This window comes from Haloarcula rubripromontorii, from assembly GCF_001280425.1.
Classification (GTDB): Archaea; Halobacteriota; Halobacteria; order Halobacteriales; family Haloarculaceae; genus Haloarcula; species Haloarcula rubripromontorii.
The window spans coordinates 1-56,122 of the sequence record NZ_LIUF01000010.1 but is presented as its reverse complement, the minus strand read 5'-3'; the positions used below and the strand labels follow the sequence as shown (position 1 = coordinate 56,122).

Annotated in this window: 53 protein-coding genes and 10 pseudogenes (1 of these 63 cut by a window edge); 42 read left to right on the top strand and 21 right to left on the bottom strand. The window is 55.4% G+C overall.

From position 1 onward, the window contains the following. From AMS69_RS18550 to AMS69_RS18535, 4 genes are all read left to right on the top strand, one after another. A protein-coding gene (locus AMS69_RS18550) for a hypothetical protein (protein WP_053969518.1) crosses the window boundary here: on the top strand, positions 1-69 show its end. Its footprint begins 168 nt before the window's first position; 69 of the gene's 237 nt are visible here — the last part of the coding sequence; the start codon falls outside the window, past its left edge; it ends in the stop codon at positions 67-69. A 57-nt stretch (positions 70-126) separates the two neighbouring features. After that, the gene (locus tag AMS69_RS18545) at positions 127-492 is read left to right on the top strand and encodes a hypothetical protein (RefSeq protein WP_053969517.1); all 366 of its coding nucleotides are present in this window, start codon (positions 127-129) and stop codon (positions 490-492) included. A 231-nt stretch (positions 493-723) separates the two neighbouring features. Next, on the top strand, positions 724-927 hold the full coding sequence (locus tag AMS69_RS18540; protein ID WP_053969516.1) for a hypothetical protein: 204 nt from the start codon (positions 724-726) through the stop codon (positions 925-927). After that, positions 920-1,156 (top strand): hypothetical protein, encoded by a 237-nt coding sequence (locus AMS69_RS18535; protein ID WP_053969515.1) that lies wholly within the window; start codon positions 920-922, stop codon positions 1,154-1,156. Before AMS69_RS18540 ends, AMS69_RS18535 begins: the two co-directional genes overlap by 8 nt. 103 nt (positions 1,157-1,259) lie before the next feature. Here AMS69_RS18535 and AMS69_RS18530 read toward each other — a convergent pair whose 3' ends face one another. From AMS69_RS18530 to AMS69_RS20985, 3 genes are all read right to left on the bottom strand, one after another. Continuing rightward, positions 1,260-1,661, bottom strand: a complete 402-nt coding sequence (locus AMS69_RS18530) for a type II toxin-antitoxin system VapC family toxin (RefSeq protein WP_053969514.1) — start codon at positions 1,659-1,661, stop codon at positions 1,260-1,262. Further along, complete coding sequence (locus AMS69_RS18525; protein ID WP_053969513.1) at positions 1,662-1,877, bottom strand: DUF7557 family protein; 216 nt, start codon at positions 1,875-1,877, stop codon at positions 1,662-1,664. 308 nt (positions 1,878-2,185) lie between these two features. Continuing rightward, positions 2,186-2,557: a hypothetical protein gene (locus tag AMS69_RS20985; RefSeq protein WP_238378585.1), complete on the bottom strand. Its 372-nt coding sequence runs from the start codon at positions 2,555-2,557 to the stop codon at positions 2,186-2,188. Between the two features lie 272 nt (positions 2,558-2,829). On the opposite strand from AMS69_RS20985, the gene AMS69_RS18515 reads away from it, so the two are divergent. From AMS69_RS18515 to AMS69_RS19900, 5 genes and pseudogenes are all read left to right on the top strand, one after another. Beyond that, positions 2,830-3,486 (top strand): hypothetical protein, encoded by a 657-nt coding sequence (locus AMS69_RS18515; protein WP_053969512.1) that lies wholly within the window; start codon positions 2,830-2,832, stop codon positions 3,484-3,486. Positions 3,487-3,538: 52 nt separating this feature from the next. After that, a complete protein-coding gene (locus AMS69_RS18510; RefSeq protein ID WP_053969511.1) occupies positions 3,539-4,438 on the top strand; it encodes a transcription initiation factor IIB in 900 nt (299 codons plus the stop codon). A 74-nt stretch (positions 4,439-4,512) separates the two neighbouring features. Beyond that, positions 4,513-4,899 (top strand): hypothetical protein, encoded by a 387-nt coding sequence (locus AMS69_RS18505; protein WP_053969510.1) that lies wholly within the window; start codon positions 4,513-4,515, stop codon positions 4,897-4,899. Positions 4,900-4,984: 85 nt separating this feature from the next. Beyond that, positions 4,985-5,281, top strand: coding sequence for a ribbon-helix-helix domain-containing protein (locus AMS69_RS19905; protein WP_077067835.1), 297 nt, complete (start codon positions 4,985-4,987; stop codon positions 5,279-5,281). Then, positions 5,271-5,558 (top strand): annotated as a pseudogene (locus tag AMS69_RS19900) (type II toxin-antitoxin system RelE family toxin). The gene AMS69_RS19905 and the pseudogene AMS69_RS19900 overlap by 11 nt, the downstream one beginning before the upstream one ends. Here AMS69_RS19900 and AMS69_RS18500 read toward each other — a convergent pair. Next, on the bottom strand, positions 5,555-5,926 hold the full coding sequence (locus tag AMS69_RS18500) for a hypothetical protein (RefSeq protein ID WP_053969509.1): 372 nt from the start codon (positions 5,924-5,926) through the stop codon (positions 5,555-5,557). The pseudogene AMS69_RS19900 and the gene AMS69_RS18500 overlap by 4 nt on opposite strands. A gap of 106 nt (positions 5,927-6,032) precedes the next feature. Between AMS69_RS18500 and AMS69_RS18495 the strand changes: the two genes are divergently transcribed. The 3 genes and pseudogenes from AMS69_RS18495 to AMS69_RS18485 form a co-directional block, all read left to right on the top strand. Continuing rightward, a complete protein-coding gene (locus tag AMS69_RS18495; protein WP_053969508.1) occupies positions 6,033-6,473 on the top strand; it encodes a hypothetical protein in 441 nt (146 codons plus the stop codon). Positions 6,474-6,526: 53 nt separating this feature from the next. After that, on the top strand, positions 6,527-6,799 hold the full coding sequence (locus AMS69_RS18490) for a helix-turn-helix transcriptional regulator (protein WP_053969507.1): 273 nt from the start codon (positions 6,527-6,529) through the stop codon (positions 6,797-6,799). A 57-nt stretch (positions 6,800-6,856) separates the two neighbouring features. Further along, positions 6,857-7,066: pseudogene (locus AMS69_RS18485) on the top strand (N-6 DNA methylase); the annotation flags it as partial. A gap of 64 nt (positions 7,067-7,130) precedes the next feature. On the opposite strand, the pseudogene AMS69_RS20975 reads toward AMS69_RS18485, so the two are convergent. Next, positions 7,131-7,657 (bottom strand): annotated as a pseudogene (locus AMS69_RS20975) (IS6 family transposase); the annotation flags it as partial. A 260-nt stretch (positions 7,658-7,917) separates the two neighbouring features. Here AMS69_RS20975 and AMS69_RS18475 point away from each other — a divergent pair. From AMS69_RS18475 to AMS69_RS18460, 4 genes are all read left to right on the top strand, one after another. Continuing rightward, entirely contained in the window at positions 7,918-9,876 is a 1,959-nt protein-coding gene (locus AMS69_RS18475; RefSeq protein WP_053969505.1) for a hypothetical protein, read from the top strand. Positions 9,877-9,882: 6 nt separating this feature from the next. Continuing rightward, positions 9,883-10,863, top strand: a complete 981-nt coding sequence (locus tag AMS69_RS18470; protein ID WP_238378584.1) for a DUF1616 domain-containing protein — start codon at positions 9,883-9,885, stop codon at positions 10,861-10,863. Between the two features lie 153 nt (positions 10,864-11,016). Beyond that, positions 11,017-12,072, top strand: a complete 1,056-nt coding sequence (locus tag AMS69_RS18465) for a DUF354 domain-containing protein (protein ID WP_053969503.1) — start codon at positions 11,017-11,019, stop codon at positions 12,070-12,072. Positions 12,073-12,200: 128 nt separating this feature from the next. Continuing rightward, positions 12,201-13,619, top strand: coding sequence for an oligosaccharide flippase family protein (locus tag AMS69_RS18460; RefSeq protein WP_053969502.1), 1,419 nt, complete (start codon positions 12,201-12,203; stop codon positions 13,617-13,619). Here the strand turns inward: AMS69_RS18460 and AMS69_RS18455 are convergent. Then, positions 13,594-14,391, bottom strand: coding sequence for a glycosyltransferase family 4 protein (locus AMS69_RS18455; protein WP_238378583.1), 798 nt, complete (start codon positions 14,389-14,391; stop codon positions 13,594-13,596). The genes AMS69_RS18460 and AMS69_RS18455 overlap by 26 nt on opposite strands. A gap of 626 nt (positions 14,392-15,017) precedes the next feature. Between AMS69_RS18455 and AMS69_RS18450 the strand changes: the two genes are divergently transcribed. From AMS69_RS18450 to AMS69_RS18385, 16 genes and pseudogenes are all read left to right on the top strand, one after another. After that, the gene (locus AMS69_RS18450) at positions 15,018-16,340 is read left to right on the top strand and encodes a twin-arginine translocation signal domain-containing protein (RefSeq protein ID WP_053969500.1); all 1,323 of its coding nucleotides are present in this window, start codon (positions 15,018-15,020) and stop codon (positions 16,338-16,340) included. Between the two features lie 101 nt (positions 16,341-16,441). Beyond that, the gene (locus tag AMS69_RS18445; protein WP_238378582.1) at positions 16,442-18,166 is read left to right on the top strand and encodes a right-handed parallel beta-helix repeat-containing protein; all 1,725 of its coding nucleotides are present in this window, start codon (positions 16,442-16,444) and stop codon (positions 18,164-18,166) included. Then, positions 18,078-18,662 (top strand): annotated as a pseudogene (locus tag AMS69_RS21230) (polysaccharide deacetylase family protein); the annotation flags it as partial. The gene AMS69_RS18445 and the pseudogene AMS69_RS21230, both read left to right, overlap by 89 nt. A gap of 276 nt (positions 18,663-18,938) precedes the next feature. Continuing rightward, the gene (locus tag AMS69_RS20970) at positions 18,939-19,151 is read left to right on the top strand and encodes a hypothetical protein (RefSeq protein ID WP_238378581.1); all 213 of its coding nucleotides are present in this window, start codon (positions 18,939-18,941) and stop codon (positions 19,149-19,151) included. Between the two features lie 162 nt (positions 19,152-19,313). Next, the gene (locus AMS69_RS18435) at positions 19,314-20,306 is read left to right on the top strand and encodes a glycosyltransferase family 2 protein (protein WP_053969498.1); all 993 of its coding nucleotides are present in this window, start codon (positions 19,314-19,316) and stop codon (positions 20,304-20,306) included. 55 nt (positions 20,307-20,361) lie between these two features. After that, positions 20,362-21,285, top strand: a complete 924-nt coding sequence (locus tag AMS69_RS18430) for a glycosyltransferase (RefSeq protein ID WP_053969497.1) — start codon at positions 20,362-20,364, stop codon at positions 21,283-21,285. Next, entirely contained in the window at positions 21,282-22,361 is a 1,080-nt protein-coding gene (locus AMS69_RS18425) for a GNAT family N-acetyltransferase (protein WP_053969496.1), read from the top strand. Before AMS69_RS18430 ends, AMS69_RS18425 begins: the two co-directional genes overlap by 4 nt. Positions 22,362-22,387: 26 nt before the next feature. Then, positions 22,388-23,413: a GNAT family N-acetyltransferase gene (locus AMS69_RS18420; RefSeq protein WP_053969495.1), complete on the top strand. Its 1,026-nt coding sequence runs from the start codon at positions 22,388-22,390 to the stop codon at positions 23,411-23,413. A gap of 245 nt (positions 23,414-23,658) precedes the next feature. Then, positions 23,659-24,243: an acyltransferase gene (locus tag AMS69_RS18415; RefSeq protein ID WP_053969494.1), complete on the top strand. Its 585-nt coding sequence runs from the start codon at positions 23,659-23,661 to the stop codon at positions 24,241-24,243. Then, positions 24,240-25,313, top strand: coding sequence for a DegT/DnrJ/EryC1/StrS family aminotransferase (locus tag AMS69_RS18410; RefSeq protein ID WP_053969493.1), 1,074 nt, complete (start codon positions 24,240-24,242; stop codon positions 25,311-25,313). The genes AMS69_RS18415 and AMS69_RS18410 overlap by 4 nt, the downstream gene beginning before the upstream one ends. Continuing rightward, positions 25,306-26,298 carry a Gfo/Idh/MocA family protein gene (locus tag AMS69_RS18405; protein ID WP_053969492.1) on the top strand — a complete coding sequence of 331 codons (993 nt, stop codon included), beginning with the start codon at positions 25,306-25,308 and terminating at the stop codon, positions 26,296-26,298. Before AMS69_RS18410 ends, AMS69_RS18405 begins: the two co-directional genes overlap by 8 nt. Then, the gene (locus AMS69_RS18400; RefSeq protein ID WP_053969491.1) at positions 26,282-27,661 is read left to right on the top strand and encodes a nucleotide sugar dehydrogenase; all 1,380 of its coding nucleotides are present in this window, start codon (positions 26,282-26,284) and stop codon (positions 27,659-27,661) included. The genes AMS69_RS18405 and AMS69_RS18400 overlap by 17 nt, the downstream gene beginning before the upstream one ends. A 927-nt stretch (positions 27,662-28,588) precedes the next feature. Further along, positions 28,589-29,412, top strand: a pseudogene (locus AMS69_RS18395) (N-6 DNA methylase). A 63-nt stretch (positions 29,413-29,475) separates the two neighbouring features. Further along, positions 29,476-29,739, top strand: a complete 264-nt coding sequence (locus AMS69_RS18390) for a DUF7389 domain-containing protein (RefSeq protein ID WP_053969490.1) — start codon at positions 29,476-29,478, stop codon at positions 29,737-29,739. 164 nt (positions 29,740-29,903) lie between these two features. After that, positions 29,904-30,056, top strand: coding sequence for a DUF7837 family putative zinc-binding protein (locus AMS69_RS20795; protein ID WP_004516568.1), 153 nt, complete (start codon positions 29,904-29,906; stop codon positions 30,054-30,056). 97 nt (positions 30,057-30,153) lie between these two features. Then, entirely contained in the window at positions 30,154-30,546 is a 393-nt protein-coding gene (locus AMS69_RS18385) for a DUF5684 domain-containing protein (protein ID WP_053969489.1), read from the top strand. A 275-nt stretch (positions 30,547-30,821) separates the two neighbouring features. On the opposite strand, the gene AMS69_RS18380 is transcribed toward AMS69_RS18385, so the two are convergent. From AMS69_RS18380 to AMS69_RS20965, 3 genes and pseudogenes are all read right to left on the bottom strand, one after another. After that, positions 30,822-31,817: a cytochrome d ubiquinol oxidase subunit II gene (locus AMS69_RS18380; RefSeq protein ID WP_053969488.1), complete on the bottom strand. Its 996-nt coding sequence runs from the start codon at positions 31,815-31,817 to the stop codon at positions 30,822-30,824. Continuing rightward, entirely contained in the window at positions 31,810-33,258 is a 1,449-nt protein-coding gene (locus AMS69_RS18375; protein ID WP_053969487.1) for a cytochrome ubiquinol oxidase subunit I, read from the bottom strand. The genes AMS69_RS18380 and AMS69_RS18375 overlap by 8 nt, the downstream gene beginning before the upstream one ends. A gap of 179 nt (positions 33,259-33,437) precedes the next feature. Then, positions 33,438-33,644: pseudogene (locus AMS69_RS20965) on the bottom strand (hypothetical protein); the annotation flags it as partial. Between the two features lie 129 nt (positions 33,645-33,773). On the opposite strand from AMS69_RS20965, the gene AMS69_RS18370 reads away from it, so the two are divergent. Further along, complete coding sequence (locus AMS69_RS18370) at positions 33,774-34,841, top strand: hemolysin family protein (protein WP_053969539.1); 1,068 nt, start codon at positions 33,774-33,776, stop codon at positions 34,839-34,841. A 220-nt stretch (positions 34,842-35,061) separates the two neighbouring features. Here the strand turns inward: AMS69_RS18370 and AMS69_RS18365 are convergent. Continuing rightward, positions 35,062-35,637, bottom strand: a pseudogene (locus tag AMS69_RS18365) (tyrosine-type recombinase/integrase); the annotation flags it as partial. A 221-nt stretch (positions 35,638-35,858) separates the two neighbouring features. Between AMS69_RS18365 and AMS69_RS20045 the strand changes: the two are divergent. Then, a pseudogene (locus AMS69_RS20045) lies at positions 35,859-36,348 on the top strand (IS4 family transposase); the annotation flags it as partial. Between the two features lie 250 nt (positions 36,349-36,598). Further along, entirely contained in the window at positions 36,599-37,363 is a 765-nt protein-coding gene (locus AMS69_RS20375; protein ID WP_155120005.1) for a hypothetical protein, read from the top strand. A 432-nt stretch (positions 37,364-37,795) separates the two neighbouring features. Here the strand turns inward: AMS69_RS20375 and AMS69_RS20960 are convergent. The 4 genes and pseudogenes from AMS69_RS20960 to AMS69_RS20370 all read right to left on the bottom strand — a co-directional run. Next, positions 37,796-38,300 (bottom strand): annotated as a pseudogene (locus tag AMS69_RS20960) (phage integrase SAM-like domain-containing protein); the annotation flags it as partial. Between the two features lie 313 nt (positions 38,301-38,613). Then, positions 38,614-40,287, bottom strand: coding sequence for a transposase (locus tag AMS69_RS18355; protein ID WP_053969486.1), 1,674 nt, complete (start codon positions 40,285-40,287; stop codon positions 38,614-38,616). Positions 40,288-40,349: 62 nt separating this feature from the next. After that, positions 40,350-40,715, bottom strand: coding sequence for a hypothetical protein (locus AMS69_RS18350; RefSeq protein WP_053969485.1), 366 nt, complete (start codon positions 40,713-40,715; stop codon positions 40,350-40,352). Positions 40,716-41,230: 515 nt separating this feature from the next. Further along, positions 41,231-41,716, bottom strand: a complete 486-nt coding sequence (locus tag AMS69_RS20370) for a hypothetical protein (protein ID WP_155120004.1) — start codon at positions 41,714-41,716, stop codon at positions 41,231-41,233. Between the two features lie 293 nt (positions 41,717-42,009). On the opposite strand from AMS69_RS20370, the gene AMS69_RS20365 reads away from it, so the two are divergent. Next, complete coding sequence (locus AMS69_RS20365; RefSeq protein ID WP_155120003.1) at positions 42,010-42,768, top strand: helix-turn-helix transcriptional regulator; 759 nt, start codon at positions 42,010-42,012, stop codon at positions 42,766-42,768. Between the two features lie 574 nt (positions 42,769-43,342). Here AMS69_RS20365 and AMS69_RS18340 read toward each other — a convergent pair. Both AMS69_RS18340 and AMS69_RS18335 read right to left on the bottom strand, forming a co-directional pair. Then, positions 43,343-44,950: a transposase gene (locus AMS69_RS18340; RefSeq protein WP_155120002.1), complete on the bottom strand. Its 1,608-nt coding sequence runs from the start codon at positions 44,948-44,950 to the stop codon at positions 43,343-43,345. A gap of 411 nt (positions 44,951-45,361) precedes the next feature. Then, positions 45,362-46,828, bottom strand: a complete 1,467-nt coding sequence (locus AMS69_RS18335; protein ID WP_202904579.1) for an SLC13 family permease — start codon at positions 46,826-46,828, stop codon at positions 45,362-45,364. A gap of 213 nt (positions 46,829-47,041) precedes the next feature. On the opposite strand from AMS69_RS18335, the gene AMS69_RS18330 reads away from it, so the two are divergent. Next, entirely contained in the window at positions 47,042-47,473 is a 432-nt protein-coding gene (locus AMS69_RS18330) for a universal stress protein (RefSeq protein WP_053969482.1), read from the top strand. A 41-nt stretch (positions 47,474-47,514) separates the two neighbouring features. Here AMS69_RS18330 and AMS69_RS18325 read toward each other — a convergent pair whose 3' ends face one another. From AMS69_RS18325 to AMS69_RS18310, 4 genes are all read right to left on the bottom strand, one after another. Next, positions 47,515-48,369, bottom strand: a complete 855-nt coding sequence (locus AMS69_RS18325) for a universal stress protein (protein ID WP_053969481.1) — start codon at positions 48,367-48,369, stop codon at positions 47,515-47,517. Between the two features lie 67 nt (positions 48,370-48,436). Then, the gene (locus AMS69_RS18320; protein WP_053969480.1) at positions 48,437-49,837 is read right to left on the bottom strand and encodes a sodium-dependent transporter; all 1,401 of its coding nucleotides are present in this window, start codon (positions 49,835-49,837) and stop codon (positions 48,437-48,439) included. Positions 49,838-49,906: 69 nt separating this feature from the next. Then, positions 49,907-50,788 carry a universal stress protein gene (locus AMS69_RS18315; protein ID WP_053969479.1) on the bottom strand — a complete coding sequence of 294 codons (882 nt, stop codon included), beginning with the start codon at positions 50,786-50,788 and terminating at the stop codon, positions 49,907-49,909. Positions 50,789-50,837: 49 nt separating this feature from the next. Further along, positions 50,838-51,734, bottom strand: a complete 897-nt coding sequence (locus AMS69_RS18310; RefSeq protein WP_053969478.1) for a universal stress protein — start codon at positions 51,732-51,734, stop codon at positions 50,838-50,840. A 103-nt stretch (positions 51,735-51,837) separates the two neighbouring features. On the opposite strand from AMS69_RS18310, the gene AMS69_RS18305 reads away from it, so the two are divergent. The 4 genes from AMS69_RS18305 (at position 51,838) to AMS69_RS18290 (ending at position 54,628) form a co-directional block, all read left to right on the top strand. After that, positions 51,838-52,323, top strand: a complete 486-nt coding sequence (locus AMS69_RS18305; protein ID WP_053969477.1) for a DUF2267 domain-containing protein — start codon at positions 51,838-51,840, stop codon at positions 52,321-52,323. Positions 52,324-52,520: 197 nt separating this feature from the next. Further along, positions 52,521-52,808, top strand: coding sequence for an amphi-Trp domain-containing protein (locus tag AMS69_RS18300; protein WP_053969476.1), 288 nt, complete (start codon positions 52,521-52,523; stop codon positions 52,806-52,808). A gap of 29 nt (positions 52,809-52,837) precedes the next feature. Next, entirely contained in the window at positions 52,838-53,716 is an 879-nt protein-coding gene (locus AMS69_RS18295) for a universal stress protein (protein WP_053969475.1), read from the top strand. 42 nt (positions 53,717-53,758) lie between these two features. Further along, a complete protein-coding gene (locus AMS69_RS18290) occupies positions 53,759-54,628 on the top strand; it encodes a universal stress protein (protein ID WP_053969474.1) in 870 nt (289 codons plus the stop codon). A gap of 45 nt (positions 54,629-54,673) precedes the next feature. Here AMS69_RS18290 and AMS69_RS18285 read toward each other — a convergent pair. Beyond that, positions 54,674-55,795, bottom strand: a pseudogene (locus tag AMS69_RS18285) (cation-translocating P-type ATPase); the annotation flags it as partial. 107 nt (positions 55,796-55,902) lie between these two features. Here AMS69_RS18285 and AMS69_RS19875 point away from each other — a divergent pair. After that, a partial coding sequence (locus AMS69_RS19875) for an IS1/IS1595 family N-terminal zinc-binding domain-containing protein (RefSeq protein ID WP_162230998.1) occupies positions 55,903-56,122 on the top strand: 220 nt, incomplete at its 3' end.

Here is a 56,122-nt window from a genome sequence, read left to right as displayed (position 1 = left end):
CGCCTTCGAGAGCGGGCACGCGAGATCCGTCGCGACGAATCGGACACCGAGGAGCAAGCCGCCACGTAATTTCTGTGCCCCAACGGGGTGAGGGGCGTCCCACTGCGGGCGCTTTCCCGACCGATCATGACTGAAAGCAAGACAGACGAGACAACTGCAAAGCAGTGCGACGACCTCGATATCGACCCCGACGCGGTAGATATCGGTGATGGGCTGAAAACAGCCGAAGACGCGCCCGAAGTTGTTGTTGGTGGTGTCGACGCCGAAAACAAGCGCGTGAAGGTGTACTCTTCGTCCGGCGAGCTACGGATCAACCGCTGGGTCAGCATGGACCTGTTCAGCGTCCACTCTCCAAACGAGGACATTCAGACTGACGCCGACCGGGAAGAGTGGCTGAACGAGACGCTACCGAAGAAGGCGACGCATATCGACGGGAACGTGTACCCACTCAGGTATGCCATCGACGAGAACGGGAATGTGATCGCAAAGTAACTGAGGAGGCATACCAGCTCTTCTTTCGCTTCATCACACGCTCACGGTTCCCGAGCGCAAGCGCTCGGGGACACGCTCCACCTTGGACCGGCAGGCCGGTCCGGCGGTCCCGCTTCTGGAGGCAGGGAGGGTTCATCGCGATAAATCGGATGGCTGTGAACGAGCCATCGTGTAATTTCTGTGCCCCTTGGGGGTGAGGGGCGTCCCGCTGCGGGCGCTCTGCTACTGATCATGAGTGAGAACAAGACAGCCGAGACAACTGCACAGCAGTACGACAACTACCCCGATCCCGACGCTATCGTTCACTTTGGCGATGTCTCGGAGGAACTGGTCGAGTTGGTTGAGGAAACGCTGGAAACGTCCGAGTTCCTGTCGACCTCTCGCGACGACCTGCCCGAAACGACACTACTCGTCGAGGCGGTCGGAAATGAGTGACGACCAGCTGTTCATCGTCGTGGAGGGCGTTGGGCCAGCAGACTTTCCTGAGAACGAGGCGAGTTCCACCAAGCAAGACGAGGCCGTTGCTCTCGCGAACGATATCCATGATCTGATTCGTGAGGAGTACGGCAAGGAGGAGATTGAGGGCGTCATCCCGGTGGTCAATCCCGACGCCCACGAGCAGATGCAGGAAACTCTAACTGGGCGGCGAGAACGCAATTTTTAGCCATAATGATGGCTACAACGTCTACTTAGTCAGTGTGTCCACTGACCGGTTGTTTCAGCCAGTTGGATGAATTAAGAAGCCGTAGTCACAACAACTGATAGGGTCAGGGGGTATGTACAACATCCACGTCAGCAAGCTCAAGAAGAGGTTCCTTGTCGAAATCGTTCTTGTTGTGGGTGACAAATTTGCCACCGGCTTCGTGAGCTGTCGCCAGATTCAGTAGGTCGATGGCGTCGAGAGCTACCCCTTGCGATTGAAGCTTTTCATCGAGATAGGCGGCTTCGAGTGCAGTGTCAGTTGTGAATGGTAGAATCCGGTCGAAACTGTCCCGGAGGTGCTGCTGCTCTTGGAGAATATCGCTTCGGCTGCTGTACCGCTGAAACGATTCCCAAGCAACGTGAGACGGGATTGTCCACTCATCAGTTTTGTACTGCTGAAGGTGCTGGACAACCGGCTTTTCTGAGTTTCGTAGCTTTACCAGAATGTCTCTGTCGAGAACAATCATCTACCGGCGTTCCTCCAGCGACTCGTTCAGCCGTTCGCGGGCTTCGTCCATCTGCTGAATGTCCTCGTCGTCAACAGGTGGTAGCGATTTAGCGATGGCTTCGACATCCTTCTCGCTCCGACTAAGCCGGTCCAGCAGGTCGTTGAAACTCTCGTCGTCCCGTTTCAGATCACGCAGCCGTTCCTTCACGTCGTCAGAGACTCGTATTGTGCTCATGTGTATACGTTGTATACGTGGGTTAGTATCTTTTTCGGCAAATCAGCAAGTCAATCTACTGTATGGTGCGATGTCGCTGGCATCGTACCGGGATGCACTACATCAGTACTCTCATCGCCACCCTCAAGAAAACCAACTTTCCCGCGCTCCCGCGGAATCGCTTCCCGGGCTGAACTCACGAGGTACTGATTCCTGAACGTATCCCAGTCTTCCCAGCCGCCGACGGCCATCACGACCGACAGAATCACACCCTGCTCCAGTAGATACGCGCCCCATGTCCGCCGGAGATCGTGAACATCGAGGTACTGTCAGCCTTTGTCTCCCGTATCCTCTTCCAGTACATCAGCTGTACGCCGGACCCAGCGGTACACTGTCGACCCAGCTATATCCAGCAGCGGGTCGTCGTCGTCCTGCTGGTACGCCAACGTCTCCGCGATAGTCACGACCCCCTTCGGGACCGGTAGCTCTCGGTACTTGTCTTGCTTCGCGTAGCTCTCCCAGACTCGAATATGGTCGCCGGTCGGTCTGTCGACGAAATCTTGTGGATACACCCCGATAATTTCCGAGCGCCGTAGCCCGACCCGACCGCCGGCAGTATCGGGACCCCGCTTCTCGTGGACGTGCACCGTTCCGTACGTCGTTGTCTGCTTATCCCACGACGGGCCGCCAAGCAACTGCACACCGAGCGCGTAGTCGCCCGGAATCAGGTCGAAGTTCTCCTGTAGCCTCTCCCACGGTAGACGATTCGAGATTGTGGCCGTCTGTCCAGCCTCAATCGTCTCAGTCTGACTTTGTACATGGGTATCACCAAGTAATCATATAGTTGATGTGTCTCTTGTACTGACCACTCCTGTCTGAAATAGAGTTTCGCCTTCACGAACTCTAGTCCCCGAATTTTCTGCGCCCCACGGGGGTGAGGGGCGTCCCAGAGAGGGCGTGCCGCCTGTTACTCATGGCTACAACGGAATCCAGTAGCGACGCCGGGAGCATTGATGCCAGCGATATCGAGGACGCAGCGCCGAACAGCCGTACCGTTCGGGCGCTGACCGAAGTGATGACCGTTCTGGACTCGATTGGGCGGGCACGAAACGCCGACGACCTCTTCCTGGTCAACTCCGGGTCCGGGTCAGAGTACCTTATCGACGCCAGAACAGGCAGTTGCGAGTGCAATTGGAAGCAGTACAATCCCGATGAGGAATGCAAACACCAGAAGCGAGTCGCCTTCGCGACCGGTGAGCGACCCATCCCACAGTGGATGAACGACGACGCTCTGGACGACCAGTTCGGTATGCACGTCGACGGCGAGCCCCGACAAGCAGTCGCTGACGGCGGCGTCACAGCCCCGGCAACAGACCCCTTCGCTGTCCACTCCGAGGACGAGCCACGTACGAAGCGAGCGAAACAAGAAGATATCGACGTCTCGTTTCTGGCAAAGCCGGGTCGCTACGAGGTTCACTCAGCGTCGGACAGCCGCTACGAGGTGGATGTGCTTGAGGAGACGTGCAGTTGTCCCGATGTCGCTGAGCGATGCAAGCATCTCCGCCGGGTCGATATCGAGATCAACGCCGAGCGAGTCCCCCGGCCGGATGGAAAGCTGCCAGACGCGTAACGGCCCAGTAGCGTGTTTTCTGCCCCTCTGGTGGGTGAGAGGTGTGCTCTTAATGGCTTCACGGACTATCCAGACTGAACTGGTTGGGTCGACGCAGACTTGTCCCGAGTGTGGCGGAACACTCGACAGCAGTGGACGGGAGACGCATTGCACAGACTGTGGCCTAGTAGTTGAAGAGGATCAGGTTGACCGAGGTCCCGAGTGGCGAGCGTACAATCGGGAGGAACAAAAGCGGACAGGGGCTCCCCGAACGGTGACACTCCACGATCAGGGACTGTCAACAGATATCGGGTCGGCTGAGGGTTCAGATATCTCGTCGAGACGGCGTCGACGGCTTGCTCGTCAGCGGCGACTCCACGGTCGGTCGAAGTTCGACAGCAAGCGCGACCGGAACCTCGCACATGGACTTGGAGAAATCCGACGGATTGGAAGTGCGCTGTCTGAGAGCAAAGCGGTCAAAGAGCAGGCATCGACGTTCTTTCGGGAAGCGCAGAAGGCAGACCTGCTTATCGGGCGGTCGATTGAGGGCGGTGCAGCGGCCGCCGTGTACGCCGCCTGTCGATGCAATGGCCTCGTCAGGATGGAGACGGTCGCCGACGTTGCCCGGTGTTCCACGTCGCATATCTGGACCTGTTACCGGACCTTCTTGACCGAGCTCGAACTGCCAATCCCGGTTTCGCTGCCGGTGGACTGGGTGGCGAGGATCTGTTCGGACCTTCCGCTGGATGTTACTCCGAAGAGTCGCCAGCGGGCGCTGGCACTGGCTGAGGAGGCGACCAGATCAACGGACATCAACGGGCGACCAGACGGTGTCGCAGCGGGTGCGCCTTATGTCGCTGGTCAGGAGTCAGATCTCCGGTTGACACAGGCGACCATCAGTGAGATGGCGGACCTCGATATCACGACGACCCGACGGTGGTACCAGCAGATCGAGGAGAATATTGTTGAGTGAGCGGTCGCGACGGATTGGTTTGTGTGTCCCAGTCGGGTGCAGGACGGGCCAGCAAGCGCGTCCTGAGAAGATCCATGTCAGTTACCAGGACTCCTAAGACAGTCGCACAGCACGACTCTGGGACCGTTTTTGCCTCACCGCCAGCGCTCCGGTCGCCAGCTAAGGTCGCGTCGTTCGTTGAACAGGTCCTCGTCGAACTTCGCCACGAGGCCGTGGCTGCTCGGTACGTGACTGATCTAGACCAAACTGGAGCGAAGACGATCTGGTGTCGGGTCGAGCACACGACGCTGGACGTCGACGCTGCGTATGTCCAGATTCGAAACGATCCACGATTGGGCGTTGGTATCGAACCGTGTTCGCAGGCGACGGTTCGAGAACGACTGTGCCAGTGTCTCGATCACGATCGGGTCGGGCGCGTCGACGTGCGACCGCTGGCTGGTGTCGAGTTTGAGAGCGGCTGATGAGACGATACCACTACTCGACAGCGCAGCCGTACGTCTCAGAATAGGTGAAGAATTATACTATACCAGCGTATAGTATTTGTATATGTCTGATGCAGACAGCGATACTGGAAACGGTGGCCCAGAGATGGTACAGATTAACCTCCGATTGAGCAGATCGTTTCTTGAAGACATCGATGCAACATGGCAAGAAGAGGGGTTCAATTCACGGAGTGAATTCCTTCGCCATGTCGCTCGGGATGCAGTGAAACATCCCGCATTTAGTCGGAGTGGGTGGAAACAGATTGCCGCCAGCGAGCATGATCTTCGGGCGGGTAATGCTGAATTGGTTTCACGTGAGGAAGTCCGTGCAATGATGGACCAAGACGGTAATGACGAGTGACGCTGAGTGAACGTGGAAGTTCACTGAGCGTGCGACTGAGCAGTTTGGTGATCTCGATACGCACGTTCAGGATCGAATCGTTTCGAAATTAGACGAGGTTGTTGACTCAGCATGGCGGGAACCAAAGGATTTCTTAGAACCGCTGACTGGCGGGCCGTTCTGGAAACTCCGAGTTGGAACGTACCGTCTTGCGTGTGTGCTTGCACACGATGCTTCGGTACTTGAAGTCCACAGGATCGAACACCGAAGCGGTGCGTACACGGCTGACGACGACTAACTATCGCTCGTTCGTTCTGGCAGGTCAAGTTTGTTGAGAGCAGCGTACTGGCGAAGAACACAGAGATGTGGGCAGACAGTCGTCGCCTGGAAGACTTCACAGCTGCACCAGCCGGCGTGGGTCCCGTTGGGATGCTCGGCCAGCGAGCAGTTCGCAGGACAGTCGTCGTCGACGGAGACGAGGAACAGGTCTGGACGGCCGCCCTTCGTGACCTCGACAGTGGCATCGAGGGCAGCGTTCCACGTTGCTGACCGCTCATCTCGGATCTGCCGGAAGTCAAGATTGCGGGTGCCGCTGGGCTGGCGGGAAACCCGCTGATCTGGGAGCGAACATTCGCTTGTCGTGGTGGGGGACTCGGCTGTTTTCATGATGAGTCCTCGTACTAACACGTATACACTCAAACAGCAAAAAAGTTGCCCTAGAGGTGATCAGCAGTAGATTTTGTGCTTCTCCGATGGCTGAGAGAATCCAATTATGAGCAGCAAATATCGACGTGGTGACACTGGTCCGAAAAAGTTGAAATGGCGCTGGAAAGACGAGACTGACAATCGGTCGCTGCCCCAGTTGTGGGCCGACAACGGTCGCACAGAATCTCCCAAAGAGGATGAGGTGCAACTGTATGCAATTGAGTGCCGGGCTGGACTCTTACTCGAGTGGCTGGTCAATACACGGACTGGGAAGTTGCTCAGGGGGCCGCTGAGTGAGAAGCCGGGAATCCGCGTGCTGTACGTCACCGTTGACGGTGAGCACGCAGTCGTCGAAGAGTCCGAAGCTCGCGAAATTGACGGTAGTTGGAGGCCTCCCAAGCAGTTCGCTAGCATCATCGCGAAGCACCCGGATGAGGCTGACCCCGTTCCAGACTCCAGTCAGGATCACTATCGACGAGCCGTCGAAGACCTGTATGGCGTGGAGTGAAAGCGGCGATTTCCTGACAATCTAATCATATAACTCATATTGAAACCGCGAATATGTACGACCTAACAGGATTTCAACGAGACTTATTGTTCGTGGTTGCTGGGCAATCCGAACCGGCCGGTGTCGCGATTAAAGACGAAATTGAAGAGTACTACAGGGAGAAGGTCAACTACGGTCAACTGTACCCGAATCTGAATACACTCATGAAGAAAGGTCTCGTCGAGAAAGGGAAGAAAGACGGACGCACGAATACTTATTTGGTCACCAATCGTTGGCATCGAGAGCTTCAAGCCCGACTCGACTGGGAACGCCAGTACACCGCCTGACCAGACTTCTATCCGTCAGGTGGCCGGATTTTGTGCCTCTCTGGTAGCTGAGAGAGCATGGCTTCGCCACAGATCGACGTTGACGAAATCATTGAAACGCTTGCACAGATTCGCCAGCGCGGGCACAGCGCACACACGGTTTTCCGGGACTGGGTCAACCTCATGTTGTTCGCACTCCAGCGCCGTGACGATCCGTACTTGGAAATCGTCGACGACTATCCCGAGCGCGGCAATATGGACCACTCCGACGGGCAGCAGTCGGTCGACTTCGAAGAGATATCTAGTTCTGGACCTCCTCAGTTGGCGTTCATCTATCGAGCGGTTGGATCGGTTATTCGTGGTTGTAGTGGCGTCTGAACCGTTTTAACTACTGTTTAGCGCTGGATTGACTGCCATTTGAAAGCGGTCGATCCGGACCGTAACGGCCTCGAACCACTTTCCGATGTGATCCCGAATTTGACAGTCGAGCCGACCGCTAAATTTGTGGCGAGTAAACGGAGTCAAATAGCCGCCAGCATTGATGAGAAACAGCGTATTGGCGACATCGTGTTTCTCGGTGAATCGATGCAGGAACACCGCGCGGGGTCAGTCCCGTGGCGCCTGAATACATCAACTTTGAGCAGCAGCTTTGATTCGGTGTCAATACCGACGTACAGCCATATTTCAGTCAATATAGATTGTTCCTCATTGACTGCGATCCGCGACAAGCGACGTCATCGGCTGATCGCTCTATGCCTCAGAGAGAGTGTGGTCCCAATTCCAGATCGCACTGTGAGAGCTATCGATACCCAGCAGGTCTAAGATTGCGGCCGTCTCCCTAATCGGCAGCCCCGCCGCGTGGAGACGCCCGCTCAACCTGCTATGTTTTTGATAATGCAACATTACCAAATTTGTACTTCGTACAGCGTAATTTAGGGAGTGTACAACACATTCAGAAATGTCTGACTAGCGAATAGAACCGACTTTGCCCAGCACGTCTGTGGACTGTGGCATTACCACACACTCATTTACAGAAAGCAGCCGCTTTCAGGCTCATTACGCCGAAAGATCTTGTTAACAAAGTATCGTATCGCGCAAGGAGAGATCATGATCTGGTGGAGGACAGCTGACGGCCAAACATGAATCTACCGTCGGTCCCGAAAATCAGTCGCAAGTCCGTTCCAAGAGACGTTGTTATCGCCTGTATCGGAATCGTTGCCACAGTACTGCTCGCACCACTGGTGCTGTTCACCACAGAGATATTTGTTCTCATAGTCCCGTTATGCGGTGGAGTTGCCGGCCTGACATATCTGGCGGGGTGGTTACGAACAGACGAAGCACGCACGCACAAGACAGCGTTCGTGAACAAGAACGCGGTACGGGTCGTAGAGACGGCTGTCATCGTTGGAATTGGAGCCCTAGCGTTGCTTGGGGCTCTCCAGAACGGCCGGACGATTCAGTTCCATCTCGTGAGCGGTGTCATTGGCACGGCAATCATTGCGCAGATTGTTTTCGCTGAGACATCAGCATTGCGGCCCCGTGTCGTGCTGACAGAACTGCTCGGGCTCCTGCTTGTGATCCAGTACACTGCCCTGCTGACCACCCCTGGATTCATTGGCGTTGACACATGGGTTCACATAACCCAGTTCATCGCGGATATACAGTCCGCCGGAACAACCGCCGCTATCTCAGAGTCAAAGTACTCGGTGGCACCGGTGTATCACATACTTGTCGTCAGCGGAGCGGCGTTGTTCGGATCCAGCCTCCGGACAGCCATGTTCGCGAGCGTCGCACTCGTCATTCCGATGACGCCGCTATTAGTATATAGCACAGCCCGGTATATGCTAGCAGTACGGGGCTCGCTTCTCGCTGCAGCGTTGTTCACGATGAGCGATTATATGTTGCGCTGGAGTATCGACGTTATCCCGAACAGTCTTGGGCTCGTCTATTTCGCCGCTGTCCTATTCGGACTAACGAAGTTATTCTACACTGATACCCGGCGCCCGCTGTATGTGCTTACACTGTACTGCTGTCTGTCGGTTGTGCTGATCCATCAGGTGTCGACGTTCATCGTGCTTACACTGCTTGGTGCCGGTGTCGTCGCCAAGCTTATCACAGATTATACGGACTATTTCAGTGGCGTCGCGGACCGCGTTCCCTCGGAGATGCCGACGGTAAACACGATTGGACTATTCGGTACAACGACGGGACTGGCAATGGGGTTCTGGTCGGTTACGCCCTATGGTGACCAATCATTCATCGGCCGAATGATTGTACTGCTCAGCAGCGACCTCTCGGGTGCCGGCTTCCTCAACCTGCGCAGCAGTAACGCCGCCAGTGAAGAACTGCCTGCCTCAATCGTACGAGATGTCCCCACTGCGGTGACTCTCGTTGACGCAATGGGGTTCTCGATCCTGCTGTGTCTGCTAGTGCTGGGACTACTGGTGTTGCTTCAGCGACACCGTCTTACCCAGCTCTCCGCGATATTTGTTGTCGGCGCGGGGATTATGCTTGTATTCACGCTGGGACTCCCGTTGTTTGGCGTCAACGTCTTTATTCCGGATCGATGGTTCGCGTTCCTCTATATCCTGATGGCAATTGTTGGCGTATTTGGCCTGCGATACGTCACGCGACAGTTTGGGACCCGTACTGTCCTCGCCTGTATGCTGATTCTCGCATTTGTGTTCCCCGGGTCAGTTTTCGTCTCACGTAAAGCGACGCTTGAGAACCCTGCCTTTGAGGAAGCATACCCGCGGTACTCACACACGGAATCTGAGCTGGCCGCTGTGGAATCAATCTCAACGCTCCGGCCACAGGATCAGAGTACAGTCGTGACCGATCACCCCTACCGGATGGTGTTTCCACTCTGGCAAAACCAGTCGTCCCGGACGTTAGAGTACGACACCGATAGCGGTGGCTTTGAGAGCAGAGACCGGGTGTACCGGCGCTATCAGTCCACTGGGTCGCCAATCATCACTGCTAACGGTCAGTTCAAAAAAGTACAACTTGACAGAGAACTCGTCTGTCCGTCCGATTCGGCTGTAGTTTATAATAATGGGGCGGTCCAGTACTGCCGTACTTTCGAGGTGTCAGGGTAGCTACCGATGATTCGCTCACTGTGTTACCGTCTGCTACACCGGACGGGACCGTACGCCGATCTACTAGTCGTCGCCAGCTATACGACCGTGGTGGCTTCGGTGTTGCAGTCTCCGGGATGGCTGGGACCGACGGCACGGATCCCCATTGCCCTGCCAGTGTTGCTGTTCGCGCCGGGATATGCTCTGGTCGCTGCGATCTTCCCGACCTTGACTGTCGAATCAGTCACAAGCGATGGTCGAGCCCCGCCTACGCGACCTCGTAACCGGCTAAACGGGCTTGTCCCGGTCGAACGTGTGACACTCGCAGTTGTCGCAAGCGCATCGGGACTCCCAATGGTGTTGTACGGGCTTTCGATGGTGACTCGGATCCGTCTCTCGCTGATCTGTGCTGTCGTCGCTATCGTGACAGTTGGGTTCTGTGCCGTCGCTGCGGGCCGGCGGACTGTTACAAGCTGGGAGCCGCCGATAGACGGCGGGCTTGGACACGAAATGCTCGGCATTGAGTCGCGTATCGACGTGCTACCGATCTTGGCCGCCGTCGTTGCAGTGGTACTGGTCACCGCCGCTGGCGTAGTGGTTCTCGATGGGAACGGAGCAACGGCGAACGCCGAACTCGCAATCGGGACTGAGAACGCTGCAGGAAATGTGACCATCGAGGACTACCAAGGCGTCTATTTCCCGGGTGATACGGGTAACTACACAGTCCAAATCGAACACCACGGCGATACGTCCCAAGAATACACGTACGTTGTCGGCTTTGAGCGCCAGTCGGAGAACGACTCCGGTTCTTGGTCAGTCAGGCAGTGGACGTCTGTTACCGCCCGACCGTCAACCCCGGTAACGGACGACGTGAGCGTGCAACTCGAGGGACCGTCGGGCAACGGTACCGTCGTCGTGCTCCTGTATGAGGGACAGGCCCCGGAAACACCCACGCGAGACAATGCACTCAGAGTGGTGTCTGTCCCTGTCGAGATACGATCACCATGAGCCCATCCGTGTATAGCCTCCGACTCTCGACAGCTAATTCGAGTATAAATTACTGGCCATCGCTTGCAGGGATACCAAATCTTATGCACCGATTGACACCGGCTCACGAGGGGCCCCGTCCTGAAACTGCAACGTCGACGAGGGAGACAGCCGATGAGTAAACGGGTCCTGTTCAGCGTCAACCATCCCGCACAGGTCCATCTTTTCAAATATGCTGCTCGGGAGCTCGAAGCAGAGGGCTTCGAGACGCTCGTGGCTGCTCGCGAGAAGGAGATGACAGCTGACCTGCTCTCGGCCGAGGGACTGGACTACGTCACACTTACCACCGAAAGCGACGGGCTAGTGGAGTTGACAGCCGAGCTTGCGAAGCGAGAGCGGCGGCTCTACAACTTGGCGCGCGAGTTTGATCCCTCCGTAATCGTCGCGCGGCTGGCCCCGCCAGCGGTCCACGTCGCCACTGCGTTGGGCTGTCGGAACCTTGTGTACATGGATACAGTCCTTCGCCCGCAGACGGTTCGACTGCTGTATCACGGACTCACGCTCCCATTCGTCGACGATATCTGTTCACCACCGGGGATGGATTTTCACGTTCCCTTCGGACAGTCACACACGGTCGGGTTCCAGGAGCTAGCGTACCTTCACCCCGACCGGTTCAAGCCGGAACCCGAGCGTCTACGAGCCCACGGTGTCAACCCGGATGCGACCTACACCGTGGTCAGGCTGGCAGGCTGGGATGCGTACCACGATATCGGTGAAAAGGGGCTCGACGTGGCTGCTAGGTCACAGCTCGTTGAGCAGCTGTGTGATCGGGGCGAGGTGTATATTACCTGTGAGGGGGACTTGCCGTCAGAGTACGACCGGTATCAGCTCGCTGTCCCGCCGCATCTGGTCCATGACCTCCTCTACTTTGCCGACCTCTATATCGGTGATTCACAGACGATGCCAACTGAGGCTGCCCTGCTGGGGACACCAGCTATCCGAATAAATTCTGTCGTCGGAGACAACGATATGCACAATTTCCTCGAACTGGAGGAGCGGGAGCTGTTGTACTCGTATACAGATGGGACAGCGGCCATCGACCGGGCCGAAGCCCTGCTGGCTGACGACGACGCAGAGCGCTGGGAGCGCGAACGTAAGCGACTCCTAGCACAGCAGCGTGACGTGACGGAGCACATGGTCGAGCTTATCCGAACTGGTGGTAACGGTTGAACCGACATATGCACCGTCTATCCCGTCGGTATGTATCGGTTTCAATCGCAGTACGCCTTGCTATAGCTAGATAATTTCCTGCTAACAAATGGATACCAGCGCGGTCCACGAGGTACTGGTGTTGCTATATGGAAGTTAGAACGGCCATCCTGAAGTTATTCTCCGGAAATATCGCACTCGCGATTATCGAGTTTGCGGCGGTTGCCGGGTTCACTCGTGCCATGGGCACTGCGGCTATCGGGTCGTTCTTTCTTTTTCAGGCAGTCATTGGGATGCTCAATATTCCCGCGGATCTGGGCGTCTCAAAGGCGGTTGAAAAACAGCTTTCGGCTGCTGCCCCAATGGGCGAGGTTCTCGGGACAGCACTCGTCGTCAAGACATTACTGGTGCTGCCGTGGCTGGCCGGTCTAGTGGCATTTGCCTCGTATGTTGAGCAGTATATCGGCATTCCGGGCGTCGTACCCATTCTGGTCGCCGGTCTCGTGATCAGACAGGTCCGAGAGCTTGCGCTGCGCCTGCTCGCGGGGGAGTTCCAAGTTGAGCGTAACGCAGCGGTGAAAGTATTCGGAAAGCTGACTTGGGTTGGAACGGGTGCCGTTTTTGTGGTAAATGGAATGGGTGCTAGTGGCCTCGTTCTCGGGTTCGTGCTGGGCGACCTCGCGGCCGCGCTCGGAGCCATGTCACGACTCGATATCAGGGTGGGCTGGCCCCGGCCGGACCGGGCTCGCGCACTCGTTGGATTCGGGCGATACCTGTTCGTCGGGAGTGTCAGCGGAATCGTCTACGAGTGGATCGACGTGGCGATCCTCCGTCTGTTCGTCCCGGTATCGCTCGTCGGTGTGTACGAAATCGCTTGGCGGGTTGCCGCTGTCGCGCTGCTGTTGACCAACGCTATCCGCACATCGCTGTTCCCACAGATCTCAAGATGGCATGACCGAGACCAGTTTGAACGCATTGAAGACGCCTTCCGAACCTGGGTTCAACTGTCGCTGTACGCAACTATTCCAGCGTTCGCTGGCGCAGTCGTCCTTGGCCCCGATCTTTTGACCACTATCTTCGGAAGCGCGGCTGCCGCAGGCTATCCTGTGCTGGTTGTGTTTATGCTAGAGAAGATTCTCCGGTCAGTACAGCTTGTTATCGGCCCGGCACTGTACGCAATGGATGCGCCACAACTGGGCTACCGGGGCAGTGTCGTCGCTATCAGTGTGAACGTTGCTCTCAATCTCGCGCTCATTCCCTCTTTCGGTATCCGTGGAGCAGCGGTCGCAACGACTCTGAGCGCGGCGTCGGCCGCCGTGGTGTCAATTTATTACGTGCGGCAGTTCGTCCGTATTCCACTCCCGCGTAAACGAATCGTCTGGAGCGCTATCGCGGCAACGCTGATGGCTGGTACGGTTGCGCTGGTGATTCGTCTCTTCGATCCCGGCTGGCTTCGTCTCGGTGTTGGCCTCGGAGTCGGCGTGCTGAGTTACGCCGGGCTGTTGTTGGCTAACTCCGGTATCCGAATCCAGTTACGGCAGGCTATGGGGTCGTTTGATTGGGCGTAGCAGTTGGGAACAGCGCTGCGGCGTGTTTGTCGACAATGGTGTCCCAGTCATACGCCTCAGCAGTTTCTCTGGCCGTGCGCTCGATTTGACCGGCGAGAGCCGGGTCATCGAGACACTGCTCGATCGCCGAGCAAAGCCCCGCTGCTGTTCCATCGTACAGGAGCCCATTGTCTCCGTCCGTAATCAGGCGCTGATGTGGCGGAATATCCGTTGCCATGACGACTGCGCCGGCTGCCATGTATTCGAGCAGTTTCGCCGGGAAACTGATCCGATACGATTCAATATCCTCTAGCGGAGAAAGGGCCACATCAGTCCGGGTCAACAGCCCCGGGACATCACTGTGGGGCACCCGTCCATACCAGACGATTTGGTCAGCCACTCCCAACTTCGCAGCCTTTGCCTGCATTGCATCGATGTAACCAGATTGGCCATCACCCGCGATATGGAACTCAAACGTCTCGCCGCACTCTGCGAGCGCTTCAATAACGTGTGGGAGCCCCCTGGCTGCGCCGAGCGAGCCAACGTATGTCACGGTCAGTGGTCTAGAGAAGGAATCACCGGCCTGTCGTCCGTCAGCGGGCTCGAACGTCTCAGTATCAACGCCCATTCCGATGACTGCCGCCGACGAGAGGTCCAGCCCGTACTCTTGTTCGGTGACTTGACGGATCCCTTCAGTTAGACAGGTGACCTGATCACACCGCTGCAAAGCCACTTTGACTGCGGCGGCGTACCCTGTCCAGATCATGACGGAGAGGCGCTCCGCGAGCGACATATCTGCTTGTCTAGATGTGACAAAGTCACGCTTCTGTCGGACCGGAACCACCTGAAGACCAGCGACAAAGCGCGAGTCACCGGCAATAGCGCCAACCCATGCCTGAACGAGGGTTCGTTGGAAGCCATAGGTGGCATCGAATCGATGCCGTGCCCCGAGTACGGTCGCGTACAGTGTGGCGATGATGAAAAACGCTATTGTCGAAACGAGGCGGGTATTGCCTGTTCGGATCGGATGGTAAACGACTGATGTGTTACCGGTATCGCCTGTATCGTGGTCTTTGTCGGCGCTACAGATGACATGAACAGTATGTACAGTTGCAAGCTTTGTCGAGATATAGTGTGGGACAGTCGCACTGAACGGTGATCTAACATCGCGGTGATGAATCAGTAGGAGAGAGCGACGCTGTGCCATCGGCTCAGGGTTACAGACCCACCGGTGCGGGTCCAGTGACTCGTGTGGTTGTTTCTGCTATCATTTGCACCGAAAGTCTACGGTTGCGGTCATAAGTAAAGGGGAGTTATGCGTACATAACCCGGAGGCCACACGAGAAGGCAGCGAGAACCACCCGACTCGTCGACGGTAAGGTGTGTATTATATAATATCTCAGACAGCTACAGGCGGCAATGGATAGGGGCCAGCGGACGCGACGGGGATTTCTTAAAGGAATCGCCGCTACGGCCTTGACAGTCGGTATTAGCTATCCCGGGAATGTCACGACCCAGTCGCGATTCGACACTGTGGTTAACGCCATTGCAGCGGGTGCAGACCCTAATGGGTCGGAACGGATCGACAACGTCCTGGAGGGGTACATCGATGATGATACACTCATCGAGTTCCCCGCGGGAAGGTACCGTCTGGGCTCCCTCGACGTCGGCCCTGTCCGTAACTTGGGTCTACGAGCGAAGCCCCAGGCGCGGGTCTTGTTTGAACCCGCGACACCAGCCAGCGATCAACGCTCATTCATTACATTCGAGGGTATCGAAGACCTCCTTTTAAACGGCCTGACATTTGACTTTTCGCGGCCGGGATTCGGAAACACTCTCAGGGTGATTGCTAACGGTGACTTTCTGGCTCAGGACCTCAGAATCTGTGGTCAATTGGCGGATCAGGACCGGACAACACCGCATGTCGGGTTCCGGTTTGACGTCCGCGACCCCGATTCGACAGGGGTTGTAAGAGATGTCTCTGCCCCAGACGGTGGACATCAAGGGGGGAACGGTGTTGGTATCTTCGTCGGTAAAAACCACGCCGGAACACTTCGATTCGAGAACTGCACTGTTGCTAACTTCCCCAATAACGGACTCTACGCCTCTGCGCCGGGCCGAAGCAGTCGGAACTATAGGGGTCGGGACGGTGTTGTACACGTCAGAGGTGGCCTGTATGCCAATAACAATATCGCTAACGTTCGGCTGGGATCGACCGGATCGACGGCTTACGGAGTCACGGTTCGCGTCGATTCGGTACCACCATACCCGTCACTGGAGAAGCTAAACGTCCGCGGCATCAGGCTACGTGCCCAGTCTGGACAGTTCATCAGCGACTGCGATATCACTATCACTAGTGACGCAGGCCCCGGATTCGGTGCTATCGTCTATCACCCCGACCACGACTCTTCGACCGTTCGCAACACGACCATCCACGTCGACAAAGACGAGTACAATGCGGTCAGAGCCGTCAGTGGGGACAGTGGCGGTACTGGGGGACCACTTACTCTCCAAAACGTTAGTGTGACCGGCGACGCAGCCGGCGGTGCTGCTGTTGTTATCGCTGATCGAGACAGAACAGTACTGCGGGACTGCGTAATCGAGCAGTCGGGAGCGGGGCGCGATGGAGTTAGGTTCACCAGTGCAAACGAGTGCCTAATAACCGACTCAACCATTCAGGTTCCCGGCGAGCCGTTGTCTCTTATCGACTCATCCGTGCGGAAGGTTCGGCTTACTGTATGAATCTGCTTTCACCAACTGAAACGTAAATGGCAGTTACTTGGCTCCGAAAGATGCGGTAGTCGTAATCACGCTTTATTCCATTATTAGTAATGTACTCCTGCATGGTCGAAAAGAATTACATACTACCCCACAATTATGATGGGGCCAGTTTCAGTGCAGACTCTGACAAAGAGGGACGGTCACTGCTGACGCGAAGACAGCTACTGGGAGGCATACTGGCTGCAGGTACAGTACCTATGATTCCGAAGGGATTTGCAATACCATCTTCCCGCACTGTCGAAATAATTTCAACGGATCAGCAAAGCGAGACTGGCTCCCTTGATGTGCGCTACGAGTTCACCACAACAGGCGAGATCGTCCCGGTAAATAACGGCGCGAACGCAGCAGAGGCCAATGATAGCGTAGCGAAAAACGATGACGGAACGTGGACTGCGATTGGGCGGACGGGCAACGGGTTCGGCGACGGCTACGAAATCAACGGTATCGTTACCGATTTCAATGCCAGTGGGAACTACGAAATCCGGCTGGACGGAGCGGTAGTTACAGTCTCGGAAATAGTTGCGCCTGCTGACCACGTCGTTGAGATACAGACCACCGAAGACCCCTCTGAACTCGATTACGAACTGACGACGACAGGTGAGCCGATTCCGTGTACTGGTGATTCGGAAAACGCCGCTGACGACAATGACAGCATCGTCCGTAACGATGATGACACTTGGACGATCGAAGGACATACTGGTAATGGCTACGGCGACCAGTACTACTTCTCGGGCGAGATTATTGACTTCGGGCCCGTTGAGCCGTTCGCTGCGGTATACGTTGATGGGAAGCAGATCGACCTCTCACCGTTTGAGCGGTCTCCAGATCCGGCTACAGAGATCGGCGGTGGCGGCAGGTATACCAACACCGTTCCTGAGTCAGATGCCAACTACGTAGTCGAGACACTCTTTGAGTTGCTTACTGCACTGGATGCTGCCAGTCACGGCGATATTGTCTACGTTGCTGGCAACGCTACCATTGATGCCTCACCAGTTACCGGAAGTGACCGGCTAACTGTGCCTGCCGGAGTAACACTCGCTTCTAACCGTGGTATCGACGGCGCGTCGGGTGGCCACATCTCCACTGGCGTCATCGATTATGAACACCTCATGGGCCTGAGCGAGGATGTCCGATTGACCGGACTCCGGATCAGTGGACCCGAAACCGGATATCGCGAGTACAGTACCCCAGTATCCAGCGGCGTCACCGTCGAAGGAACAGGCTGTGAAATCGACAACACCGAGCTATGGGGGTTCAACCACGCAGCACTCAAACTCCGAACGTCGACACATATCCATCACTGCCATATCCACGATAACCCCATGGGCGGACTGGGCTACGGTATCCAATGTTTAGACGGGGACAACACGCTTATAGAGTACAACAGATTCGACTTTAATCGCCATTCTGTTGCGAATGGGACCGGAGAGGCCGGCTACGAGGTCAGATACAATCACTTTGGCGGCACCGAAGCCCCCTCCTATCAGGTCGGAACACATCAGCCGGGTGGGACAACGCTGCTGATCCATCATAACACCTTCACCCCTCTCCGACACGTTGGTCGACATCCTGAGGAACCGGGAACGCACGTCAGCATCCGTGGTGTCCCCGAAGACCGTGGTGAGATCCACCACAACTGGTTCTACAACCCAAAGCAGCCATCAGCGGGTCGGGGTAACGAAGCAGTCATCCAGCCACATGTCGAATCGTTCACGAACCTCAGTTTCGGGAACAACCACTACGGACAGAATATTCCTAGCGGCGATGTGGGGTGTCCACGGCGCTAAAAAGTACTCTAAGGAGAACGTTACTAACACCCTATGTTCTGAAGACACCCAATCGATGGGGACTGTCGTCATTTCGCTGGACGCCGAACTCGCATGGGGGTTTGTCGATTTCCCGGTCTTACCTAGCCGACGACTCGCGCGCGCTCGGGAGATGTGGCTGGAATTGGTGGAGCTGTTTGAAAAGTATGATCTTCCTGCCACTTGGGCGGTCGTTGGCCACTTGTTCCTTGAAGACTGTGATGGTCGACATCCGAACCACCCACTTGATGCGACGTGGTTTGACATAGAACGGTCTTCGGGGCAAGAGGACCTGTGGTGCGCGCCAACTCTCATTGACACAGTTGCCGACGCGTCAGTTGACCACGAGATCGCTTGTCATTCCTTTTCACACGTTAATTTCCAGGCTAGCAGAGTATCGAAGTCTGTTGTGACGGCCGAATTGGGGCGGTGTCACAAGCTCGCCGACCGTTGCGGAATTGAGCTGTCCAGTTTCGTGTTCCCACGTAACCGTGTTGCGCATCGCGATGTCCTTGCGAAATCAGGTTTTCGTTGTTATCGTGGGCGGCAGCCACCGTGCTGGCACACTGATAATCGATTGACGCCACTGGTTCGGGCCGTCAGTGGCTCGCCGTTAGGAATTACGCCGCCCATTGTCCAGCCTCGTGTCGACGACCATGGGCTCGTTGAGATCCCGGCGTCGCTGTTACTGTTTTGCTTCGAAGGATGGGCTCGCCAGATAACTGAGACACTGTGGGCTGACCCCGTTGTCAAAATGGTCCAGCGAGGGGTCGATCAGGTCGACGGTGGTGATGGAATCCTCCACCTCTGGCTTCATCCAAACAATCTCATCAACGACGCGGGGATCGAGCGGATGGAGTCAGTATTGTCATATATCGATCAAAAGCGTGGGCCGGGTCTCGCGGTCCGCACCATGGATACAGTCGCACAGCGGACTGTCGGCTCGGCCCCGCAACAGACCTGGTAAGGGGATCCTTCTACGAATAATCAACTTATAATTAATTGACAGTCAGCCATCGCCACACTATCTGTGGGAGTTGGCAGATAGATATGATACTATACATATGTGCTAGGCGGTTGAGTGAGGCCTTGGTGGGGCCGGTCGACTGTCTCAGCCTGATGGGTGAGGATGTATAGAGGATACACTGTTGGTGTGGTTGTCCCAGCGTACAACGAAGCGGGACTCGTTGGGACTGTCATCGATACAATTCCCGAATACGTCGACCGTATTTACGCTATCGACGACTGCTCGACGGACAACACATGGACAGAAATTCAGGCACACGCAAGGCTGGACCGGGCAGATGCCCCGCCCAATCCGGAGCAATCCGTGAAAACAGATGGTGGATTTAAACAGCGAGTCTGCCCGATACGCCACGAAACTAATCGCGGCGTCGGTGGCGCGATCAAAACAGGGTACCGCCATGCATTGCGGGACCACATTGACGTTACTGCCGTTATGGGCGGTGATGGACAGATGGACCCGAGTATTCTCGATTCGTTCCTCGATCCCATCATCGACGGCGAGGTGGACTACACGAAGGGTAACCGCCTCCACAGACCGGCGTATCGTGAAGCGATGCCCCGTGCCCGGCTTGTCGGCAATGCGATCCTCACAGCGTTGACAAGGGTCGCATCGGGCTATTGGGGGATAACAGATCCCCAGAACGGGTATACAGCCATCTCACGCAAGGCGCTGTTGGCGATCGACCTTGACGGGATGTATGAGTACTACGGGTACTGCAACGATCTGCTTGTGGAACTCAGCGTCAGTGAGATGCGGGTTGCAGATGTTCCGATGCCAGCGAAGTACGATGAAGCCGAGTCGAGTATTCGCTACCGGGAGTACATTCCAAAGGTCTCGTGGCTGTTGGTGCGGAACTTCTGTTCACGACTAGATCGAGCATACGTCCGAGAGGGGGCCTACCCACTCGTACTGTGTTACGTCGCTGGTTTCAGTGCGATCTGTGTCGGACTGGTCGTCGGCGTACTGGGGCTAGCACAAGACACTGGACTTACAGCGGCGGCGCTCGCAAACCTGTTTGGCGTCCTCGTCTTTTCGCTCGGAGTGGTCCTCGACCACCGGAAGAGTCCTGGGACAGAGGTGGATGTGAGTGACTGAGTGTCTCTGGCAGGACCCAGCGGCCACTCCTGCCACAAAGAGGGTGTAAATTCCGATGGACGTTCTTCAGCTTGTGACAACCCGGCGGCCGTTTTTTGACAAGCAAGTCGAAGCGCTGGAGCGTCACGGCATCAACTGTACGGTTCTGGAGGTACCCGGTGGCGACGAAGCTGCTCGGTCGCCGATGGCGTATCTCCGGTTCTACACGGAATCGCTCAGTGCCTCCCCGTGGCAATACGACCTCGTCCACGCTAACTATGGATTGACTGCACCGATGGCACTGGCACAGCCGACCCGTCCGGTTGTCCTGTCGTTATGGGGGTCGGACATTTTCGACCAGTACGACTGGCTGAGTCGCCAGTGTGCCACGCTCGCTGACGAAGTCGTCGTAATGTCTACGGCAATGGCTGGCGCGCTTGGAAAAGCGTGTCATGTGATCCCTCATGCCGTCGACTTCGAGCAGTTCGAGCCAGTCCCGACCGAAATTGCCAAAGAAACGTTGGGCTGGGATGACGGTAGGCATCACGTGCTGTTTCCTTACGACCCCGACCGTGCCGAAAAGGACCATCCCCGAGCGGTCCGTGTCATAGATGCGGTCAACGAGCGTCTCGACACGCCGGTATCGCTTGAAGTCGTCCATGGGGTCGCCCACGACCGGGTCCCGACATACATGAACGCCGCAGATGCGCTCATACTGACCTCGACCCACGAGGGGTCACCGAACGCGGTCAAAGAGGCGCTGGCGTGTAATACACCAGTGGTCTCAGTAGATGTCGGTGACGTCGCGAGTCTGATCGATGGGGCCGCTCGGTCTGCCGTCTGCGCGGACGACGAAGAACTCACAACGGCACTTACAGCGACCCTCCAGTCGTCAGAGGCTGTCCACGGACGGGCTGCTGTCGAGCCGCTACGTCTGGATCGGATGGCAGAGCGTCTGACCGCAGTGTACCGATCAGCTATCGACCGGAGGTGTGCATGACTGCTCACGAGACGACGATCCACGATACAGTTACAGCCGTCAACGCGAACCAGTGGAATAATCTCGTCACACAGTCGGACCTCGGAACGGTGTTCCACCGGTACGAGTGGCTTAGGGCAGTCGAAGCAGGCCTGGATCGGCCAGCCTATCACGCAGTCGTGACGAAAGGATCGAACCCGGTTGCTGTGCTTCCGACTGTTCTGACACCGGTTGCAACCCCCGACCCAGCGGATCTACCGGGCCCCGATCGGGTCGTGGAAGCGACGGCTTCGCACCTGCCAACTGAGCGTCTAGTGTCGCTCTATCCCGGTACTGGCGGTCCAGTAATCGCCACAGACCACGAGGCGTGCCTCGATTCGATGCTGTCGGCACTCACAACAGCAGCGCCACGGCAGGCGCTTTCGCATAAAATAAGGCTCGGGAGCCAGGCACAGAACAGATACAGTAAGTACCTCATCGGTCAGGGGTATGAATCGACAGTCACCTCCTGTCGACTTGTGCTTGACCTTGCGCCCGGGTGGGATCATATCAGGTCCGGAATGGACCGGACACGACGGACGGAACTACGCAACGACGCAGTCACCGTCGAACGGACTGACTTCGATGGCCCGATGCTGGCCTCGATCCATGCCAACTACGTCCAGAACATGGAGCGAATCGGAGCGGATAGCTTTCCAATGGCATTCTTTGAGGCGCTTGCCGAACACATGGACGAACGAGTCGAGGTGTTTACTGCTCACCGCGAGGGTGATACCCTCGGCCGACATATCTGCATCGTAGATGAGGAGCAGTCAGCCCTCAGATACTACTTTTCGGCGATTCCGGAGACGTCAGCCTACGAATACGGGACATCGGAACAGCTCCATGGCGCGGCCATTCAGTGGGCCATTGACGCTGGCTTCGAGAGCTATGACTTCGGCGCGACGGGTGCAGACTTCAGAGACGGATTGTTTACGTATAAGTCACAGTACGGACCAGCGATCTGCCCGATCGTCCAGTGGGACAGAGGGCTTTCGGCGGTCGCCTGGCGTGCGTTCAAATTCGGACGCCGGCTCTATCGCGGACAGAACTACTGAGATGACAACTAAAACTAACTACGACAATGAGTATCGAGATTGAGTGCGTCGGGACAGACCGACATGAAGAGTGGGATAGCGCTCTTGAACATTCGCCACACGCTACTGTCTTTCACCGGTGTGCGGCTCTAGAGCAACTGGCAGCCGACTCAGGGACGGAACTCCACCGACTGATGGGGTTCAAGGGACAGGAGCCGATCGGTGTCCTTCCGATCTTCGAGCTTCACAAGGGGCCGTTCAGTGCTGTTTTTTCCCCGCCACCGAACCTCTGGATTCCCCGACTTGGTCCGGCGTTCATTGTTCGAGGGGACCCCAAGCAACGCAAGCGTGAGCGACGTCGGCAGGGATTTATCGATGCGGCATTCGAGTATATCGAAGACACGATTGATCCGAAGTACCTCCGAGTGCGGACGCCAACCGAACTCGATGACGTCCGGCAATTTAAGTGGAATGACTGTACAGTTCGGCCGGAGTATACATATGTCACCGACCTCTCTGGTGGAAAGGACGCCGTTCGAGACCGATTCACCAGCGAGGCGCGTCGGCGGCTCCGTAACGGGCAGGAGTCGGATTCCGAGTACACGATCTCTGAGGAAGGACTCGACGCGACTGAGACGGTGATGCACCACGTTGAAAGCCGGTACAACGAGCAGGGCGAGCCGTTCCCCGTTCCCACTGGGTTCCCCGGGCGGCTCTACGAAGCGCTTCAACCGGGGCAAATCCGCCCCTACGTCCTCCGTGTCGATGGCGATGTCGTCGGTGGGCATATTTATTACGACGACGGAGACACAATTTCGGGCTGGCTCGGGAACGTCAAGCCCCCCGATCATGTGGATCTCCCGGTCAATGAGTTGCTCATCTGGCGAGGGATTACTGATGCGATCGGGCGAGGGCGAACAGCCTATGAGCTGGTGGGTGCAGGTGACCCCCGTCTAAACAGGTATAAACTCCATTTCGGACCCGAGCTAACCGGGTTCTACTCTGTGGAGCGGAGCGGAACCGGTATCGATTCACTACTGCAACTGTATCGGCGGTTTGTGCAGTACTCCTGATTTTACAGAGGTTGTACATATAATTATTCGTTACAAATAATAACTTACTGATAGTATGGTAGTATTATGTAAAATATATACTTTATAATAATACCTGTGTAGTAAAAATAGTCGATTGGACATGCCTTCTAATCATAGGCCTTGTTGGTGGAATGGAGAGCAGTACTCGACCAGTAACACGCTGGTTACTTTCCTACTGAACAACGTATTTATGAACAACGGGGTGAGCGGAGGGATCGAATTCTATGCAAGCTGAGGTGGGTGAGAGCGCAGCTATTTCACCACAGGCGACAGTGGGCTACGAGTACAACGACGATGTCTCGCCGGCAGTCCTCGGAACAGCGGCAACAGTACGTGCCGGGACAGTCATCTACTGTGATGTCGCCATTGGAGCATCGTTTGTTACAGGACACAACGCACTGGTTCGGGAGCATACAACCATCAGTGACAATGTCGTACTCGGAACGAACGCCGTTATCGATGGGAAGACGACCATTGGCTCTCATGTTAGCCTTCAGACAGGGGTGTACGTCCCGTCGCAGACAACCATCGGGGACAACGTCTTCCTCGGCCCACATGCAGTCCTGACAAACGACAGATATCCAGTGCGTAGCGACGGTGGACTGGCGGGGCCGACTATTGAGGACGGAGTCACTGTCGGGGCGAACGTTACGGTGTTACCCGATGTGACTATCGGAGAGCACAGCTTTGTTGCTGCAGGGGCAGTCGTCACGACAGATGTTCCGCCGAATAGCTTGGCGGTGGGCGTCCCGGCCAGCCACGAACCACTGCCGCCTGAACTAGATACACGAAACAGGCTAGAGCAATGATCAACCTTGCCACGCCCGACATTGGGGATGCGGAGCGCGAGCGGGTGCAAGCAGTACTCGATAGCGGACAGCTGGCAGATGGCCCGCAGGTGCGAAAGTTCGAAACTGAGTTCGCCACGCACTGTGAGGTTTCCCACGCCGTTGCTACCGCCAACGGGACCACAGCTCTCCACGCCGCGCTCAAAGGACTCGGCATCGGAAGCGGCGACTGTGTCTTGACGACGCCGTTCTCGTTCATCGCGAGCGCGAACGCAGTTCGCCTCGCCGGTGCGGAGCCGATATTTGCCGACATCGATCCGACAACGTACACCTTAGACCCCAACAGCGTTGAACAGGCTATTGCGGCCCACGATGGAGCCGTCGACGCTATCATCGCTGTTCATCTCTACGGATTGCCTGCCGACATGACTAGATTGCGAAAGATCGCTGACGAGCATGACATCCCGCTGGTGGAGGACGCGGCACAGGCCCATGGAGCGGCCGTCGACGGCGAGCCGGTCGGTAGTCTCGGCGATGTGGCCTGTTTCTCTTTTTATCCAACAAAGAATATGACTACTGGCGAGGGTGGGATGGTTGTCACCGACGATCCTGTGGTCGCGGCTCGGACCGAGCGGTTCGTCAACCACGGTCGTGGCGACGAGGGCTACACCGATGTAGGGCATAATTTCCGGATGACGAGTATCGCCGCCGCTATCGGCTTGGCACAACTAGAATGCCTTCCAGAGTACGTTGCGACCCGGCGTGAGTACGCGGCGATACTGACTGACGCGCTCTCGGCAACTGACCTGACGACTCCTGTCGAACCGTCCGATCGCCGGCACGCCTACAATCAGTACACTGTTCGCTGTCAGGATCGGGATGGATTGATCGACCAGCTCACCGCACACGATATCGGACACGGTGTTTATTACCCGACCCCGATCAACGAACAAGAGGCGTACAGCGGTGTTACTGCCGACACACCCGAAGCGAAGCGCGCAGCTGCGGAAGTATGCTCACTTCCGGTACATCCGGCGCTGGATCAACGTGATATCGAACGAGTGGCGGAGGTGGTCCAGACGTATGGGTGAGACGCTCGATGTCGGTGTTGTTGGCGTCGGAGCAATGGGTCGACACCACGCCCGAGTCTACAACGAACTGTCCGGAGCGACGCTGATCGGCGTTGCCGACGCCAACGCGGATCGAGCAAAGCAGATCGCTGACGAAAATGGGGTCCGGGCCTGTGACAGCGCGGATCTGTGCAAGCAAGCTGATGCGGTCTCAATCGCCGTCCCAACGCGGTACCACGCCGAGGTTGCTCGCCAGTGTATTGACGCTGGGACTGGGATGTTGATCGAAAAGCCGTTGGTCATGAAGGCTGCGACAGGACGCGACCTCATCGAAGCTGCGGATGCCGAGGACGTGACCCTTCAGGTAGGCCATATAGAGCGGTTCAACCCTGTGACAGAGGTCTTGGAGGGGATCCTCGAAGATATCGATGTTATTTCTGTGTCGGCCAAACGGCTAGGGCCGTCAGTCGATCGCACCGTCGAGGACTCGGCAGTCACTGACCTCATGATACACGATATCGATCTGATCTGTCATCTCCTGCCGTCTTCGGTGTCAGATATTCAGGTCAGCGGCGCTGCACAGGGCCGATACGCGACAGCAACGTTAGAGTTTGCCTCTGGGGTCATTGGCTCGCTGACGGCGAGCAGGGTCACAGAAAAGAAGATCCGTCAGTTCAAAATCACCGCGGATTCCTGTTACGTGACCGCTGACTTCATTGATCAGTCGCTGGAAGTCCATCGCCAGTCAGTTCCGGAGTACGTTGCGACGGACAACGAGGTTCGGTACCGTCATGAGAGTATCGTCGAGAAACCGGCAGTACGCACCGGTGAGCCACTCAAGCGCGAACTCGAGTCCTTCCTTGATGCTGTACAGACAAACAGCCAGCCGCGTGTTACAGGTGAGGACGGAATCCGAGCCGTTGAGTTAGCACAGACGATTGACCGAAAAGCGTTCGACGCGGGATCTTCGGAAGGGGAGTTCACCACCAATGCACAGACAGACTGAGTCAGTAGGTGGCGTTTACGGGAACGACGCCACTGCCGAGCAGGTTCAAGCCGCGTTTGAAAACGGAACCCTCCCGGTGGCAGTGTATGGACTCGGCAAGATGGGGCTCCCGCTAGCTGCTGTATTTGCCGATGTCTGTGGCGCTGTCATCGGTGTCGACATCGATCCGGAAGTCGTTGAAACTGTCAATGCTGGCAACTGCCACGTCCGGCGCGAACCGGGACTGTCCGATTTAGTGGCAGACTGTGTCGCCGCCGGGGACCTTCGTGCGACGTCTGACCCGGCCGCTGCGGCGGCTGCAGCGACCGTTCACGTAGTCATCGTGCCGACACCGCTCACTGACACGTCTGAGCCCGATCTCTCGATGCTTGACGCTGCTATCGATGGGGTTGCGGAGGGCGTCGCGCCCGGCGATCTCGTCATCGTAGAGTGTACCGTTCCACCACGGACGACTGCTGACCGCGTCTGGCCCGGCATCGCTACGGCAGCCGGCTTAGAGACTGATGCGTTCGGTGTCGCATTCTGTCCCGAGCGGACCGCGAGTGGACGCGCTATTCAGGACATCCGCGGCGCGTACCCGAAGGTCGTTGGTGGTGTCGACGATGAGAGCACCCGACTGGCAGAGTGCATCTACGCCAGTATCAACGACAGCGGTGTTATCGCTGTCGCCGACGCTACCACTGCCGAATGTGTCAAGCTGTTTGAAGGGTTGTACCGTGATGTCAACATCGCGCTGGCAAACGAGCTAGCGACTTTTACCGACGAGCTTGGTGTCGATGTTCGGGCAGCAATTGAGGCTGCCAACACGCAACCGTTCTGTGATATCCACGACCCTGGACCAGGGGTTGGTGGCCACTGCATCCCGGTCTATCCCCACTTTCTCATCGAACCGTTTGACACTGAGACGCCACTGCTCGAGACCGCACGCGAGGTCAATAATTCAATGCCAGCGTTTACCATCCGGAAACTCCGCGGGGAACTGGCCGCCGACGGCGTGGAACTGGCCGCGGCCAGCGTCCTTGTGCTTGGGCTGACCTATCGCCCCGGTGTGGAGGAAACGCAGACATCGCCTGCCCGTCCAATCGCAGAGAGGCTGTCAGCGGCCGGGGCCGACGTCGACGGGATCGACCCGCTTCTCGACGATACCGCCGAGTTCGACCTAGAGCAGCTACCACTTTCTCGGGCGTCAGAGCGGGACTACGATGCTATCGTCATGGTCACACCGCACGACGACTTCGAGGCGCTAGACTGGGACTCGATGGGCCGACCAGCGGGCTCAGTCGTCATCGACGGACGAGACTCATTAATGTTATCTGATACTAATCATCGCGTCTACACTGTCGGGCGCGGAAACGTGGACTGAGCGCAATTGATCTTCTTGACGTCCTGAAGAACGTGGAATCAGCCGATCGGATTTCGGCCAAGTGAGTCATTTGAGATTCCAACACACATTCAAGAGGAGCCGGCAGCATACCGGAGGAACTCGCGTTTCCTTCCATCTCTAGATCAATGGTCCGCTCAAGCAGGCCCCATCGGAATCCGTGTCATCACCGTGGGAGCCATGCTGATTCCCCACCGCTTATGGTTTGGGGACGGCATCTCACCGATTCTGTAGCACTTCTTAGTACGTTCACAGAAGCATCCTTTGGGTGGAAACCCAACTCGCTGCGTTCATGGCTTGCAACTGCTGTGCCCGCTCAACCCCTGCTGTTCACTCCTAGATTCCGACAGTCTGTCAGAACACTCGTTACTCCCAGAGAAGCGGGGTACCCATCTATGTCACTATCACGCAATTAATCCAGTGATTTGAGAATTATTTTGAGTGCTGATGACTTGCCAGAATTGGAGCCTGTCATACAATGGTTCTCAGCCGGAAGATTTCGAGCAGATTCGTGTGGATAGCTTTTGAAATGGAGTATTTCACTCACTCAGACGTGAGCTGAAGCTGTTCGAATCACGACGTAGAGGGTATGAGACGTATTCTATGACAGGCTGAGAATTGTGCAGTCTCGCAGCCCTATTTTGCACCTCAGAAGGAACTGCGTCCGTAGTTATAAAATCCTCAACGAGAGCAGAGATCTCCTGTTTATCAGAGGCCCAGTTGTCTCCTGCTTCTCCGCTGTCGGAGGTCTGGTCAAAACCTATGTTACCATCTCACATAGAGTTATGATCTAAGTACAGATAAATTCCATGCATTATGTGGACTGACCAGAGAACGCTACGGTCAGAGTGACCAGACTCCTGACTGTCGGGTGGCCGGATTTTGTGCCTCTCTGGTAGCTGAGAGAGAATGGCTTCGCCACAGATCGACGTCGACGAAATCATTGAAACGCTTGCACAGATTCGCCAGCGTGGGCACAGCGCCCACACGGTCTTCCGAGACCGGATTAACCTCATGCTCTATGCACTCCAACGGCGGGACGATCCGTACCTGGAGATCGTCGACGACTATCGAGAGCGTAGCGACATGGACCACCCCACGGGCAGCGGTCAGTCGACCTCTTCTCAAAAGCGTTCGGCCAGCTGCAAGAGCGGATGGCAGCCACGGATGCTGACGTTCTTGGAGCGGTCTACGAGGAGTCTGGGATGTCCAGCGATGCGTTCGGCCAACACTTCACGCCTCACTCTGTTTGCGAGATGATGGTCGAGATTGCTGGTGTCGTCGACGAGAACGATACCGACGACCGACAGACGGTGCTTGACCCAGCCTGCGGGAGCGGTCGAATGCTCTTGACTGCCGGTCGGAACCAGCCAGACGCGCTGTTTGTCGGGCAAGACAAGGACCCACTGTGTGCCCGCATGAGCGCGCTGAACTGCTGTTTCCTGAATCTGGATGCCTACATCGTGCAAGGTAACTCGCTGACTGTCGAGTTCCAACAGGCGTGGGAAACCTCCTACTCTCCGATGGGTGGAAGCGTTCGCGAGCTAGACGACGAGGAGGTCGAGAATCTTCACGGGTGGATGACCGACGCCTTCGAGAACACGGTCGAAGGAGGGAGCCAGTCCGGCTCAGAACAGCAGACAGAGACGGATTCGGGTGACCGGACGCCGCCGGTCACGACGTCTGTCCCGACTGAACAGGCCAGTCTGGGTGCGTTCGAGAGCAGCGATTGACGGCTGTTTTGTGTGCCCCAACCGGGCGAGGGGCGTTCCAGTGAGAGCGTCCTGAGAAGACCCATGTCAACAGAACAAGACTCAGATCCAGACGCGGCTCACGACACAGTGGAGAAGGTTGAACGAACGGACTTTGGGTGCAGTATGGAAGCACGGTTGGATCGAGGAACTGACACCCGAGATCAAGACAGAGTCACGATCAAGTCGAAGGGCGAAACTGCTGCGGAGACGATTGCAGAGTTCTACGAGCTCCTCGAAGAGCACGAGCAGGAGATCAGTGGTCGGCTTCGAGATATCCAGCCAGGAGAAGACGAAGCAGGCGAGTAGGACTCTCTATTATACTGCTAAGCGGTTTTAGGTGAGTGTGACCGCGACGGCAGAGCACACGGTTCTGTTAATTAGCGCGAGACAGTGGCTAAACGCTTATGTCCGAGGGTAGGCAATTTTTGCGTGAAGGGAATACTGTCACACGCTCCTTCCATCCCCGTTCCATGCCTGATGACACGCAAAGTCTCGGTCGCTGTCCAAACTGCGACGAGCGTATCACAACTCCGTGGCTGCTGGTTGAATACGAGAAAGACGATGGCACGGAGGGTATCTGGGCCGAGTGTCCAATGTGTGAGGATGTCGTTGCGCCGGAGTAGTCTCTTTATTAGTCAATACGATCATCTGATAGAAACAGATTCAATCACGCCTATCAGATTCACCACTTTTTTATTAAATCAGTAAACCACTACCGGTATGGTCCCCTTTGAGGTGTTAATCACCCCCCTCCAAAGCAGTGACGCCGGTGGTATTGTGCTCCCTTTGTTCAACCTGTTGATTGCTGGCATCCAGATTGCCGGGATGTGGATGGTATTCAAAAAAGCTGGTCACGCAGGGTGGAAGGCAATCATTCCGATCTATAATCTTTATATTATGCTTCGGATCGGGGAGAATGCATGGTGGTGGTTACTTCTCATATTTATTCCGATAGTAAATCTCTACGCACTGTACAAGATTCATGCTGGAGTGGCTCGAGCGTTCGGGAGAGGCATCGGCTTTGGACTGGGACTCACCTTCCTTGGTGTCCTCTTTTTTCCACTGCTGGGCTTTGGCGATTATCAGCATCGCCAGTCCAGTGCCATCGCATAATTTCAGAAGTTGAGACCGGCGTTCTCAATGCATATGGAACTCCCTTCCTTCGATGGCCCCAGCTAGAGTGTCTGCTCGACAAACTGCGAGACAATGCAGTCCTCGGAAGTCCGAAGCCGATACGCTCCGTCGCGTTCCAGTTGCCGGCACTGGTGATGTGTGACGCCGAGAGAGATACACTATCGCGAGGATGTGATTCTATCATATCGCACACATCGCCGATCGGAGAGCCACCAGTACTGAGCGGAGAAGGGAACGACGAGAGGTTGGTGGGGTTACCCCCCGTAGCCCTCTCCCTCGATAGGGCCGCTAAACACGCCGTAGAGGAACTTGAAGTACCACAGTACCAGCAGCAGGACCGGAAACCCGAGGACGGTCACGAGGTTCAGCGCTAGTGGCGACACGACCGCTTCCCTAACCAGCAGCCCGGTTGGTGGATAAATCGTCGGGTACAGCAGAATTGCGACTAAGATCGTCAATAGTGTGGGCAGCGCCAGCGCGCTCGCGAGCCAGGCTTGGTACCGATCACGTCTGGCCAGTACGCTCCCGCCTAGCCCGACAGCGACCGAGAGAGCGACGACTGCAGCGACGGGCAGCGAGAGCACCGCGTCGGCAGCACCGCCCGCATCGGTCACGACGACGGTTCCCAGCAGCACGACCACACCGCCAAGGTACGCCAGTGTCGCACCGATGCCGTACGCTCGCAGTTCCGATGCCAGACCGGGCTCGGTCTTGGCTGCGAGGAACGCCGCCCCCGTGACTATCGAGACGGCGACTAGGCCGACGCCAGTCAACGCCACTGGTAGCGTCGCCCCGCCGAACAGCCAGCGACCCGCGAGCATCCCCAACAAGAGCGGCGTGAACACGCTCCCGCCGATGAACGCGTAGTCAGTGTAGCGCTTCCAGCGCTCGTCGTCGCGTTGCTCGCGGAGCTCCGGACCGAGGCCGCGGAACACCAACGCGACGACGAACCCGAGCGCGAGCAGATAGTTGTCCGCCAGGAGGCGCGAGTACACGCGCGGGAACGCCGCTAGCAGCATCGTCCCGAAGGCGACGACCCACACCTCGTTCGCGTCCCAGACCGGTCCGAACGCCGCCAGGAACGTCTCCCGCTCGCGTTCGTCCGTCCGGGTCGCGTAAAGCATCCCGATACCGAAGTCGAACCCGTCGAGGACGACGTACATCCCCAACGCGAACAGCACGGCGCCGAACCAGATCTCTGGCAGCGATTCGACGAGGTAGGCGTCGACGGGCAACAGCGGGTCAGTCATCGCTACTCACCCACGGAATCGGGCCGTGCCAGCGGCCGCCACTCGACTCTCGGATGCCGAGTGACCGGAGTTCCTCCCGGACCAGCCACTTCAGGATGTACAGCGCAGTCAGCATCAGCCCGACGTAGAGCACGACGAACCCGCCTAGGGTCAGTGTCGCCTCGGCCCCGGTGAGCGTCGATGACACCGCCTCGCTCGTTTTGAGCTCGCCCTGGATGACCCACGGCTGCCGGCCGATCTCAGTGACGTACCAGCCGGTGAGCAACGCAGCGTAGCCGAACGGCGATGCAGCGATCATCGCTTGCAGGTAGCGTGTGCTGTCGGCCAACCGGCCTCGGTACATGAGGAACCCGCCCCAGAGCGCGAGCCCGATGAACAGGAACCCGAGCCCGACCATGAAACGGAACGACCAGAACACGAGTGCTACGGGGGGGTTCTCCTCGTACTCGTTCAGTCCGATGACCTCGGCGTCGAAGTCCCCGCCACTGGCGAGGAATGACCCGACTGCGGGAAGGCTCACGGTGACGAGATTCTCGGCGCGCGGGTCGGTGAGTGCCTCAGGTGACTTCGGAAACGCGAGCAGGTGTAGGTCGGCCTGCCCCGTCTCGTAGTGTGCCTCCATCGCGGCAAACTTCTGTGGCTGGGTGTCCTCGACGTGGCGGCCATAGGCGTCGCCGTGGACCGCCTGGAACGGTGCGGAGACGATCAGGAGTACGACAGCCAGCTTGAGTGCGGTGTTCCAGGCTTCAGCGTCGGGCTTTTTCCAGACGATGTACGCCGAGACGCCCGCGACCAGCAGTGCGACCGAGATCACCGACGCGTTCATCATATGGACGTACATCCAGGGCATTCGCGGGGTGAAGAACGCGGCGAACGGGTCGGTTAGTTTGGCGATTTCCATCCCGTTGCGGGTGACCATCTCGTAGCCCCGTGGGGTCTGCATCCAAGCGTTGACGATCAAAATCCAGAACCCCGACAGCCAGGCACCGAAGCCGACGAGTACCGACGAGATGATATATGTCCGATCTTTGACGCGGTCGCGGCCGTACAGCAACACGCCGAGGAAGACGGCCTCTAAAAAGAACGCCATCTTCGCTTCGAAGGCTAGCGGGCCGCCGATCAGTTCACCGGCCACCTCGGCAAACTGTGGGAAGTTTGTGCCGAACTGGAAGCTCATCGGAATCCCGGTGACTGTACCCATCACGAAACCGGCGGCGAAAACCTTCACCCAGAACGAGCGCAATCGCGCATACCGCTGCTCGTTCGTCCGCACGTCTTTCCAGGTAAAGTAGATGATAAACGGTGCGAGCCCGATCGAAAGGGACGCGAAGATGATGTGAACGGAGATCGTCCATCCGAACTGCATACGGCTCGCGAGTTCCGGAGGTAGGAATGTCGCCAATACCGGATCGACGGCACTCAATAGTGTGATTGGATCCATTCACCTCACGCTACGGCACAATAGTTTATGGGTAGCCCCATGGTTTCCACTTTGGTGTATTCACCACAACAGTATTGTATTATTAGAACCGTACTGCTTGTACACCTCACCCGCCGTATCAGTATAAGATAGATGATAAATAGTGTTGACCAATCCCACCGATGATCATCACAATGCCAGCGAGCGCCGTGTGAATTCAGTGGGTTTTCAGACTCGTAGTCATGGCACTCATATAAATCTCCCAAGATGTCCCGGGCCGACTGCGTTGTAATTGACAGTGTCGGCTCCAATGTCTTCGCCGCGTTATCAAGACTGGGGAACACAGCTTCGTCTGTATCGGAACCACGGAGTTGCTTCCAGCTCCGGAGTGGCCGGATGGCATCGTTGAAGCGATCATAGAAACAATCGTGGGGACTGGTTTCGCCAAACTCCGGATTGAAACAGCCGCCCAGAGAGTATGTTTACTGATCTTGAACTGCGCACTATTTTCTGTCTGGTGTTGGTACGGCCGGATGATGGAGCCGCTTGAGATTGGATTACGGATTCTCGGTGGTATCATTCTCATCGGGGTGAACGCGTATTTTGTCGCGATCGAGTTCGCGCTGACTCGTGTCAGACAGTATTCCAAATCGGAGTTCGATACGCCTGGGCTTGAGCTTGCTTGGCAAATGACTACTGATCTGGAGTTTTATCTAACCACTTGTCAGGTCTGGATCTCCGCAACGAGTATCGCATTAGGGATTATCGCCGAACCTGGACTAGCGGCTCTGATTGAACCGGTGTTCGAAAACACCACGTTCGCATCGGTCGGGGCTGGCTCGTTACTCGGCTTTCTTATTATCAACTTAGTCCACCTCACGCACGGGGAACAGACGCCGACCTACCTTGGTGTCGAACGCTCCAAACAGGTCGCCAAGTATGGGTCACGGCCGCTGTACTGGTTTGCCAAGATACTCGCTCCAGCCATCTGGGTCGGTGATTCGGTTGCAAAGGGAACACTGGGCCTGTTCGGCATCGAGATGACTCAGGCATGGACAGAAACCGAGAAAGAAGTCGTCGAAACCCGCGCTGACCTTCGGAACCGGCTTGGATCGGTACTCGAGGAAGGTGAATTGCCCGCAGATCGGCGTGAAGAGATCATGAACGCATTGACGATTGGGGAACAGTCAGTGAGAGAGGTCATGATTCCCACCGAAGAAATCGTAGCCATATCAACTGAGGATTCAGCCGAGTCGAACTTCGAAAAGCTCGAAGAGCACCCTCACACACGGTATCCACTAATCGGTGAAGATTTGACTGAATTCTATGGGATCGTCTACAGTCCAGCTCTGTTCAGCCATCGCGAGGAACTCGCTAGTGGCAACGGTGCGTTCACTGAACTGGCGGCACCGACGATGACGCTTTCGCCCGATACCGATGTGAGCGACGCGATCGATCAGTTCCAGGCAGAGCGACAAGAGATGGCTCTCATCATCGAAGACGGCGAGGTTATTGGACTGGTGACCGTCACTGACCTGCTGGAAACGATCATTGGTGATATCGAAGATCCGCTTGACCAAGGCAGCTCTAGCGTACTCGAGTAAAAAATACCGAGTCATCAAAAAGTAATCGTTCGTCAATATATCAGTGGACTCGCTATCTCCAACTGATGTCAGAACCACCTTATCAGGCTGTCTCTCTCGCGGAGCGGGCTATAGATCGTACAGATCGGACTGGTAGGCTTCCCTGTACCAATCGTTCACCGATGACTGCAACAGGATTGCGAACGTTTCTATGACACGCTGGTGTCGTCTGTATCCTCTCTTATGAGGAGGGGTCAGCAACCGATCCACCGTTGATGATATCGTTCGCTTCATCACGTGTCCGCTTTGCCGCCTCCTGTGCGTAACCCTCGTGGGTTGTCTCGATAGACTTGTGACGGAGTACGTCCCGTGCAAGCTGTGGATTCTCGCGATAGATTTCCCGACCGAGGCCACGGCGAGCACCGTGTGGTTTCAGCGGTTCTTCGAACACATAGTCGGACCACTCACAGAGGTCAGCGAGGATATTTCGTGCTGACTGCGTTGTGATCGACGGCGTCGGTTCCAACGCTTTCGCAGCGTTGTCGAGTCTGGGGAACACAGCCTCGTCGTCAGAAGGCTCTCGAAGTTGCTTCCAGCGTCGGAGTGGACGGATAGCATCGTCGAGGATTGGCGCGGACTGACGAGTGCGGTTCTTGCCGAATACCTGCATCGTGCCGGCGTCGAGATCGACGTGTCGCCATCGGAGGCCGTTGCGGTCTTCATCGTCGGAGACGGCGACGAGTTCCGCGCTGCGAGCACCAGAATAGGCGAGGAGGAAGACAAGTGCTTGATCGCGGTACGCCGCTGTCCGGTCCATTCGTCTTTAGATAATACTCACGGTAATACTGTTAGACCGCGATTTTCGACCGAATCCGGTCCGTAGACCTCATCAACACGCCGCAAACACCACTTTGGATTATTCCGTATCCGCAGTTTTCACAAGGTACAGCGTCTCGGCTGACGGATTCGATCCAATAAATACCTTAAGTTATGGTTTTATCCCGAATATTATCAGTGGTGTTAGCTAAAGACGTATGCAGCAAGACATTCCCCGTCGTCGGCGTCCGTGACAAGGACCCCGACGACTACCATCACTATATCACGAATCTGCCGAGAGACGAGTTTCTGCCAGCAGATTCAGCAACGATCTACTGGTGTCGGTTGGGGTAGAACTACTGGTTTGTGAGATGAAGACGCAGTACAATCCAGATGAGTGCGACACAGGCAAGGCGTATATCGTGAAAGTTCTGCTGTATGCGGCGTTGCTGTCACTGCTGGTGAGCCGTGATCTGTTGGATCTGGTCACCGAGCAAGATGCTGATGAGATTGTGTTTCCGCCGGAACGCTGGGTGGCGACCTTCCAGTCGCACGCCCAACTCATCCTCCACGAACTCGGTGAGTACCTCGGCTACTCGCCACCACCGTTGCTGGATCGCTGATCAAGGATACACCGAAGATTCACCAGCAACGACCGATACCTCAAGAGAAGCTCGCTACCGCTACGCAGCCGGGGTTTGAGTTTAGCTAAAGACGAATGGGAATCTGCGGATTCTCGCTTCACGTGCCCAGTTTAAAGATTGAAGCTAGAACTGCCACGTAATCCACTAGAGCCATTAAGTAGGATAAGAAGAAGAATAGAATAATCTATTGAAATATTGAATTGATTATAACTCTTTTATAAAGAGAGGACAACACCAACACTCAAAATATCACAATAATATATTACTATATGTCAGAATAAGTATCTCTTTATGAGATCAAATCTAATTGATATTTGTATGCCCTCCAACAAGCATACTTCATCAAATAGGCGTGAGGTACTACGAATTAGTGGTGCAACTCTTGTGTCCATGACTGGATTAACCGGGGTTGCATCTGCAAAGTCTAGCGATGATAACGATGAGCAGGAATCAGAACAATATAGTTCTAAAGAAGTAGAATATGAAATAATAGCTAAGGATATTGAAGAAGAAGAAAAAGAAAATGAGAAAGGTGAGAAAATAACAATTTATACTGTTACTGTAGAAAAGAAAGAGAAAGAGAAAGAGACAAATGATGTTATTACTAAGGTGAAAGAGGTAAAAATAAATAACGAATCGGGGGAAATATCTTATCTAGGGGAACCGAATACAATTTCTCCACAAGGAATTGAGGATTCAGTTGAAGCAATTAACCGAGTACACAAAGACATTGATGAGGTCGGGGATTGCGATGAACTACATGGCCATGATAATCATAATAAAGCCAAATTGAGTGTTGATTTCAAGCAGTCAGTGAACAACTTAGGTTGGACAACCGTTGCCGCTATATTAGCCTCTTGGGCGACCAGTACAGGCATCACTGCAGCCATTATGATCAGTGGTGCTGCACTCGCGCTTGTAAGTGAAGAAGATGATATTAGCCTAGTATTTGAAGAAGTGGATTTCGGAGATACTCCGTACACGTACTGTTATGTCACCGGAGGTTGGAAAGAATACGATACGGATGAGATGACGCTGTATAGCAAAGAGGAAGGAATGCATGCCGTACCACCATCATTCTAACATCAAAAAATTAGAGTGACAAAAGTATAACTCTTCAGCTAAGATGCATTTTATGATGTTCAGTACTAATCAATAACTATGCCCAACATAATTTCCACATTCAAAGAGGTGTGGACTGATACAACCCGGTTTGAATATTCATCAATAAAAATTTTAGTTATAATAGTCACTACAGCTATCACATGGATTATCACTCTAAGATTATCCACTCTATGGCAGCGACAGTATAGTGCTTCTACAATTGTGGACGTAGTGATTTTTTATTTGGTATTTTTTACGATATACTTTTGTTTCTGCTACATGGTAACTTCAACACTCAATTACATAAAATGATACAGATTTAACGTTCATTATAACACCAGATAGACCAATCTCCCTCAATATATTACTGAAAATCACGCTCTGATAGTATTGTTTTGAGTATTAACTAAAGAAGAATGCTGTCCGGTCGATATCCTCGCTCTCGTCAGCTTCGTCAACGCGGGTAGTGGCAGTCGCACAGATGGCGTCGCGGTCGCGTGTCGTCCAGTACTGTTGGTCACTCTCTGTCTCGTCGGTTGGAAGCGGGTCTTCGGCGTGGTTGGTCTTTGCTGGGTTTGTCTGGATCAGACCCTCGTAGACAGCCTAGGTGAGGAACGAGCGCAGATAGGCGAAGTAGCGGCGGGCTGTTTCTGGGGAGATTGCGTCTCGGTCCTCGGTCCGGGCGAGGTCACGAGCGTATTGCCGACAGAGGTCGTCGTCAATAATCTCTGGACTCGTGATGCCATGCTGGTCGCGACTCCACGCTGCAAACTTTCGGAGGACGCTGGCGACGTTGGTTCGGTAGCGCCCGGAGTCGATATCGACTAATCGTTTTATCGACTAATCGTTTGTCGATGGCTGCTTCGAGGGCGTCATCCCGGGGAGTAGCGTCGTATGCAGGCGGAAGACGATTCATGCTTCCCGTACAGCGTGGGTGCGGGTAAAACTGGTGGTGCTTACTACGATAATACAAACCTAAACTGAAACCCAGAATTCCACCGTTTGGGGTGATTTCAGCGCATCAGACGCCAGTTCACGTGAAGTTGAGACTACAGCGGATTTAGCGGGGCTGTAATGCATATATTCGGACGATTAAGTGACCAAGAACAGCTTCAGATTAGCTCTCAATCACCCGTTATTGATGTACTACTGACTATATCACCGAACTCCGATTGCTTTCTGTAGTGTAGCCACTCAAACATCGTGCTATCCCAGATTGAGTCTCCTCTCTACCCGATTCCAGTTTCCTTCTTCAACAGCGTCAGCGTATTATCAGCCGTCACAATCGGCGAATGCTCGTACTCACCAGTCAATTCGACCTGAACCAGCAGGTCGACAGCTCGCCAAATTGAGTACAGCAGGCACGCAAACGCGAAATAGAAGAATCGCAGCCCGAAATCTTTCGACGTCGTCGCAGCCATGAACCGCTTGATCGATTTGTATCCGCTCTCGATCTCCCAGCGATAGCCGTACTCGGTGAGGAAACTACCCCCATGATTCGACATGAACACCGAGTACTGCCGGTGATCATTATGCTCAGAGTCCTCCTTTCGTCGATAGATCAGCGTTGTCTCGTGCCACTCGTTTTTCCCGAGATGGAGTTTCCGGTCGGTCTCGTATCGGTCTTGACCCCGCTGGAGCAGGCGTTTGGCCTGGGCTTTCTCGCTGGTCTGCATTCGTTTCGGCACGACATACGAAAGCCCTCGTTGGCTGAGCATCTCCAGAATGTGCTGGCTGTCGAACTCTCGATCCATCAGTACGTTATCGACGTGAACGGCGTCTTGGGCTGAATCCAGCAGATCCTCAACTATCTCTTTCCGTGATTCGCCTTTTCGTACAGGCCGTGCATCCAATACGATTGGAACCGCATTGCCGACCAGTTGAACAGTGGCCCACTGATAGGCGTACTCGTCGGTTTTCTCCTTCGTGCCGATGATTTCGTCCTCGTGACCCGTCCGATCCCCAGTAAACGGGTCGGCTTCCGTAATATCGATAGCGACGATCCCAGCTCGGAAGAACTCTTTCGTCTCTGCGACTTCATCCAGTAATCGATTCACTGCTCGCCGGTACATCTCCCGAATCTGTTCAATAGAGAGGTCGCGGATGTGCTCGCGATGAGCGTGACCCAGCGGTGTCCGGTCCCGGGTCGATTCATAGACGAAACTGCGAGCTCCTTCGTTAGCAGCCAACCGCTCCCGTAGGCCGAGATGCGTTTGTAAGTCCCAATACGCGTTTTCATGGATTTCACAGCCGTTGTCCCGCTTCAGTGAGAAGGCTGGGAAGACAATGCGGCTGATGTGGTCGGTAATCGATCCCGCTTCGTTGAGGATAGCTTGATCGTCTGGGGCTGGTTCCTCGTCGTCACCGTGAGATGGAAACTTCCGTTCTGGTTCACGAGGGACAGTCACACCCGCGTCCTCAGCTTTGATCAGAATCGTCCGGGCGGCTGCCTCAATTGTCTCACGAAGATCCGCAGTGAACCGTTCGTGCCATGTACGCCACAGCGTCGACTGGTCCGGGACGTTCTCCAAGCCCAGTTGCTCACCGAGGTCAGGGTGGTGGCTGAGGTATGTGAGAAGTGGCGTTTCGTGGGTCCAGCCGTGAAGTTCTTTGAGCAGAAACAATCGGAACAGTTGAGCCATCTCGTACTGAGTGGCCCCAGAATACCGGTCGTGTGGTCGAAACTGGAAATACGCTACTGGGTAATGGGACGCAAACTCGTCGGCGGAGTTGTGAGCCTGGTTGTCGAACCAAGTGGAGGCAACGGCCCAGATGTCTTCTTCGAGGCCACCAAGTGAACTCCGGTCGTACAGTGGTGTCGAATTATACGCTGGCCACTCAGTGTATGACTGTTGTGCGATCCGTCGAAAGACACTGCGTTGTGAGTCACAACTCGCAACCACTACAAAATACTGGTCACGACACGTTCAAGAATCCATCTAACTACTAAGAACAAATTCGGATTTTACTCATCCACTCTTTCGTTAGCGAAGTTACGGTCTATACCAATCCCAATAGTAACTCCTGAGATCAGTACCCCTGCCAGGAAAAGAATGGTCCCATAGAGAGAAGTCGTCTTGATTACGCTGGTAGCCCGTGGGGTGCTAATCACGGTTAAGAGTAAGAACGATAATAGAGAATGCCACCAATTTAGATTCTGATGAGGAAATAATAAATCGGAAAATGAAAGAAATCCGAAAACAGAGACACCAACGACAATCCCAATGAGACCACCGAACCACATCTCTTGAGTTGCATTACTGAAGTAAAATCCGCTGATAGAACCAAGTGTGAGTGCCAAAACACCTTGTGCCCATTTGGACTTGATCATATCATAACGACCTCTGGTTTCTTTATAAATATTGTGACTAATCAGTGGTGTTAAGAAAATTCTATAATCTGGATTTATGCTATTCTAGTTGACCCACGCGCCGTCACCACATGCTGATTCCACTTCGTCACACATCGCCTCAGGTGTGTCGAAGCAACTAATGTCCCCTTCACAGATTGCGGCCAAGAAAAGACCACAAGCCGCTGCAGCATATGGACCGCTTGCATAGGCGCCAATGATCAGACAAGCAGCGTAGGTAGTATAACTATTACTACAGAGCTCCTCTTTGGCCTTATTATTGCAGATCGTATCCCAGACGGCCACACACGTAGACTCGCATTGAGGATAATTACAAGGAATACACTGAACTTGGTTCGAAAATATCCCAATGTTTTTTGATGAATCCTCTCCTGGGAATGTAACACTCTCTTGCTCTAGACCAGACGAATCGTGAGCGATAGAAGTATACTTCTTTTCGTCTGCGCCTTTACGTTTGATGAGTCCTTTAACTTGCTTTACCTTTTTTTTTCGTCAACCATAGCAGAAATCTCCACTGATATGTCGACATCTAGCTCTTCATTTTGGAAAGAGCCAGTGTGACTTGAGATCAGGAAGGATACTTCCTCTGCGTCAGGCTTCTGTACTTTACGAGAAGTGAAATAGTCCCCTTTGTTTTTATTGGAAACGGCGTCGTCCTTCTCTAAAATCGACTGAATCTGACCCCGAATTGCCTGAAATCCCTTACTGGCTTCAACGATCTCTAGTGTCTCTTGAGATTTTCCTTCAGAGGCTTCCACAGGAGAGAGGATCCCCACAGTATTCGCTAAAGCAACACCAGCTGTTCCTCCAACTCCACGAAGAACCGACCGGCGAGAGATGTTGTTCTCTCTATTTTCAGCAAGAGCAGCCCACGTTTCTGCACAGCCTCCCCCATCCTCTACCTGTTCGCTTAGTTCTTCTTGGTAGGCTTCTGCGTCTCCGACATCATTTTTCTCGGACATTTTCAACCCAATTCAAGTCAAGGTGGGGGTGGTAATTATGTCACTGGACACCTATATCATCATTTGTTGGCACCTCACCCAATAACTAGCAACCCTCCCCAACTGATAATCATAATTTCAAAGATTGTTATTCCGATTACAAAATTGTTTTACTAGACTAGGGTCACCTCAGTGAGGTTTCGAGACTACTAATCATCAGATTAACGTCTATCAATTCTTAATCAAGAAAACGACACAAGTCATAAATATTATACACTACAAACGTGATATTGATGTCTCCCCCTCCAAGACAGGTGGCAGAAGTCCTCTCGAAACGTTCTCAACTCTTCGATACTATTAACTCCTCACCAAAATCGAAATCAGTACTTGTTGATACACTGGAGTGCTCGCGGTCAACAATTAGTCGTGGACTTGGTGAACTTCGTGATGCAGGTCTAGTCTACTACGAAGACGGTAAGTGGCGGCCGACCAACATCGGCTGCCTCTGCCGACGTGCACAAGCAACATATTTGGATGCTCTTGACGATTACACGACTGTTTCCCCTGTTATAAGCGACTTGCCACCTCACGCAAAGCTTGACGAAGCCATGCTCATAGGCGCAACTGCCTATCAGGCCCCTTCAACAACACCGGACATCCTGTTTGAAAAAATCCTTGGATACGTGGATGGTACAAACCGTGTTCGGATCGTCACACCTGCTGTTATGCTGTTATTCGCTGAGAAATTCTACGACTGTATCACTGCAACTGACTCTTACGGAGTTGATATCATTATTCCTAGTGATGCACTCAAACGACTTCGCACTACTTGTACCGATATAACATCAACTATCCAATCTGACGATTCGTTTAGACTCCATCACTCTGATTCAACCTACCCCTTCGGACTATGGCTCATCGATGATGATTATGCCGGAGTTGCCGTGTTTGAAGATCACGGCATCTCTTGCTTTCTTATCAATTCTAATCCTAATGCACTTACTTGGGCTACTGAAATGTATGAATCTGCGAAAGCTGACTCCTGCATGACGTTGGCAGAGCCGGATCGCTAATTACTATCCGAACAAAATCTTGTGAAGATTTGTATGACCCTTGATCTCTTGAGTCAAGACCGGAGGTCATTTCGAGGGAAGGTCCACGTGGGTGCATCCCCCCAGTGGTGCTCGCCACAGTTTTGACATACCAGATCCAAGCGTCTACCCCTTCTGCTTGGTGAGTCGCTACGTAGTACACTCTTTACTGCTCTCGGCTGTGGTGTCGGTATGGCAATTTCGAGGGCCATTGTTTGGTTCTCGGGAGGCAAAGTTAATCGACGGCTGAATAATTGAAAGTAGATTTACATTCAGATTGAATAGTTAATTCAACCAACAACCTTTCGAATATCATTTCGTACGCATTGAGAACGCCAGTCTCAACTACTGTCGGGCCTGGGAAGTTCACAGTTTCGGAGGATGAGATATTTCTGGGCCAAATTGCTGTCGTCTCGGATTATTTCCCTACGATCAACCGCCGATAGCGAACCTTCAAATCCGAATCTGTTAGATAGATGTGGGAAAACCCGTGCATTCTAGCGATGTCTAACAGCGTAGCTACTGGTGAGCTGCGGACTCAGTGGGGTTCAGCCCGTCAGTCAGGCGGGATCAACGCCGAGACAACAATCTCAACACACTCACCTGCGGTTAGGACCGGCGCGTACTCCATCTCGCTGTCGACACCCGCTTTCAGCAGAAAGTCGGTCAGCCGCCAGATATTGTACAGCAGCACCGCGAACACGAAGTAGAACAGGCGCACGCGGTAGTCCTTCGAGGATGTCTTCGCGAGAAAGTCGTTCTTGATGGATTTGTACTCGTTTTCGATCTGCCAGCGGCGGCTGTACCGCCGACAGAACGACTCGGCTTCCTCCGGTCCGACTCGGAGATTCGTGGCGAAGACAGTCGTTCCCTCGCCTTTTGTCGACGGGACGTACAGAAACTGCATTGAGTGCTCTCCCGACTCAACGTGTACAGAGGCCGATTCGACGGCTACGTCTTCTCCATCACTCTCCATCGTCTCGATCACATCCTTCTCCGTACTGGTGATTCGCTTCGGGATGAGGTAGTTCACACCGAGATTGGACAACGTCTGAAAGACACGCATCGAGTCGAACTCGCGGTCGCAGAGTACTGTCTCGATTGGAACGTGCTGCCTAGCTCGCCGCACTAATCGTCGGACGACACTGTGAATCTGGTTCGGCGGGTTCTCGTCCCACGCTGAACTCTCTCGGACAGGTTCGACGGCCAGAATGAGTGGGATGTTCAGCCCAACAATCGACAGGGTAGCGAATTTGAACGCTCGCTCTTCATGATTGAGTCCGCTGACCATCACCATTCCCTCGACATTGCCATAGTACGGGACGGTCGTGATGTCGATCGCAACTGTGACCGGTCGACGGAACGATGCTTCGGATTCGATTACCGAGAGCAGCTGATCAGCCACTGCATCGAATCCATTGATCAGCTCCCCTGGCGCAAACTGTTTGATCGTTCTAAGATGGGTATCGCCGTGTGGACTGCTGTCCGATCCGTGTCGATATCGGAACCGAGCTGCTCCTTGCGGCGTCCCGCAGTTGACCATTCCCATGAACGTCTGCAATTCGAAGAACTGCGTGTCTTCGTAGGTCGCGTTCGCAGCGCGATCGGAATCAAACTCATCGAAGCCGTGATCACGAGCGAGTCGAGTTGTCCGGTAGATTTGCTTGTCGGAGAATTCACACCCAGCCGTCTCATCATCAGTGGAGAGGTCCACTTCGTCGACGATCTCTGCTTTCGGCCGGACAGCGGGAGCTGAAAACTCGCGGTCGTGAGATTGTTTGATAACGAAGTTCGCAGCAACCTGGACGAACTCCCGAACGCCGTCGTCGAAGCGTTTACGCCACGTTCGGGACAACACGGATTCATCAGGGATGTGTTTCAAACCGAGTGGCTCGGCGAGTTCTTGGTACCGAGCCAGCGCTCGATAGCTCTCACCTGTGGCCTCTCGGTAGATGAGGAGCCGATCCATTCCGAGAAAGGAGTGTGGAGCAGGATGCCACTCTGGATAGTTATCGTTGAGGTGTTCCGTCTGGATTGTGCTATCTACAACGCTCGATAGCAGGGAGTCACCAGCTCGCAGCTTCTCAGTGATTTCGATTCCTGTGTTGTAGGCGTGGGTCATCCGGCAGGCACGGGTCGAAAGCGGATCTAATGTCTCCGACATCACTTCTCGATTGTATCGGTGGAACGGAAGTGGCCGCGGTCTCGTCTGCATCGACATCGTTCGTCGATACCCCTGTCAGGAGAGGGCGCGCAGACCAGCACAGAACCACCGGATTGAAGCGGCCGGTCGTGAAAATCACTTACATATCCATCGCGCCGATGAGTGAATCGAACCAGCCGCCACCGCCCGATCGCTTGCTTGACCTCCTCGATTAGTAGACGCATGAGGAGACCGTGGCGTGTTTCGACCGGCTCAATGCCATTATTCTCGATTTCTCGAATGTCTGTCTGAATTGACACTCTATATTCCTTAGAGTCTCAATGATCTGTTGCCGATTGAATTTTCAATGAGATCGCTTCAGCGGGGCTTGAGGTGAGAAGCCGAACGTCAATCCTGAATGACTCGTCACCTCTACCCAGCGAATGCGAAGGCGATTGGCAGCCACAGGTACGTGAGCACGATAATAGCGACGATGCCGAGCAGGTTCAACCATAGGCCGATACGCGACATCTGGGGAATCGTTACGTAGCCACTGCCAAAGACGACTGCGTTCGGGGGTGTCGCCACCGGAAGCATGAACGCCATCGAGGCCGCGAGCGAAGCGGTCGCCATCAGCGTGAGCGGCGACACACCGAGGGTCAGGCCGAGGCTGATCATGATCGGCATGAAGACCGTTGCCGTCGCCGTGTTTGACGTGACCTCCGTCAGGAACACGACGACCGTAGCGATCACAAGGACAAGCACAACTACTGGAACCCCCGCAATACCGGCCAAGCCTTGGGCGATGACCGTATCTAGTCCACTTTCCTGAAACCCGTTCGCCAGTGAAAATCCCGCTCCAAGTAGAAGGAGGACACCCCATGGTACGCGTGCCGCATCACTCCAGTCAAGAAGGAACTCACGCTTTTCGTAGTCAACAGGAACGACAAACAAGAGCACCCCGCCGACGATGGCAACGACAGTGTCTGTTACTGCCGGGAACAGCGGTTGCAGGACAAACGGTCGGAGGAGCCATCCAGCTGCGACGAGTACGAAGATTACCAGCACCCGTCGCTCACCACGCGTGAGCGCTCCGAGTTTCTCCCGCTGTGTCCGAATTATGCCTTCAACACCTTGGTCGTGTGGAAACTCCGGTTGAAGGAGTTTCACCAGCAGCACCCACGTGACGAACAGAAACACGACGGAAAGCGGCCCGGCGAAGACGAGCCAGTCGAGAAAGTTGACCTGTACGTCCAGCCGGGATTCTGCCACGCCCGCAAAGACGGCATTCGGAGGACTACCGATCAGGGTCGCTACACCACCAATTGATGCGCTATACGCAATCCCAAGCATCAGTGCGAGTCCAAAGGCGCTAGCAGGACGTTCGTCTGGATCGGTACGAACACCTGCGACGATATCATCGTCCTCGTTACCCGCAGCCATCTCTTGTTCGTCAACAGCCTCGACCGAGACGACGACTGCGGTCCCAATTGGTACCATCAGCATTGCCGTCGCGGAATTCGAGATCCACATCGAGAGGAAGGCAGTTGCCAGCATAAACCCGAGCAGAATCCGGTCAGACCGCGTTCCCACGAGACTCATGATAGTGAGTGCGATTCGCCTGTGGAGACCCCACCGCTCAATTCCAAGTGCGAGCAGAAATCCTCCGAGTAGCAGAAACACCACCGGGTCGGCATACGGTGCCGTAGCCGCCGGGGCATCAGCGACGCCGGTCAGGGGGAAGAGTACGATAGGAAGGAGGCTCGTCACTGGGATCGGAATGGTTTCTGTCACCCACCAGACTGCAATCCAGAGAGTGCTTGCGAGCGCTGCATTCGCGGCCGAGAGGATGTCAAACGGTGAAAACAGGAGAACGCTGGCGAAAAGTGAGGGTCCCAAAACTAACCCGATTTGCTGTCGGGTGACAAACTTAGAGAGACGACTGTGAGACATCATATGTGTATGCTGAGCCAGTGTTCGAGAGAGTGCGAACGGCTACAATGTACGTATCAGTGAAGGTTCTGGTGGGAGAACGGTTGTGACTGGTGGAGCACTCCTGAGCATCCTGTTTTAGCCCCCGTTTCTTTGCTCCTGGACACGTAGCTGGATGTGATGTACAATCGGATTCTCGTCGCCACAGATGGTAGTGATAATGCCCAGCGCGCGACACGCCAAGCTCTCGACCTGGCTCGGCAGTACGGAGCCGAACTACACGCAGTCTACGTTATCGAAACCAGAACAGGGTATGATAACGCAATTGTCGATCCCGACACCGTCCGGCAAAACCTTCGAGAAGATGGAGAAGAAGCACTAGATACAATCGAAGCAGAAGGTGAGCCCGATGTCTCCGTTGTCACATCAGTCCGAGAAGGGATTCCGCACGAAGAACTTCTCTGGTACATTGAGGAACAAGAAATCGATCTCGTAGTTATGGGTGCCAAAGGTCGATCCGCCTTCAAGACCATTCTGCTTGGAAGCACAACGGAGGCGCTTCTACGGGCAGATCAAGTTCCCGTTTTGGTGGTCAATAGTACTGGCGAGTGAGTCGCTTGATGTTGCATCGCTCTAAGCGTCCCCGTGTATCATCAGGCGTCTTCGTCTTTCGGGGCTTTACGCGTCAAAATGACCGAACTGGCAGCTGCCCGCCCAACGCCTTCGGCGACCGACCCCACGAGCTTTCGCTTGAGAAATGGGTCGCGTGTCGCGCCGAGGATAGTGAGATCATGGTCTGCAGTTTCGTCTGTGATCGTACCCGCAACGTGGTCACTCCGGAGTGTTGTTGACTCGGCTTTGACATCCATGTCGCTGAGTAAAGAACTGTAGTTCTGGAGAAGTGCTGAGGTATCCTCCTGCGTCAAGTCATCTGCATCGGGGTGAGTAACGTGAAGAAGATGAACGGGCGCGTCGTGCTGTGCTGCAATTGTACCGGCGAGTTCTACGGCCAGCTTACAGTGTGGGCCACCTGCGACTGGAACTAAGATGGAGCTGATGTCTCTCGATGGTGTGCGTATGCGTTTGACGAAGGCGTCACATGGTGCTTCACCGAGAATTCGGTCGAGGAAACTCCCCAATATGATGTCGCGTCGTCGAGGTCGTCCCCGCCATCCGACGAGCAGAGCGTCAGCGTCGTGCACATCGACTGCACCTACGATTCCGGTTGCAATGTCCCGCGCATACCGCATCCGTGATTCGACTGCGACGTCAGCGTCTGCTGCTTGTTCGACTGCCTCATTGAGGAGTCGTACCTCTTCACCATCGTCGTCGATAAGACTGTCACCCGCGGAGAGTGGAATCTGCGGCGGGACCTCGACAACATGTACTAGGACGATTCGCATCGACTGGCCGTAGGCGATATCGATAGCTGTGTCCAGTAATCGCTCGACTGTTTCTGGATTCGCTACAGGCACCAGGAGCGTCCCGCTCGGAGTTTCTGTGACCATGGCGACTACTTAGTGTGGACGATCCATTAACACTCTCACCACCCCATCTCTGGAACAGGCGTCGTAGTCACTTTGCCGCCGCTCGCTGGAGTCGAAGCAGGAGATAGGCCAGAACACCGATACAGACGAGGATAGCGGCGGAGACGAGCGCTCGGTCCAGCGTACTACCAGGAAGTGTATGCCAGCCGGGGAAATCGAACCCGAGGAACAGCTGTGAGGCGATAATTGCGACGAGAACCGGGGGAAGAAGGTATTTCGTAGACGTGGTAGTCAATCGCTCGATGCGCGGTACCCGGACCTCCTCGTGTCTCGCAAAATAGCCGAACGTGATCGAAATGACGAGCGCCGTGACTGGCAGTCCGAGCGTCCCAACAGAGTTGTCCAGGAGGTCGAGGAAGGGCGTCCCCCATACTTGGAGTTGGAACGGCGTGTAACTCAGGAGTGAGGGCATCCCGAGGAAGAAAACGAGGACGGAGACAAGGATAGTCGCTTGTCGCCGTGAGAATTGCGTTTCACCCCGAACGGTCGAGACACCGACTTCCATCATTGAGACAGCTGACGTGATCGCGGCCGCAAAGAGGAGACCGAAGAACGCTCCCGCAACGATTCGGCCACCGGGAAGAAGCGAGAACGCTGCAGGAAGCGTGGAGAACGCGAGTTCAGTGCCGAGCGATGGTTCGAGATCAAATGTAAAGACGATAGGGAAGATGACGATGCCGGCCAAGACGGCGACAATCACGTCCGCCACCGCAATGATAGCCGCGGCCTCGGGAACGTCCATCTCTTCGCCCACGTAACTTCCATACGTGATGAGAATCCCCATTCCTGCGGATAGCGAGAAGAAGGCCTGTCCGAATGCAGCGCTCCAGATGAGTGGATCAGTGAGCACAGATAGATCGGGTGTCAAAAAGAACGCCACTCCCTCTGAAAACCCCGATAGCGTCACCGAGAAGACCGCCATACCGAGGAGAATCACGAACACGAGCGGCATGAGAACAGTCGTCAATCGTTCGATTCCCTCTCGCACCCCGAGGGAAAGTACGGCTGCAACGATACCGAGCGAGACAGTAAAGGAAAGTACCGGTGCGTACGTCGCGGTGAAGCTACCCAACGAAATGTCTCCTCCGGTTATCGCGGATACCAGGAACGCGAGAATCCAGCCCGTGATGACGAGATAGTAGCTGAGAATCAGAATGACGATAGCGACGATGAACCACCCAAAGATCCTGAATCCTGGCCGAACGTCACGGAACGTGGCGACGATGTCGGCGCGTGTGCGACGGCCGCTGTTGATTTCGAGAATAATGAGCGGCACTGCGAAGACGAACACGGCGATGAGGAACGGAATCAGATACGCACCCCCGCCGTTTCGACCGACGACCGACGGGAAGCGCCAGATATTCCCGATACCGACAGCTGCACCGGTCGCAGCGAGAATAAAGCCGGTGCGCGACGACCACAGATCCATTATACAGTTCTCTTCAGATTCCGGTTGGTTATAGCTCGGTATGCCAACCGATATTGGAAGCTCAATTGGTTATTTTATCGCAGTAACGGGAACGGCTGCACGGCGAACGACGGTCTCTGCGACGCTTCCGAGTACCCATCTGGCGACTCCGTCTCGTCCGTGACACCCGATCACTACGTGATCGACGTCGTTCTCGTCGAGCCACCCGAGAATCCCCCGCGACGGGTCCCCCTCCGCAGTTACGGTTTCAACAGTTCGTCTATTCCGGCCAGCAATTCGCCGTGCCATCTCAAAGACGTTGTGAGTCTCGTCCTCGACCTCTTCGTCTTCAGCGATTATGTCGTCGAGGTCGTCTTCTGATTCGATGGTCTCGTACGCTTCGAATAACGGAGACTTCACGAAGAGCGCGGTCACCGTTGCGTCCGGGAACTGCTCGAAGGCGTATTCGAGTGCATTGCGCGAACAGAAGGATCGATCAAATGGAACGAGCACGTGCTCGGGAGACTGGTCATCCTCTTCGTCGTCTCCGTTCTTCGACCGGACGACCGTCACCGGAACCGGGACACGACGTACAACCGTCTCTGCGACGCTCCCTAACAAGAGCCTGGCAGTCCCGTCGCGCCCACGTGAGCCGATGACGATCTCATCGATCCCGTGTGTCTCGACGTATCGCGGAATTACGTGAACCGGCCGACCGTAGACGAGTTCCGTCGAGAACGTCCCTGCGTACTCGTCTCCTCGTTCCATCATCTCGTCTAACAGCTGCTGTCTTTCTTCGAAGACCTGTTTTGTTCGCTGTCCTTGGTATCCCGCCGCTTTCGAGTGGTCGGCAAATGGTTCGATTACATGGAGAAGGACGATGTGCGCCTCGGGGAACTGCGCGGTAGCGTGGGTGAGCGCAAGACGTGATTCCCCCGAGCCATCGACTGGCACCAAAATACGGGAGGACATACCCTATGATTTGTTGCGATTACCCAAAATAGCTCTGCCGGAGATTGAGTCACTCAGCTCGCTTTACCACGAGAACTGGGACATCAACAGTCCGAAGCACGGTGGACGCGACACTGCCGAGAATTTGACGCTTGAAATTCGACCGACCGTGCGAACCCATTACAACGAGATCGACCTCGTTTTCCTCGACGTATTCACGAACACCAGCAGCCGCCCCATCGAATGACGTCGTCCGTTCGACAGCAGTCTCCACAGTCAGATCGGGAGCGGATTCCTTGATTTCATCCGCAACGCTGTCAACGGCCTCTTGTCCTCTGGCGTCGAGTCGTTCAAGGAACTCCTTTTCGAGACCCCCCGCGTTGAACGCACCGCCTGCAGCTTGAATATCCACGACATTCAACACGTGAACCTCTGAACCGTAGCGCTGCGCGATGGCTGTTCCATGGGGAATCGCCACTTCGGCGTTTTCACTGCCATCTGTCGTGATGAGGACTCTTGAATAATCGTCCTCCACATCACCTTCGTTGTCCTCGCCCGAGATGACGAGCACCGGGACGTCACTTCGATGGAGGACCCGTTCAGTAACACCACCCAAGAGACGCCGGCCGAGCCCGGTCAGACCCTGTCGCCCGACGACGATCAGGTCTGCGTCCTGCTCGTCAGCGTACTCGCTGATTCGGACAGCGGGCTTTCCTTCTAGCAGGTTCGTGGTAACAGGGTGGCTGAACTCTGACGCAAGTTCCTCGATTTCCGTGAGGGCTGCCTCCCCACGTTCCCGCAACTGTGCTTTCTCAGCAGACGTTTCTGTGAGCTGGAGTGCTTTCTGCTCAACGACGGAGAGAACATCGACAGTCGCGCCGAAGCCCTGAGCGAGTCGAATTCCACGTCGTGCTGCTTGTCTCGCTTCGTCACTCCCATCCACAGCGATTACAATACGGTCATACATCTTGGGGTGAGATTTTGAGGGCTACTTCCTTCATCGTTTGGCAGAGTGACCTCAACGGGGCAGACATTATCAGACCTTGTCCCGTAGTTTCATTGGAAGATCCATGAACTTCGACGAATTCACGGGAGAGGTTCAACACCGTCTCGAACTTCCGGGTACCGGTGAGGCTGTGCGAGCGATCCGAGCGACGCTGATGACGCTGGGTCAACGGATCCCCGAGGGAAACGCCGAGGATTTGGCCGCTTCGCTCCCGATGGAGATCAAGTGGTACCTGACCGGGGCGGTCCACGAGCACGGCCAGCGATTCGACTGGAAAGAGTTCGTCACGCGCGTCAGCGAGATTGAGGGGGCGGATCGACCGGAGGCAGCTTACCACGCGCAAGTCATCGTGGACCTCGTGAGTACGCTCGTTCCGCCGTCCGACCTACAACAACTCCGTGACCAGCTCCCGGAGAGCGAAGACGACGAGAACTGGCGCAAACTCTTCGCAGTAATCGATGCGGGCGGGTGGGGGGACGCACAAGAGGCACAAACTGGTGGGGGTCCACAACCCGTCGATGAAACCGATACTGAGCCGTCGAGTGAGTAGCAACGAAGCGTTCTCCCTCCCTCGTACCTACGGTCGTGACATCGCTTCGTGTACCTGTGCCTTCGGGTCGCTGTCGAATCACACCTCAACTAAGTGACCGAGACTCGTCGTCATCCACAGTTTATGATGGGTACGTGGTTTCCCCGGGTCGAGAATGCGCCCCGTCGCTTATCGGGACGTCTCGCGTATCCATCGGTATGGGAGAGCTCGAAACCGAAGCCGAGAAAACGCGGTCAGAAATCGCATCGCACCTCCGTGAATTAGCTGATCAACTCGACGCCGGCGGAGATGTGACACTCGAGCTCGGGGGTCAACAGGTACGGTTGAATCCCACGAATCCAGTGACGTTCAAACTGGAAGGCGAGTCGGACTGGTCTGAGGGCGACACCGAGGCAAAACAGAGTATCGAGTTCGAGTTGGTCTGGTGGCGTGAAGCTCAGACACCGGAAGAGGGAACGTTAGACATCAGCACCGAGGGGACGTAGCGCCCGCTCGTTCATTCCGATACACCACCATGTACGATCAAATCCTGTTTCCAACGGACGGAAGCGAGCCGGCAGAGTCTGTCCTCGACTATGCACTCCAGATTGCATACGAACACGAGGCGACGATCCACATCCTCAACGTTGCAGACACGAGTCAGGGCAGCCTCACCCGGATACGAGAGGAGGTCATCGACGTGCTGGAGCAAGAAGGAGAACAGATCGTTGCGGACGCAGCAAAGCGCGCGACCGAACAGGGTGTCTCCGTCGTCTCGGAGGTACGCCAAGGCGATCCCTCTACGTCGATCGTCGAGTATGGCGACCAATCAGATATCGACCTGATCGTCATGCCCACACACGGGCGTCGTGGACTCGAGCGATTCCTCCTTGGAAGCGTTACAGAACGGGTCATCAACACAGCTGAACTGCCCGTGGTTGCGGTCAACCCCGACAGAGAACGTCCACTCACCTATCCATGCCAGAACGTCCTCGTTCCAACGGACGGAAGCCGCGGTGCCGAACTCGCATTGAGCGAGGGAATCGCCGTGGCGAAAGCGACCGGTGCAGCGCTACACCTGTTTCACGTCGTCGAGACGGGGAGCTTGGGCCCTGATGCTCGATCTATCCTGAAAGAGGGAGAGTTGACGGAACGGGCGAACGAAATCATGACAACAGCCACTGAGACCGCAGAGGCGGCGTCACTCGAAACCATCAAGAGCGAGATCGAAGTCGGGGTTCCGTCGAAGGAAATCCGGAACTACATGGAAGCAAACGAAATCGATCTCGCTATTCTGGGCACGCACGGCGAGACCGATTTCAGTCGGTACATGATGGGTGGCGTGAGCGCGAAAATCGTTCGAACGTCACCAGTTCCGGTGATGTGGGTTCGTGAGTCGGAATCTGGTGGGTGACAAACCACTTGTGGGTGATTCCCGTAGCTACTACCGAGACACATGTATGAGGACATTTTGCTCCCGTTCGATGGTAGTGATGGGGCTGCGGAGGCACTATATCATGCTGCCGAGATCGCCCACTGGGCCGACGCTACCATCCACGTCCTCTTTGTAGCTGATACGGCACGTGATAGCGTTACTGTCGTTGAATCCCAGGTCGTTGACGCACTCGTCCAAGAGGGTGAGGACATCGTCAAGGAAGCAGAAAAGACACTACAGACCCTCGGAGCGGACTACGAGTCTGATGTCGTCCAGGGGAATCCAGCGCCGACCATCGCCGAGTACGCGGAGCGATACGACCACGACCTCGTCGTGATGCCGACGCACGGCCGTGAAGGGATTTCTCGATACCTTCTTGGAAGTGTCACTGAGAAGGTCGTGCGTCTGTGTTCCGTTCCCGTCCTGACGGTGCGGATGCAGCCAGACGAGCAACTGGCGTTCCCCTACGAGAATATCCTCTTACCGACAGATGGGAGCGACGGTGCAGCTCATGCTGCCGAGCATGGCCTTGCCCTTGCATCGGCTCTCGATACGACCGTTCACGTGCTGTCTGTCGTGGAGGAACCCTCCCTCGGTGTGGACGTTCGCTCGACCGTGTCTGGGCGGGAAACTGAACAGGCTGCGACCGATGCCGTCGAGGATGTGGTATCCGAGGCAGAAACCTGCGGGATCACGAACACCGTTCGTCACATCGAACACGGCGCACCTATCGAGGAAATACTCGACACTATCGACTCGAACGATATCGACGCCGTCGTGATGGGGACGACGGGAAAGCGCGGGACTGATCGAATCTTGCTCGGGAGCGTCGCTGAAAAGACCGTCCGAACCGCGCCTGTTCCAGTCATCACAGTTGGAAACCAGGAGTAGCGGCTCAGTGAGGGGTTTCGGCCTAGAGGACTGATCAGTGAAACCTCAGTGAGGACCTTCTCCGGAGTTCTCATCGAGTGGTAGATATCGTTTGATTGTAAGGACGATAGCGAGGTATGCGGGGAGGCCGATGGCGAGCACAACGCCAATGATACCCCAGTCTTCGACCCCGAGGGGCACTGTTCCAAAGTACTGATTGAGAGGGGTGTACAGTACAGCAAGTTGCAACACCATCGACCCCCCGACCGCGAGTGCGAGCCACGGATTCGAGAACGTCGGCGTCTCCCGGAGCCAGCGGATGACGTAGAGCTTCTCGAACTCGAGGAAGACGAAGCCCGTGAACACCATCGTCATCGCATACGGGGTAATTGCGGCCGCTCCACCGATCACGTAGAACATCAACCCGAGCATGAGTACGGTCGAGACTGTCCCGGCGCCCCCGATGAGCCCGAGCATTGGGCGTTCGATAATGCCCTTGTCGGGATCACGCGGCGGTCGGTCCATCACGTCCCCGCTTTGGGGGTCCGCACCCAGCGCCAGCGCAGGTAACCCGTCAGTGAGCAGATTGATCCACAGCAGTTGAACTGCCGGGAGCACGAGGTAGCCCCACAGCGACGCGAGAAAGACGAGTGCGACCTCCGCTACGTTCGCACTGAGCAGGAAGGCGACGAACTTCCAGAGGTTATCGAAGATGGCTCGACCGCGTTCGACCGCCCGCTCGATGGTCGCGTAGTTGTCATCCAGCAACACCATGTCGCTCGCCTGTTTAGCCACGTCGGTCCCCCGGATTCCCATTGCGACGCCGACGTCAGCGTTTTTCAGCGCTGGCGCGTCGTTGACACCGTCACCCGTCATCGCGACGATGTGACCGTTCTCCTGGAGTGCCCGCAAGATACGCACTTTGTGTTCGGGAGACGTCCGAGCGAACACGGTGACCTCCTCGACCCGCTCTGCGAGTTCTTCATCGTCCAACCCATCGAGTTCACGCCCCTCTGTCACCTCTTGGTGCATCCCGAGTTCCCCTGCAATCGCGGCAGCCGTGCGGACGTTGTCGCCGGTTATCATCTTCACATCAATTCCGGCCCGCTCGGTTGCCGCGAGTGCGTCGGCGACCTCCTCTCGTGGCGGGTCGATCATCCCGACCAGCCCGACGAACACCAGGTCGTCCTCCATGTTCTCTGGGTCGCTCTTCCGAAGCAGATTGTTGGTCGGGTAGAGCTGTCGCTGTGAAAGCGTAGCGGGCAAGGGTGACGCGAACGCGTCACCCGGACGCAATGTTCCCATTTGAATTGCTGAGTTCAGAGGAGAGCGCCGCGAACCTGCTGGAGCAGGTTCGCTGGCGCGAGGGCCTCTGTTGCCCGCGCTGCCGGTCTGAATCGGTGATCAAACACGGCAGCTATCGAGAGTATCAACGGTATCTCTGTAAGGATTGCGACCGCACGTTCAACGACAAGACCGGCACGATCTTCGCGCACGCGAAGATCGGCCTTGACA

Excerpts from the sequence above, each read along its gene's own strand:
- AMS69_RS18405 (WP_053969492.1), top strand. The coding sequence starts at position 25,306 with ATGGGTGAGACGCTCGATGTCGGTGTTGTTGGCGTCGGAGCAATGGGT.
- AMS69_RS18415 (WP_053969494.1), top strand. The coding sequence starts at position 23,659 with ATGCAAGCTGAGGTGGGTGAGAGCGCAGCTATTTCACCACAGGCGACA.
- AMS69_RS18400 (WP_053969491.1), top strand. The coding sequence starts at position 26,282 with ATGCACAGACAGACTGAGTCAGTAGGTGGCGTTTACGGGAACGACGCC.
- AMS69_RS18530 (WP_053969514.1), bottom strand. The coding sequence starts at position 1,661 with ATGATTGTTCTCGACAGAGACATTCTGGTAAAGCTACGAAACTCAGAA.
- AMS69_RS18525 (WP_053969513.1), bottom strand. The coding sequence starts at position 1,877 with ATGAGCACAATACGAGTCTCTGACGACGTGAAGGAACGGCTGCGTGAT.
- AMS69_RS18350 (WP_053969485.1), bottom strand. The coding sequence starts at position 40,715 with ATGATCAAGTCCAAATGGGCACAAGGTGTTTTGGCACTCACACTTGGT.
- AMS69_RS18515 (WP_053969512.1), top strand. The coding sequence starts at position 2,830 with ATGGCTACAACGGAATCCAGTAGCGACGCCGGGAGCATTGATGCCAGC.
- AMS69_RS18340 (WP_155120002.1), bottom strand. The coding sequence starts at position 44,950 with ATGTCGGAGACATTAGATCCGCTTTCGACCCGTGCCTGCCGGATGACC.
- AMS69_RS18475 (WP_053969505.1), top strand. The coding sequence starts at position 7,918 with ATGAATCTACCGTCGGTCCCGAAAATCAGTCGCAAGTCCGTTCCAAGA.
- AMS69_RS18510 (WP_053969511.1), top strand. The coding sequence starts at position 3,539 with ATGGCTTCACGGACTATCCAGACTGAACTGGTTGGGTCGACGCAGACT.
- AMS69_RS18460 (WP_053969502.1), top strand. The coding sequence starts at position 12,201 with ATGGAAGTTAGAACGGCCATCCTGAAGTTATTCTCCGGAAATATCGCA.
- AMS69_RS20375 (WP_155120005.1), top strand. The coding sequence starts at position 36,599 with ATGCCCTCCAACAAGCATACTTCATCAAATAGGCGTGAGGTACTACGA.
- AMS69_RS18430 (WP_053969497.1), top strand. The coding sequence starts at position 20,362 with ATGGACGTTCTTCAGCTTGTGACAACCCGGCGGCCGTTTTTTGACAAG.
- AMS69_RS20970 (WP_238378581.1), top strand. The coding sequence starts at position 18,939 with ATGGTCCAGCGAGGGGTCGATCAGGTCGACGGTGGTGATGGAATCCTC.
- AMS69_RS18295 (WP_053969475.1), top strand. The coding sequence starts at position 52,838 with ATGTACGATCAAATCCTGTTTCCAACGGACGGAAGCGAGCCGGCAGAG.
- AMS69_RS18545 (WP_053969517.1), top strand. The coding sequence starts at position 127 with ATGACTGAAAGCAAGACAGACGAGACAACTGCAAAGCAGTGCGACGAC.
- AMS69_RS20795 (WP_004516568.1), top strand. The coding sequence starts at position 29,904 with ATGCCTGATGACACGCAAAGTCTCGGTCGCTGTCCAAACTGCGACGAG.
- AMS69_RS18320 (WP_053969480.1), bottom strand. The coding sequence starts at position 49,837 with ATGGATCTGTGGTCGTCGCGCACCGGCTTTATTCTCGCTGCGACCGGT.
- AMS69_RS18305 (WP_053969477.1), top strand. The coding sequence starts at position 51,838 with ATGAACTTCGACGAATTCACGGGAGAGGTTCAACACCGTCTCGAACTT.
- AMS69_RS18385 (WP_053969489.1), top strand. The coding sequence starts at position 30,154 with ATGGTCCCCTTTGAGGTGTTAATCACCCCCCTCCAAAGCAGTGACGCC.
- AMS69_RS18535 (WP_053969515.1), top strand. The coding sequence starts at position 920 with ATGAGTGACGACCAGCTGTTCATCGTCGTGGAGGGCGTTGGGCCAGCA.
- AMS69_RS18470 (WP_238378584.1), top strand. The coding sequence starts at position 9,883 with ATGATTCGCTCACTGTGTTACCGTCTGCTACACCGGACGGGACCGTAC.
- AMS69_RS18445 (WP_238378582.1), top strand. The coding sequence starts at position 16,442 with ATGGTCGAAAAGAATTACATACTACCCCACAATTATGATGGGGCCAGT.
- AMS69_RS18325 (WP_053969481.1), bottom strand. The coding sequence starts at position 48,369 with ATGGTCACAGAAACTCCGAGCGGGACGCTCCTGGTGCCTGTAGCGAAT.
- AMS69_RS18490 (WP_053969507.1), top strand. The coding sequence starts at position 6,527 with ATGTACGACCTAACAGGATTTCAACGAGACTTATTGTTCGTGGTTGCT.
- AMS69_RS18410 (WP_053969493.1), top strand. The coding sequence starts at position 24,240 with ATGATCAACCTTGCCACGCCCGACATTGGGGATGCGGAGCGCGAGCGG.
- AMS69_RS18425 (WP_053969496.1), top strand. The coding sequence starts at position 21,282 with ATGACTGCTCACGAGACGACGATCCACGATACAGTTACAGCCGTCAAC.
- AMS69_RS18375 (WP_053969487.1), bottom strand. The coding sequence starts at position 33,258 with ATGGATCCAATCACACTATTGAGTGCCGTCGATCCGGTATTGGCGACA.
- AMS69_RS18540 (WP_053969516.1), top strand. The coding sequence starts at position 724 with ATGAGTGAGAACAAGACAGCCGAGACAACTGCACAGCAGTACGACAAC.
- AMS69_RS18435 (WP_053969498.1), top strand. The coding sequence starts at position 19,314 with ATGTATAGAGGATACACTGTTGGTGTGGTTGTCCCAGCGTACAACGAA.
- AMS69_RS18330 (WP_053969482.1), top strand. The coding sequence starts at position 47,042 with ATGTACAATCGGATTCTCGTCGCCACAGATGGTAGTGATAATGCCCAG.
- AMS69_RS18315 (WP_053969479.1), bottom strand. The coding sequence starts at position 50,788 with ATGTCCTCCCGTATTTTGGTGCCAGTCGATGGCTCGGGGGAATCACGT.
- AMS69_RS18465 (WP_053969503.1), top strand. The coding sequence starts at position 11,017 with ATGAGTAAACGGGTCCTGTTCAGCGTCAACCATCCCGCACAGGTCCAT.
- AMS69_RS20370 (WP_155120004.1), bottom strand. The coding sequence starts at position 41,716 with ATGTCCGAGAAAAATGATGTCGGAGACGCAGAAGCCTACCAAGAAGAA.
- AMS69_RS18450 (WP_053969500.1), top strand. The coding sequence starts at position 15,018 with ATGGATAGGGGCCAGCGGACGCGACGGGGATTTCTTAAAGGAATCGCC.
- AMS69_RS18420 (WP_053969495.1), top strand. The coding sequence starts at position 22,388 with ATGAGTATCGAGATTGAGTGCGTCGGGACAGACCGACATGAAGAGTGG.
- AMS69_RS18495 (WP_053969508.1), top strand. The coding sequence starts at position 6,033 with ATGAGCAGCAAATATCGACGTGGTGACACTGGTCCGAAAAAGTTGAAA.
- AMS69_RS18300 (WP_053969476.1), top strand. The coding sequence starts at position 52,521 with ATGGGAGAGCTCGAAACCGAAGCCGAGAAAACGCGGTCAGAAATCGCA.
- AMS69_RS18370 (WP_053969539.1), top strand. The coding sequence starts at position 33,774 with ATGGAGCCGCTTGAGATTGGATTACGGATTCTCGGTGGTATCATTCTC.
- AMS69_RS18500 (WP_053969509.1), bottom strand. The coding sequence starts at position 5,926 with ATGAAAACAGCCGAGTCCCCCACCACGACAAGCGAATGTTCGCTCCCA.
- AMS69_RS18505 (WP_053969510.1), top strand. The coding sequence starts at position 4,513 with ATGTCAGTTACCAGGACTCCTAAGACAGTCGCACAGCACGACTCTGGG.
- AMS69_RS18310 (WP_053969478.1), bottom strand. The coding sequence starts at position 51,734 with ATGTATGACCGTATTGTAATCGCTGTGGATGGGAGTGACGAAGCGAGA.
- AMS69_RS18380 (WP_053969488.1), bottom strand. The coding sequence starts at position 31,817 with ATGACTGACCCGCTGTTGCCCGTCGACGCCTACCTCGTCGAATCGCTG.
- AMS69_RS19905 (WP_077067835.1), top strand. The coding sequence starts at position 4,985 with ATGTCTGATGCAGACAGCGATACTGGAAACGGTGGCCCAGAGATGGTA.
- AMS69_RS18455 (WP_238378583.1), bottom strand. The coding sequence starts at position 14,391 with ATGTCGCTCGCGGAGCGCCTCTCCGTCATGATCTGGACAGGGTACGCC.
- AMS69_RS18390 (WP_053969490.1), top strand. The coding sequence starts at position 29,476 with ATGTCAACAGAACAAGACTCAGATCCAGACGCGGCTCACGACACAGTG.
- AMS69_RS18290 (WP_053969474.1), top strand. The coding sequence starts at position 53,759 with ATGTATGAGGACATTTTGCTCCCGTTCGATGGTAGTGATGGGGCTGCG.